The 56,159-nt window shown below is 67.5% G+C and carries 53 protein-coding genes (2 of these 53 cut by a window edge); 33 read left to right on the top strand and 20 right to left on the bottom strand.

Annotated features, from left to right (window positions below; genetic code table 11):
* Positions 1-640, bottom strand: partial view of an isopenicillin N synthase family oxygenase gene (locus E4341_RS02180; protein WP_055754455.1) — the 5' portion only. Its footprint begins 272 nt before the window's first position; the window shows 640 of its 912 coding nt (coding positions 1-640); the start codon lies at positions 638-640; its stop codon lies beyond the left edge, outside the window.
* Between the two features lie 226 nt (positions 641-866).
* Between E4341_RS02180 and E4341_RS02175 the strand changes: the two genes are divergently transcribed.
* Entirely contained in the window at positions 867-1,541 is a 675-nt protein-coding gene (locus E4341_RS02175; RefSeq protein WP_055754205.1) for an OmpA family protein, read from the top strand.
* Positions 1,542-1,732: 191 nt separating this feature from the next.
* Here the strand turns inward: E4341_RS02175 and E4341_RS02170 are convergent, their stop codons facing one another.
* From E4341_RS02170 to E4341_RS02160, 3 genes are all read right to left on the bottom strand, one after another.
* Positions 1,733-2,887, bottom strand: a complete 1,155-nt coding sequence (locus tag E4341_RS02170; protein WP_165118501.1) for an OmpA family protein — start codon at positions 2,885-2,887, stop codon at positions 1,733-1,735.
* Between the two features lie 239 nt (positions 2,888-3,126).
* Positions 3,127-3,594: a MaoC family dehydratase gene (locus E4341_RS02165; protein WP_165114821.1), complete on the bottom strand. Its 468-nt coding sequence runs from the start codon at positions 3,592-3,594 to the stop codon at positions 3,127-3,129.
* Positions 3,595-3,656: 62 nt separating this feature from the next.
* Positions 3,657-4,637 carry a threonine/serine dehydratase gene (locus E4341_RS02160; RefSeq protein WP_165114819.1) on the bottom strand — a complete coding sequence of 327 codons (981 nt, stop codon included), beginning with the start codon at positions 4,635-4,637 and terminating at the stop codon, positions 3,657-3,659.
* Between the two features lie 37 nt (positions 4,638-4,674).
* On the opposite strand from E4341_RS02160, the gene glpK reads away from it, so the two are divergent.
* Both glpK and E4341_RS02150 read left to right on the top strand, forming a co-directional pair.
* Positions 4,675-6,204, top strand: a complete 1,530-nt coding sequence (gene glpK, locus E4341_RS02155; RefSeq protein ID WP_165114817.1) for a glycerol kinase GlpK — start codon at positions 4,675-4,677, stop codon at positions 6,202-6,204.
* 37 nt (positions 6,205-6,241) lie between these two features.
* The gene (locus tag E4341_RS02150; RefSeq protein WP_165114815.1) at positions 6,242-7,318 is read left to right on the top strand and encodes a phosphotransferase family protein; all 1,077 of its coding nucleotides are present in this window, start codon (positions 6,242-6,244) and stop codon (positions 7,316-7,318) included.
* On the opposite strand, the gene E4341_RS02145 is transcribed toward E4341_RS02150, so the two are convergent.
* From E4341_RS02145 to E4341_RS02130, 4 genes are all read right to left on the bottom strand, one after another.
* Positions 7,315-8,070: a DUF1223 domain-containing protein gene (locus tag E4341_RS02145; protein WP_165114813.1), complete on the bottom strand. Its 756-nt coding sequence runs from the start codon at positions 8,068-8,070 to the stop codon at positions 7,315-7,317. The two genes, E4341_RS02150 and E4341_RS02145, sit on opposite strands and share 4 nt — an antisense overlap.
* 102 nt (positions 8,071-8,172) lie before the next feature.
* Positions 8,173-10,386 carry a prolyl oligopeptidase family protein gene (locus E4341_RS02140; RefSeq protein ID WP_165114811.1) on the bottom strand — a complete coding sequence of 738 codons (2,214 nt, stop codon included), beginning with the start codon at positions 10,384-10,386 and terminating at the stop codon, positions 8,173-8,175.
* A 193-nt stretch (positions 10,387-10,579) separates the two neighbouring features.
* On the bottom strand, positions 10,580-12,754 hold the full coding sequence (locus tag E4341_RS02135; RefSeq protein WP_165114809.1) for a prolyl oligopeptidase family protein: 2,175 nt from the start codon (positions 12,752-12,754) through the stop codon (positions 10,580-10,582).
* Between the two features lie 100 nt (positions 12,755-12,854).
* Complete coding sequence (locus tag E4341_RS02130; RefSeq protein ID WP_165114807.1) at positions 12,855-13,649, bottom strand: potassium channel family protein; 795 nt, start codon at positions 13,647-13,649, stop codon at positions 12,855-12,857.
* Positions 13,650-13,689: 40 nt separating this feature from the next.
* Between E4341_RS02130 and dapF the strand changes: the two genes are divergently transcribed.
* The 5 genes from dapF to E4341_RS02105 all read left to right on the top strand — a co-directional run bounded on the left by dapF (position 13,690) and on the right by E4341_RS02105 (position 19,088).
* Positions 13,690-14,520: a diaminopimelate epimerase gene (gene dapF, locus E4341_RS02125; protein WP_165118499.1), complete on the top strand. Its 831-nt coding sequence runs from the start codon at positions 13,690-13,692 to the stop codon at positions 14,518-14,520.
* A gap of 133 nt (positions 14,521-14,653) precedes the next feature.
* Positions 14,654-16,984, top strand: a complete 2,331-nt coding sequence (locus E4341_RS02120) for an NADP-dependent malic enzyme (protein WP_165114805.1) — start codon at positions 14,654-14,656, stop codon at positions 16,982-16,984.
* Positions 16,981-17,853: a 16S rRNA (cytidine(1402)-2'-O)-methyltransferase gene (gene rsmI / locus E4341_RS02115; protein WP_165114803.1), complete on the top strand. Its 873-nt coding sequence runs from the start codon at positions 16,981-16,983 to the stop codon at positions 17,851-17,853. The genes E4341_RS02120 and rsmI overlap by 4 nt, the downstream gene beginning before the upstream one ends.
* 5 nt (positions 17,854-17,858) lie before the next feature.
* The gene (locus tag E4341_RS02110) at positions 17,859-18,260 is read left to right on the top strand and encodes a YraN family protein (RefSeq protein ID WP_205751389.1); all 402 of its coding nucleotides are present in this window, start codon (positions 17,859-17,861) and stop codon (positions 18,258-18,260) included.
* Positions 18,261-18,272: 12 nt separating this feature from the next.
* Positions 18,273-19,088 carry a SirB1 family protein gene (locus E4341_RS02105; protein WP_066627336.1) on the top strand — a complete coding sequence of 272 codons (816 nt, stop codon included), beginning with the start codon at positions 18,273-18,275 and terminating at the stop codon, positions 19,086-19,088.
* Here E4341_RS02105 and E4341_RS02100 read toward each other — a convergent pair.
* Positions 19,085-20,341, bottom strand: coding sequence for a UbiH/UbiF/VisC/COQ6 family ubiquinone biosynthesis hydroxylase (locus E4341_RS02100; protein ID WP_165114799.1), 1,257 nt, complete (start codon positions 20,339-20,341; stop codon positions 19,085-19,087). The two genes, E4341_RS02105 and E4341_RS02100, sit on opposite strands and share 4 nt — an antisense overlap.
* 298 nt (positions 20,342-20,639) lie before the next feature.
* Here E4341_RS02100 and E4341_RS02095 point away from each other — a divergent pair, with 298 nt between their 5' ends.
* From E4341_RS02095 to E4341_RS02045, 11 genes are all read left to right on the top strand, one after another.
* Positions 20,640-23,051 carry a DNA translocase FtsK gene (locus E4341_RS02095; protein WP_165114797.1) on the top strand — a complete coding sequence of 804 codons (2,412 nt, stop codon included), beginning with the start codon at positions 20,640-20,642 and terminating at the stop codon, positions 23,049-23,051.
* Positions 23,051-23,704 (top strand): CPBP family intramembrane glutamic endopeptidase, encoded by a 654-nt coding sequence (locus E4341_RS02090; RefSeq protein ID WP_165114795.1) that lies wholly within the window; start codon positions 23,051-23,053, stop codon positions 23,702-23,704. Before E4341_RS02095 ends, E4341_RS02090 begins: the two co-directional genes overlap by 1 nt.
* A 185-nt stretch (positions 23,705-23,889) precedes the next feature.
* Complete coding sequence (locus E4341_RS02085; protein ID WP_165114794.1) at positions 23,890-24,567, top strand: outer membrane lipoprotein carrier protein LolA; 678 nt, start codon at positions 23,890-23,892, stop codon at positions 24,565-24,567.
* Between the two features lie 54 nt (positions 24,568-24,621).
* Positions 24,622-25,161 carry a hypothetical protein gene (locus tag E4341_RS02080; RefSeq protein WP_165114792.1) on the top strand — a complete coding sequence of 180 codons (540 nt, stop codon included), beginning with the start codon at positions 24,622-24,624 and terminating at the stop codon, positions 25,159-25,161.
* Positions 25,134-25,844 carry a DUF2459 domain-containing protein gene (locus E4341_RS02075; RefSeq protein WP_240893600.1) on the top strand — a complete coding sequence of 237 codons (711 nt, stop codon included), beginning with the start codon at positions 25,134-25,136 and terminating at the stop codon, positions 25,842-25,844. The genes E4341_RS02080 and E4341_RS02075 overlap by 28 nt, the downstream gene beginning before the upstream one ends.
* Positions 25,845-25,909: 65 nt before the next feature.
* Entirely contained in the window at positions 25,910-26,380 is a 471-nt protein-coding gene (gene rbfA / locus E4341_RS02070) for a 30S ribosome-binding factor RbfA (protein ID WP_165114790.1), read from the top strand.
* 43 nt (positions 26,381-26,423) lie between these two features.
* Positions 26,424-27,353: a tRNA pseudouridine(55) synthase TruB gene (gene truB, locus E4341_RS02065; RefSeq protein WP_165114788.1), complete on the top strand. Its 930-nt coding sequence runs from the start codon at positions 26,424-26,426 to the stop codon at positions 27,351-27,353.
* 79 nt (positions 27,354-27,432) lie between these two features.
* Positions 27,433-27,702 carry a 30S ribosomal protein S15 gene (gene rpsO, locus E4341_RS02060; RefSeq protein ID WP_017506665.1) on the top strand — a complete coding sequence of 90 codons (270 nt, stop codon included), beginning with the start codon at positions 27,433-27,435 and terminating at the stop codon, positions 27,700-27,702.
* A gap of 298 nt (positions 27,703-28,000) precedes the next feature.
* Entirely contained in the window at positions 28,001-30,235 is a 2,235-nt protein-coding gene (gene pnp / locus E4341_RS02055; protein ID WP_055809759.1) for a polyribonucleotide nucleotidyltransferase, read from the top strand.
* A 148-nt stretch (positions 30,236-30,383) separates the two neighbouring features.
* The gene (locus tag E4341_RS02050) at positions 30,384-32,216 is read left to right on the top strand and encodes a DUF885 family protein (RefSeq protein WP_165114786.1); all 1,833 of its coding nucleotides are present in this window, start codon (positions 30,384-30,386) and stop codon (positions 32,214-32,216) included.
* A gap of 77 nt (positions 32,217-32,293) precedes the next feature.
* Positions 32,294-34,102, top strand: a complete 1,809-nt coding sequence (locus E4341_RS02045) for a DUF885 family protein (RefSeq protein ID WP_205751339.1) — start codon at positions 32,294-32,296, stop codon at positions 34,100-34,102.
* Here E4341_RS02045 and E4341_RS02040 read toward each other — a convergent pair.
* The 3 genes from E4341_RS02040 to E4341_RS02030 are packed head-to-tail and all read right to left on the bottom strand — an operon-like array spanning position 34,099 to position 36,361.
* On the bottom strand, positions 34,099-35,007 hold the full coding sequence (locus tag E4341_RS02040; protein ID WP_255491264.1) for an NAD(P)/FAD-dependent oxidoreductase: 909 nt from the start codon (positions 35,005-35,007) through the stop codon (positions 34,099-34,101). The two genes, E4341_RS02045 and E4341_RS02040, sit on opposite strands and share 4 nt — an antisense overlap.
* The gene (locus tag E4341_RS02035; RefSeq protein ID WP_165114782.1) at positions 35,004-36,152 is read right to left on the bottom strand and encodes a DUF1176 domain-containing protein; all 1,149 of its coding nucleotides are present in this window, start codon (positions 36,150-36,152) and stop codon (positions 35,004-35,006) included. The genes E4341_RS02040 and E4341_RS02035 overlap by 4 nt, the downstream gene beginning before the upstream one ends.
* Complete coding sequence (locus tag E4341_RS02030; RefSeq protein WP_165114780.1) at positions 36,149-36,361, bottom strand: DUF2945 domain-containing protein; 213 nt, start codon at positions 36,359-36,361, stop codon at positions 36,149-36,151. Before E4341_RS02030 ends, E4341_RS02035 begins: the two co-directional genes overlap by 4 nt.
* Before the next feature lie 308 nt (positions 36,362-36,669).
* Here E4341_RS02030 and E4341_RS02025 point away from each other — a divergent pair, with 308 nt between their 5' ends.
* From E4341_RS02025 to E4341_RS02015, 3 genes are all read left to right on the top strand, one after another.
* On the top strand, positions 36,670-37,890 hold the full coding sequence (locus E4341_RS02025; protein ID WP_165114778.1) for an NADP-dependent isocitrate dehydrogenase: 1,221 nt from the start codon (positions 36,670-36,672) through the stop codon (positions 37,888-37,890).
* Between the two features lie 130 nt (positions 37,891-38,020).
* Positions 38,021-38,593 (top strand): DUF2939 domain-containing protein, encoded by a 573-nt coding sequence (locus tag E4341_RS02020; RefSeq protein ID WP_205751338.1) that lies wholly within the window; start codon positions 38,021-38,023, stop codon positions 38,591-38,593.
* Positions 38,594-38,643: 50 nt separating this feature from the next.
* Positions 38,644-39,198: a DUF2939 domain-containing protein gene (locus E4341_RS02015; protein WP_165114774.1), complete on the top strand. Its 555-nt coding sequence runs from the start codon at positions 38,644-38,646 to the stop codon at positions 39,196-39,198.
* A 384-nt stretch (positions 39,199-39,582) separates the two neighbouring features.
* On the opposite strand, the gene alaS is transcribed toward E4341_RS02015, so the two are convergent.
* From alaS to E4341_RS02000, 3 genes are all read right to left on the bottom strand, one after another.
* Positions 39,583-42,228, bottom strand: a complete 2,646-nt coding sequence (gene alaS, locus E4341_RS02010) for an alanine--tRNA ligase (protein WP_165114772.1) — start codon at positions 42,226-42,228, stop codon at positions 39,583-39,585.
* 272 nt (positions 42,229-42,500) lie between these two features.
* Positions 42,501-43,361: a pirin family protein gene (locus E4341_RS02005; RefSeq protein WP_165114770.1), complete on the bottom strand. Its 861-nt coding sequence runs from the start codon at positions 43,359-43,361 to the stop codon at positions 42,501-42,503.
* A gap of 52 nt (positions 43,362-43,413) precedes the next feature.
* Positions 43,414-44,007: a hypothetical protein gene (locus tag E4341_RS02000; protein WP_165114768.1), complete on the bottom strand. Its 594-nt coding sequence runs from the start codon at positions 44,005-44,007 to the stop codon at positions 43,414-43,416.
* 206 nt (positions 44,008-44,213) lie between these two features.
* On the opposite strand from E4341_RS02000, the gene sdhC reads away from it, so the two are divergent.
* From sdhC to E4341_RS01965, 7 genes are read left to right on the top strand one after another with little or no spacing between them, the layout of a single operon-like run.
* A complete protein-coding gene (sdhC, locus tag E4341_RS01995; protein WP_205751337.1) occupies positions 44,214-44,678 on the top strand; it encodes a succinate dehydrogenase, cytochrome b556 subunit in 465 nt (154 codons plus the stop codon).
* The gene (gene sdhD, locus E4341_RS01990; protein WP_091751999.1) at positions 44,675-45,079 is read left to right on the top strand and encodes a succinate dehydrogenase, hydrophobic membrane anchor protein; all 405 of its coding nucleotides are present in this window, start codon (positions 44,675-44,677) and stop codon (positions 45,077-45,079) included. The genes sdhC and sdhD overlap by 4 nt, the downstream gene beginning before the upstream one ends.
* A 7-nt stretch (positions 45,080-45,086) precedes the next feature.
* Positions 45,087-46,871, top strand: coding sequence for a succinate dehydrogenase flavoprotein subunit (gene sdhA, locus E4341_RS01985; RefSeq protein ID WP_055809722.1), 1,785 nt, complete (start codon positions 45,087-45,089; stop codon positions 46,869-46,871).
* Between the two features lies 1 nt (position 46,872).
* Entirely contained in the window at positions 46,873-47,667 is a 795-nt protein-coding gene (locus E4341_RS01980) for a succinate dehydrogenase iron-sulfur subunit (RefSeq protein ID WP_055755116.1), read from the top strand.
* Positions 47,668-47,720: 53 nt separating this feature from the next.
* Complete coding sequence (locus E4341_RS01975) at positions 47,721-48,041, top strand: 2Fe-2S iron-sulfur cluster-binding protein (protein WP_039246732.1); 321 nt, start codon at positions 47,721-47,723, stop codon at positions 48,039-48,041.
* A gap of 1 nt (position 48,042) precedes the next feature.
* Positions 48,043-48,855 (top strand): kinase, encoded by an 813-nt coding sequence (locus tag E4341_RS01970; RefSeq protein WP_205751336.1) that lies wholly within the window; start codon positions 48,043-48,045, stop codon positions 48,853-48,855.
* Between the two features lie 9 nt (positions 48,856-48,864).
* Entirely contained in the window at positions 48,865-49,227 is a 363-nt protein-coding gene (locus tag E4341_RS01965) for a PilZ domain-containing protein (protein ID WP_240893599.1), read from the top strand.
* Between the two features lie 9 nt (positions 49,228-49,236).
* Here the strand turns inward: E4341_RS01965 and E4341_RS01960 are convergent, their stop codons facing one another.
* A complete protein-coding gene (locus tag E4341_RS01960; RefSeq protein ID WP_165114766.1) occupies positions 49,237-50,106 on the bottom strand; it encodes a haloacid dehalogenase-like hydrolase in 870 nt (289 codons plus the stop codon).
* Positions 50,107-50,142: 36 nt separating this feature from the next.
* The gene (locus E4341_RS01955; RefSeq protein ID WP_165114764.1) at positions 50,143-50,652 is read right to left on the bottom strand and encodes an S-type pyocin family protein; all 510 of its coding nucleotides are present in this window, start codon (positions 50,650-50,652) and stop codon (positions 50,143-50,145) included.
* A 102-nt stretch (positions 50,653-50,754) separates the two neighbouring features.
* Here E4341_RS01955 and coaBC point away from each other — a divergent pair, with 102 nt between their 5' ends.
* Together coaBC and dut are read left to right on the top strand one after the other, a co-directional pair.
* On the top strand, positions 50,755-51,984 hold the full coding sequence (gene coaBC / locus E4341_RS01950; protein ID WP_165114762.1) for a bifunctional phosphopantothenoylcysteine decarboxylase/phosphopantothenate--cysteine ligase CoaBC: 1,230 nt from the start codon (positions 50,755-50,757) through the stop codon (positions 51,982-51,984).
* Entirely contained in the window at positions 51,981-52,436 is a 456-nt protein-coding gene (gene dut, locus E4341_RS01945; RefSeq protein WP_165114760.1) for a dUTP diphosphatase, read from the top strand. The genes coaBC and dut overlap by 4 nt, the downstream gene beginning before the upstream one ends.
* A 4-nt stretch (positions 52,437-52,440) precedes the next feature.
* Here dut and E4341_RS01940 read toward each other — a convergent pair whose 3' ends face one another.
* Together E4341_RS01940 and secB are read right to left on the bottom strand one after the other, a co-directional pair.
* Positions 52,441-53,388 carry a DMT family transporter gene (locus E4341_RS01940; protein ID WP_165114758.1) on the bottom strand — a complete coding sequence of 316 codons (948 nt, stop codon included), beginning with the start codon at positions 53,386-53,388 and terminating at the stop codon, positions 52,441-52,443.
* 9 nt (positions 53,389-53,397) lie between these two features.
* Positions 53,398-53,910: a protein-export chaperone SecB gene (gene secB, locus E4341_RS01935; RefSeq protein ID WP_017505358.1), complete on the bottom strand. Its 513-nt coding sequence runs from the start codon at positions 53,908-53,910 to the stop codon at positions 53,398-53,400.
* Positions 53,911-54,108: 198 nt separating this feature from the next.
* Between secB and timA the strand changes: the two genes are divergently transcribed.
* Together timA and E4341_RS01925 are read left to right on the top strand one after the other, a co-directional pair.
* On the top strand, positions 54,109-54,747 hold the full coding sequence (gene timA / locus E4341_RS01930) for a TIM44-related membrane protein TimA (RefSeq protein WP_165118487.1): 639 nt from the start codon (positions 54,109-54,111) through the stop codon (positions 54,745-54,747).
* Entirely contained in the window at positions 54,747-55,871 is a 1,125-nt protein-coding gene (locus tag E4341_RS01925) for an MltA domain-containing protein (protein ID WP_165114756.1), read from the top strand. Before timA ends, E4341_RS01925 begins: the two co-directional genes overlap by 1 nt.
* Here the strand turns inward: E4341_RS01925 and E4341_RS01920 are convergent.
* Positions 55,868-56,159: the 3' portion of an organic hydroperoxide resistance protein gene (locus E4341_RS01920; RefSeq protein WP_320442876.1), read on the bottom strand. 128 nt of this gene lie beyond the right edge of the window; 292 of the gene's 420 nt are visible here — the last part of the coding sequence; its start codon lies beyond the right edge, outside the window; its stop codon occupies positions 55,868-55,870. The two genes, E4341_RS01925 and E4341_RS01920, sit on opposite strands and share 4 nt — an antisense overlap.

Genomic DNA, 56,159 nt, shown 5'->3' with positions numbered 1-56,159 from the left:
GCGGCGGCGCGATGTCGAGCCAGCTGCCGTCCTTGTCCTTCAGCTGCAGACCAGCCTCTTCGGCGCCGAGCAGCAGGGTGATGACATTGATGTCTTCGTGCGCCCCGGCGCGCACGCCCGGCGCATCTGCCGGAACCGGCGGGTAATGAAGCATGCGCAGGACGCTGTTACCCATCTCCACCTTGTCGGCGAAGAAGTCGTCGCCCAGCTTCAGGTAGCGGGCGATGGCGCGCAGGATCTTGGCGCCCAAAGCATCCAGGTCCTCGAACATGCCATACAGGTGCTCGCGGAAGCCCTCGACTTCGGTCGGCCAGACGTTGTCGCGCATATAGCGGCGATAGGGGTGGCCTTCGGGCAGTTCCCGACCGACGTGCCAGAACTCCTTCAGATCGACCGTCTTGGCGTCCTTGGCCGCCTCGACCCCGAACGGTGTCAGGCCGCGCGCGCCGCCCGTACCGGGCTGATGGTATTGACGCTTCACCTCTTCCGGCAGGGCGAAGAAGGCCTTGGCGTCGTCGATGGCCGCGGTGATGCGCGCCTCGTCCAGACCATGGTCGGCGACCACAGCGAAGCCATAGCGCGAGAAGGACGCACCCAGTGCGTTGCTGAACGCTTGAAAATCGGCGTCGTACTGCGTCATCGAAACCGGCTGAATGGCGCGGTCTGTCGTGTGGTCCGTCTGGGTCACGCTCACGGCGTCGTCCTCGATCTGGGGATGTGCGGCGGTTCCCATACGCCCAATCGACGCCTTTGTCAGGGCCATGGCGAGCGCGGACGTGGCGGGCATTCATGCGCCGTACAGATTGGAACCTTCACAGTAAGCGCACGTTTCCGCGCCAGATCGCTCATAAGAAAAGGACCATTCCATGCGCGCCAAGTTTATCGTCGCCAGCGTTTCCATCGCCGCCCTGCTGGGGGCCGCCGCCTGCACCACCACCGACCCCTATCGTTCGGGTCCGGTTCGCAACAATACCGGAACCGGGGCCATCGCCGGTGCTCTGGGTGGCGCGGTTCTCGGCTATCTGACCAACACCTCGAACGGCGAACAGGGCCGCAAGAACGCTCTGATCGGCGCGGGCATCGGCGCCTTGGGCGGCGCGGCCGTTGGCCAGTATATGGATCGCCAGCAGCGTGCGATGGAGGCCGAACTGTCCGGCTCCGGCGTGGGCGTGGCGCGTCAGGGCGACGTGCTGGTGCTGCGTATGCCCTCCGACGTGACCTTCGCCACGAACCAGTCGTCCATTGATCCGCGCTTCCTGCCGGTGCTGGACGATGTCGCCCGCGTTCTGCAGCAGTACGACCAGTCGACGGTGGACGTGATCGGTCACACCGATTCGTCGGGCGGCGACGCGATCAATCAGCCTCTGTCGGAGCGCCGCGCGAGCAGCGTCGCCTCTGAACTGGTTCGTCGTGGCGTGATCGCGCAGCGCCTCTATGTCGCCGGCAATAGCTCGCGCAACCCGGTGGCCTCGAACGCCACCGCCGAAGGCAAGGCGCAGAACCGCCGCGTCGAAATCCTGATTCGGCCGTTCACCGGCTGATCGGCGTCAAAATCAGAATGCTTGAGGGCGGCGTCGCGAGGCGTCGCCCTTTTTCTCTGCGTGGACACAGCATGCAGAAGGTCAGATGGCGCAAAGAAAAACGCCGCCTCCTTACGGAAGCGGCGGTCTGTCTTTCGACAACTTCGAAGGGTGAAGCCGATCCGGACGAACCAGATCGGCTCCTGAAAGTCTTAGAAGTTGATGTCGATGGTCGCGCGGCGGTTGAGCGGTTCGCGCACACCGTCGGCGGTCGGCTTGGCCAGGTTGGTTTCGCCCTTGCCGTCGAGGGCGATCACGCCGCCGTTGACGCCTTGAGCGACCAGGGCGTCCGCGACGGTGCGCGAACGACGGTTGGACAGGCCCAGGTTATAGGCAGCCGAACCCGAGGTGTCGGTGTAGCCGACGATCAGGACGCGCGTCGGTGCGCCCGACTTGGCGTAGTTGGCGGCCTGCGTCACCACCGAGCGGGCTTCCGCAGTCAGGTCCGAGCGATCCCAGTCGAAGTACACCACGAACTGGCGAGCGACCGGCTTCTGAGCGACCGGCGGAGGCGGCGGCGGGGGCGGAGGAGGCGGCGGGGGCGGGGGCGGCGGCGGCGGCGGCGGCGGGACGTCTTCCGCACCGAAGCTGTAGCGCAGACCCAGGGTCACGGTGTGCGACTGGTCGTAGTCGCCGTCCCACTCGCCGAACTGCGTGGCGCCCACGCCCGTACCGGCCGTCGTCGAGGCGAAGTTGGCGTCGCCCGTCAGGTAGCGGTAGGTCAGGTCGATGTTGGCGCGGTCGCCGATGGCCCAGGCCAGACCCGCGATCGCCTGAGCGGCGAACTTGGTCGAGGTGTCGTCGGCGGCGAAGGTGGCCAGACGGTTGGCGCGCAGAGCGCCGATCGTGTTGGTGTCGACGCGGTTCACACCGGCGCCGAGGCCGACGAACGGACGAACGCCCCAGTATTCGAAGCCGAAGTCATAGATGACGTTGGCCATCAGGGTGGCGGATTCGATGTCGCCTTCGGGCGAGAAGCAGCCGCCCGTCGCCGGGGTCAGGTTGCACAGGCCTTGCGTGCCGGTGACGGCGCGAACCTTGCCGATGTCGCCCGAGCGGTAGCCGCCTTCCAGTTCAACGCGCCAGTTCGGGTTGAAGCGGTAGCCGAGGCGAGCGAACGCCGCCCAGCCGTCGTTCACTTCCCAGTTCCAGTTGGCGCCGGTCGTGGACGATTCAGCGTTGATATCGTCGATCATGTGGTAGCCGGCGTCGATGGCGCCGTACCAGCCATTGGGTTCCGCCGACACAGCACCAGCCGACAGGGCCAGGGCGGCCGCTGCGCTGGAGGCCAGCACGAAAGTCTTCATACGCATAGGGGGGTATCCCTCCGCCTCTGTTATAGTAGGGGGCGGGTCTACCGCCTACGCGGGTCTTACCAGCCTTGCTGTATAAGGTCGAGGCGGAAACGTGACGGTATCGATCAGCAAAGGCGATACCGTGGCCTTGATGATACAGATGAATTTGGCGTCCACGCACAGAATAGTTAATCTCTGGCCGTCGATGCGTCACAATCTCCCGCATCGAGACATTCTAACCTATGCGAGTGTCACGGCTCTATCTTTGGATTGACCATCTGCATCCCGAGCCACTCGGCAATCAGCGCCGGCTTGTCAGCCCCGTCGATCTCGACCGTCAGTTCGTGCTTCAGCAACCAGCGTCCGCCGCCCTTGTCGTCGGCGGAGATGAGTTTGAAACGACCGCGAATGCGTGACCCTGCCGGCACCGGCGCCAGGAACCGTAGCTTGTCGAAGCCGTAATTCACGCCCATGACGACGCCCTCCAGCGGCGCCACCGCGTCATAGCTCATGGCCGAAGCCAGGCTCAGGGTCAGGAAGCCGTGCGCGATTGTTCCACCGAACGGCGTGGCACTGGCCGCCTCCGGATCGACATGGATGAACTGGTGATCTTCGGTGCAATCGGCGAAGGCGGCGATCCGGGCCTGGGTGACGTCGAACCATTTCGACACCCCGACCTCCTGTCCCATCAATGCCTGTAGTTCACTGGCTTTGGTCATCGTGCGTTTCCTCAGTGCGTGTGAGGAGAGGTTGGCCGACCGTCACGGGGAAGGGAAGCCCTTCAGCCGCCGAAGCGCCCCTCGATGATCTCGGCGTACAGCGTCGGATCGACGTTGCCGCCCGAAAGGACCATGGCCGTCGTCCGTCCTTTCGTCCCGATCTTTCCGGCAAGCAGGGCCGCGAGCGATACCGCGCCGCCCGGTTCGAGGACGATCTTGAGATGGCGGAATGCGAACCGCATCGCTTCCGCGACCTCGCCGTCCGAGACGGTGATCGCCCCCGCCAGCCGCCGGTTGATCGGCCAGGTCAGCACACCCGGCATCGGCGACATCAGGGCGTCGCAGATCGAGGGCGCGCCCTGTGGATGACCGACCCGCTCTCCGGCCGCCAGCGATCGCGCGGTGTCGTCGAACGCTTCGGGCTCGACCACGAACACCTTCGTTGCGGGACTGCGTTCGGCCATGACCAGATTGATCCCAGCCATCAACCCGCCGCCGGACGCCCCGCATAGCAACTGGTCAAAGGGCGCATCCGCCTGATCCAGCATTTCCAGCGCCGTCGTCCCCTGGCCCTCGATGATGAAGGGATCATCGAACGGCGGAACCAGGATCGACCCGCGCTCGGCGGCGATGGCCGCGCCGATGGCCTCGCGGCTTTCGGTCCAGCGGTCGTAGAAGCGCACCTCGCCGCCGAAACCGATCACGCCCTCGACTTTCACCCTAGGCGAATCCGACGGCATGACGATGATCGCCGGCGTCCCGACCATGGCGGCGGCGGCAGCGACGCCCTGCGCATGGTTCCCAGACGAGAAGGCGACGACGCCGCGCGATTTCTCCTCGTCGGTCAGTCGGCTGATGCGGTTGTAAGCGCCGCGAAACTTGAAGGCTCCGGCGCGCTGCAGGCTTTCTGCTTTCATCAAAACCCGCCCGCCGACCACCGCGTTCAGAGCCGGGCTTTCGAGCAGGGGCGTGCGGACGGCGACCCCGTCGATCTGGCGGGCGGCGTCGAGGACGCCTTCATAGCTGGGCAGGTGCGTCGTCATATGCTCCCCTTACCCAAGACGCAGCCGGGAGAGAACCATGAGCCTGATCCTCGCCATCGACCAGGGCACGACCTCGACCCGCGCCATCGCCTTCGAGGTCGCGCCTCAGGCAGCGCGAAGCGCGGTAGGCGAAGAAAAGGGGGGCCTGAGGCCCGTCGCGGTCAGCCAGATCGAGCTGGCCCAGCATTTCCCGAAGTCCGGCTGGGTCGAACATGACGCCGCCGAAATCTGGACCGCGACGCTCCAGACCTGTCGAGAGGTGGTGCGCAAGGCCGGCGGCGTCGCCCGCTTCAACGCCATCGGCATCACCAATCAGCGGGAAACGGCCGTAATCTGGGATGCAGCGACCGGCGAGCCGCTGTATCGCGCCATCGTCTGGCAGGATCGCCGCACCGCCGACGTCACCGCCCGCCTGACCGCCCAAGGCCACGAGCCGATGGTCCAGACCATGACCGGCCTGATCCTCGATCCCTATTTCTCGGCGACCAAGTTCGCCTGGCTGCTGGACGCCGTGCCCGGATCGCGCGAGCGGGCGGCGAAGGGCGAGGTCAAGCTGGGCACGATCGACGCCTGGCTGATCTGGAAGCTGACCGGCGGCCGAGTCCACGCCACCGATGCGACCAATGCGTCGCGCACGTCTCTGATGGATCTGAGGACGGTCGAGTGGCGGGACGACCTATGCGCTTTGTTCGACATCCCGCGCGAAGCCCTGCCTGACATCGTCCCCTGCGCGGGTGTGATCGGCGAGAGTGATCCGGCGCTGTTTGGCCAGCCTCTGCCCATTGCCGGATCGGCGGGCGACCAGCAGGCGGCCCTTGTCGGGCACGGGGCGCTGAAGGCCGGGGACGCCAAGATCACCTATGGCACCGGCGCCTTTCTGGTCGCCAATGTCGGCGCGGGGCCCGTGGCCTCGACACGGCGTCTGTTGGGCACGCTCGGCTATCAGGCCGACGGCCAGTCCGCCTATGCGCTGGAGGGGTCGATCTTCTCGGCTGGCTCGGCGATCCAGTGGCTGAGAGACGGGGTCGGGCTGATCTCAGAGTCGCGCCAATCGGAGGCGATGGCGCAGACCCTCGAGGACAACGGCGGGGTCTATATGGTCCCCGGCTTCACGGGTCTGGGCGCACCATGGTGGGAACCGGAAGCGAGGGGGACCATCGTCGGGCTGACACGGGATTCCGGTCCGGCCCATTTCGTGCGCGCCGCGCTGGAAGCCCTGGCCTATCAGACGCGCGACCTGCTCGACGCCCTGGCCGCCGACGGCGCCCCGCCGCTGAAGACGCTGAAGGTGGACGGCGGCGTCACCGCCAACAGTTTCGCCATGCAGTTCGTCGCCGACATCTGCGAGGTCGAGGTAGAGCGTCCGGCCTTCCAGGAGATGACGGCCCTGGGCGCCGCGCGCCTGGCGGCCCTGGGCGTCGGCCTTTTGCCGGACTTGGAGGCGCGCCCGGCCGAGGCGCCCGCCTGCTGGAAACCACGCATGAAGGCGGACGAGCGCGAGCGTCTGCTTTCCGGCTGGCGTCGCGCGGTGAAGGCCGCCATCATCGACGCGTCGGACCGGGCGTGAGATCCGGACGGCTCAAGGAAACGACGAGGACCGCCGCATGACCGACGCCGCCCCGCTGGACGCCCAGAGCGCCTTCTCCGGCACGCGCGAGGTCGATCCGCGCTATCGCCTGGACGAGGCGGCGCTGGATGCCTGGATGCGCGCCCACGTCTCGGGATACGCCGGCCCGCTAACGGTGCGACAGTTCAAAGGCGGCCAGTCGAACCCGACCTATGAACTGGTGACGCCCACGCACGCCTATGTGCTGCGTCGCAAACCGCCCGGCGTCCTGCTGCCCAGCGCCCACGCCGTCGACCGCGAGTTTCAGATCATCTCGGCTCTGGCCGCGCAGGGCTTCCCCGTCGCCAAGCCTCATGCCCTATGCCTGGACGAAACCGTCATCGGCTCGATCTTCTATGTGATGGACAAGGTCGAGGGTCGGATCTTCTGGGATTTGAAGCTGCCCGGCCTGACGCCCGTGGAGCGGCGCGCCGTATATGAAGCCCAGACGGACACGCTGGCCCGGCTGCACGCCTTCGATCCGGCCGCCATCGGCCTGGGCGACTACGGCAAGGCCGGAAACTATTTCGCGCGTCAGGTCGGCCGCTGGACCAAACAGTATCATGCGTCGGAGACCGAGCCGGTTCCGGCAATGGACCGGCTGATCGCCTTCCTGCCCGACAGCCTCCCGGCTGAAGGGCCCAGCCGCATCGTCCACGGCGACTTTCGTCTCGACAACATCATCCTGGCGCCCGATCGAGCAGAGGTTCGCGCCGTGCTGGATTGGGAGCTGTCGACCCTGGGCGATCCGATGGCCGACTTCTCCTATCTGCTGATCGCCTGGGCCATTCCGGCTTCGCTGCGCAACGGCCTCGCCGGGGCTGATCTGGAGGCCCTGGGCATCCCGTCCGTGGAGGAGACCGTCGAACGCTACGCCGCCGCGACAGGCATGCGGCCCGCCAACCTCGACTGGCTCTACGCGTACAACCTGTTCCGTCTGGCGGCCATCTGTCAGGGCATCGCCGGCCGCGTCCGCGACGGCACGGCCGCCAGCGCCCACGCCAGGACCATGGCGGCCCAGGTCGGTCCGCTCAGCGACGCGGCGTGGGCCTTTGCGAAGCAGGCAGGCGCCTAGTCCCTGACGGCGGCGCCCAGGATGCGCTTGTCCGTCTTGCCTTGCACCAGCACCGCCACGGCCTCGCCGGGGCGGGCGGACGGCAGGGCGTAGAGCATCGGGCGGCCGCGCCATTCGCCCAGGCGCGTCACACCGCGCACGACGTTCATGTGCCGCACGGCCTGGCCGCGGTTCTCGCCCTGGCGGACCTCGACCACCTGAGGGCCGGGCGTATAGGTCACCGCCACCACCTCGGCGCCGCCGACCGGCGCGCGGCCGGAACCGACGCCGACGCCGGCTCCGTTTTCGCGGAACTCGATCTCGGGCGGCCAGGCCTGACGCACCGCCTCCTGACCGATGGCGGTTTCCAGTTCGACGCTGCGGGCGCCCGACACCTGACGTCGGCCGTCGATCACGACCTGGGGCGTCGAGACGCCGCGCTGGCGCAGGGCGGCGCGATAGGCGCGCTGGCGCTGAACGAACTCTGGCCGGGCGAAGGTGTCGGTCCAGCCGAGGTAATCCCAGTAGTCGACGCCGTAGGTCAGGGCGATCACGCCGGGCTGGGCCGCCGCCTTCTCCACCGCCGCATTGGCCTCGATGCAGCCGCCACAGCCTTGGGCGGTGAACAGTTCGACCACCACCGGCGGGCCGTTGGCCGTCGCATGGCGCGGCGCGAGCGGCGGACGCCCCGCCGCCGGCTGGGCCGCCGAGGCGACGGCTGTAAGGGCGCCCGCCATGACCGTGCCCGCGATGATCCAGCCCTTGGTGTTCATGCCGTCGTCTTTAACCCTCGGCCTGTCCCGTCGCGCCTCATAATCGCGTGAGCCGATCGGGGCTCAAGCAGCGCGAAGCGCGATAGCCCCAAGGAACAAGCCTCAATCCATCAGCTGTTGCGACAGATAGACATAGTGGCGGGCCCAGCGACGGGCGTTGGCGACAGGGTCGGCGTCGTTGGAGTGGCCGCCGGCCGTGTCCTCATAATAGAGGTGGTCATACCCCATATCGCCCAGGCGCGCGGCGAACTTGCGTGCATGGCCGGGGTGGACCCGGTCGTCGCGCGTGTTGGTGGTCAGATAGACGCGCGGATAGGGTTGGCCCGGACGGAGCTGCTGATAAGCGGAGTATTTCGCGATCCACGCGGCTTCTTCCGGGATGCGCGGGTCGCCGTATTCGCCGATCCACGACGCCCCGGCCGGCAGTTCGTGATAGCGCAGCATGTCCACCAGCGGGCTCTCGATCACCGCCGCATTGAACAGTTCGGGGTGCTGGGTGATCGACACCGAGGTCAGGACTCCGCCGTTCGACCGACCATAGATGCCCAGGCGACGCGGGCTGGTGATCCCGCGCTGTTCGAGATCGCGCGCCACGGCGGCGAAGTCGTCGAAGGCCTTCTGACGATCGCCGTCCAGCGCCGCCTGGTGCCAGTCGGGCCCGAACTCGCCCCCGCCGCGGATGTTTGCCTGCACGAAGACGCCGCCGCGCTCCAGCCACAGCTTGCCCATCTCGGGCTTGTAGGCCGGGTTGAGACTGACTTGGAAACCGCCATAGCCAAGCATGACGGTAGGGTTCGACCCGTCCAGCTTCATGTCGCGCGGGCGGGTGACGAAATAGGGGATCTTGGTCCCGTCGGTCGAGGTCGCCTCGAACTGTTCGGTCACGTCGCGCGACGCGTCGAACTTGGCGGGCGCCGACTTCAGCGTGGTCAGGGTCGCGGCGCCCGCATCGGCCAGGCTTAGGGTTGGCGGAACGAGGAAGCCCTGGGTCGAGACGAAGACCTCGCCGCGTGATTTGGACGAGTCGCCGAGACCGACCGCGAGGTTGTCGGGGACCGTGACGTCCTGACGGCTCCAGCCGCGCTCGCCGTTCGAACGGAAAACGCCAGCACGTCCACGCACATTGTCCGTGTAGGAAACGACCACGCGATCCGACAGAACGCGAACGTCGCCTACAGCCTGACGCGCGTCAGGCGAGAAGATCAGCGGCGCGGCGTTGCTGACAACCGTCTCGCCGTCGGCCCGCGCCTGCAGCACCTCCAACGGCATCGACAGCAGGTCGCCGCCCTTGAACGCCGTCCCGCCGGTCAGGCTCCAGTTCTCTTCCGGCGAGAAGATCAGGGCGTCGTTCAGGACGCCATAGACCGAGACGCGGGCGGGCAGCCTAAGCTGGGTCGTCTTGCCGTCGTGCGCCAACTGCCATGTCTCGGACCGGAAGGTGTCCAGCGGACGGGTGATGATGACGGCCGTCACCTTGCCGTCCTTGGCGCGATAGACGGCGGGGCTCACGCCGTATCCGCCGTCGCCCTGTTCGCCGCGATAGACCTCGGTCGCCTGGGCCAGGGTCTGGCCGCGCTTCAGCGTCTTGACGATGAAGGGATAGCCGGACTCCGTCATGGTGCCCGCGCCGAAATCGGTGGCGACCAGAAGCGTGTCGCGGTCCAGCCATTCGATGCGGTGCTTGCCTTCGGGCAGGCTGAACCCGCCGTCCACGAAACGCTTGGTCGTCAGGTCGAACTCGCGCACGACCACCGCGTCCTTGCCGCCGTCGGACAGATTGATCAGGCAGCGGGTGTCGTCCGGCGCCAGGCAGTCGGCGCCTTTGAACACCCAGTCTTTGCCCTCCGCCTTGGACAGGGCGTCGATGTCCAGCAGCGTCTCCCATTGCGGCGTTGCGGTCCGGTAGCTGGCCAGCGTCGTGCGACGCCAGACGCCCTTGGGATTGGTCGCGTCCTGCCAAAAGTTGCCGATGCCGTCGCCCAGGAAGGACGGGCTGGGGATGCGATCGGTCGCCGTCAGGATCGCCTGGGCCTCGGCGCGGAAGGTTTCGTAGCGCGGGTCGCCGGTCAGGACGGCGAGAGACTTGCGGTTCTCCTCAGCGACAAAGGCCATCGCCTCTGCCCCGTCCACCTGCTCCAGCGCCAAATGATCGTCCGCCGCCGCGACGCCCGCCGGGGTCAGGTCGCGGGGGAAGTGAGGCGGAGGGCTGTCGTTGGTCGAGACCACGACTTCGTCAACACCTCTGGCGACCGGCGTACTCGCGCAGGCGGCCACCAGAAGGGCCGGGATGGCGGCTGACAGGATCAGGTGACGCATGGCTTGAACTCCGCAAATCTGATCCTCCCCCGCGTCGCGGGGGAGGGGGACCGCCATCAGGCGGTGGAGGGGGACCGCCGTCAGGCGGTGGAGGGGGCGGAACCAGACACGGTGCGCGGGGTCGCCCCCTCCACCACTTCGTGGTCCCCCTCCCCCATTTCGCTGCGCGTCATGGGGGAGGATCGAAGAAGACCTATTCCTGCGCCGGCGTGTCCATCAGGCGGCGCGACAGATAGGTGTATTCCAGCCCCAGGCGACGCGCGGTTTCGCGCAGGTTCGCCCCCGCCGCGTGGCCGCCGTCGACGTTTTCGTAGAACAGGACCGGATAGCCCAGCTCCTCAAGCCGCGCCGCCGCCTTGCGGGCATGGCCCGGATGGACGCGGTCGTCCTTGGTCGAGGTATGGATGAAGACCTCGGGATAGGGCTGGCCCGCACGCAGATTCTGATACGGCGAATATTGCTGAATCCAGGCGCGCTGCTCGGGGATGTCCGGGTCGCCATATTCGCCGATCCACGAGGCGCCGGCCAGCAACTTGTGGAAGCGCAGCATGTCGAACAGCGGCACCTGGATGACGGCGGCGTTGATCAGGTCGGGTCGCTGGGTCAGCATCGCCCCCATGAACAGCCCGCCCTGCGAGCCGCCCATGATGCCCAGCTTGGGCTGGCTGGTGATGTCGCGGGCGATCAGGTCCAAGGCCACGGCCTGGAAGTCCTCGTGCGCGCGCTGGCGGTTCTGTTGCAGGGCCGCCTCGTGCCAGCGCGGTCCGAACTCGCCGCCGCCGCGCGTATTGGCGATGACATAGACGCCGCCCCGCTCCAGCCACAGCTTGCCGACCGTCGCCGAATAGCCGGGCAGCAGCGAGCTTTCGAACCCGCCATAGCCGTACAGCAGCGTGGGGTTGGAGCCGTCCAGCGGCATGTCCGCCTTATGCACCAGGAAATAGGGGATCATGGTCCCGTCGACCGAGCGGGCCTCGTGCTGATCGACCGTCATGCCGGCGGCGTCGAACTTGGCCGGCATCGACTTGACCTGATCGACCGCGCCGGTCGCCGCGTCGGCCAGCCACAGGCTGGACGGGTTCAGATAGCCGGTGACGCTGACGAAGACCTTGTCATCCTTCTCCGAGGCGGATCCGACGCCGACCGAGACGTTCTGGGGCAGGTCCAGCGTCGTGTGCGCCCATTCGCCCTGACCAGGGGTGTAGACCCGCACCGAGCCGCGCACATTGTCATACAGGGCCACGACCAGCCGGTTGCGCGTGACGTTGACGCCCTCGATGGCCTGGCGCTCGGTCGGACGCAGCACCAGCTGAGCCGGGGTCGCTTGGTCGGCCAGCCAGGCCTCCAGCGGCCAGGCGATCAGGTCGCCGGTCTTGAAATCCTGACCCGACGGCGCGGTCCAGTCCTGTTTCAGCGACACCAGAAGCTGGCCCTGGACCAAGCCGGTGATGTCGGACTTGGCCGGCAGTTGAAGCTGGGTCACTGCGCCGTCGTCACCCAGGCGCCAGGTCTCGGACGAATAGAAGTCCACCGAACGGTTGATCAGCGTCGCCTTCACCACCCCGTCGGCGTCGCGCAGCGTATAGCCGGACACCGAAACGTCGGTCGGCTGGCCGGTGAACAGGGTCTCGGCCTGATCGGGCGTCTGGCCGCGCTTCATCCGCTTGACCACCATCGGATAGCCCGAGTTGGTCAGGGTGCCGGGACCGAAGTCGCGCGAGATGAGCAGGGTGTCCTTGTCGATCCAGGATGCGCCGCCCTTGGATTCCGGCAGGGTGATGCCGCCGTCGACGAACTTGCGCTCGACCGTGTCGAACTCGCGCAGGGTCACGGCGTCCTTGCCGCCGTTCGACAGGCTGATCAGGCAGTAGCGCTCTTCGGGCTGAAGGCAGGTCGAGCCCTTGTAGACCCAGTTCTGGCCCTCGGCCGCCGCCAAGGCGTCGATGTCGAGGATGGTCTGCCACTCGGGCGTGGCGGTGCGATAGCTGTCCAGCGTCGTGCGGCGCCACAGCCCGCGCACGTGCTGGGCGTCCTGCCAGAAGTTGTCGATATGGCCGTCGTGGGTGTAGCCGGGCGACGGGATGCGATCCTGGGCCTGGACGATCTCCAGCGCCTGCTGGTGCAGGGTCTCGTAACGCGGATCGCCCTGCAGGACGGCGAAGGTGCGTTCGTTGTGGGCCTTGACCCACTCCATCGCCCGCTCGCCCTCGACCTCTTCGAGCCACAGATAGGGGTCGGTCGCGTCGCTGGTCGCGAAGCCACCGGAGGTCGGAGCGGGTGAGGAGGCGGAAGTCTGGGCCATGGATACCGAGGTCAGGCTGGTGGAGGCGAGAAGCGTCGCAAGCGCGACGGCGGAAGCACGGATCATGGACAGGTCCCCGAAAACGAAGCCGGCACCTTAACGACGCCTTCCCGTGCGGCAAGCCGTGCGACCTTACCGTTTTGTCACACCGGCGGGACGCGCCGCCTCATCCCTCGTCGGGAATGCAGAGCAGCTTGCCGCACGCCTTGCAGTGGACGGCGTCGGGGTCGTGGTTCTGCAGACCGCAGCGGTCGCAGGGGAAATGCACCTTGTGTGGTCGGATCAGGGCCTGCGCCAGGCGCAAAAACAGGGTGATGCCGACCAGCATGACCGCGATGGACAACAACCGCCCCCACGGCCCCGGCAGGGTGACGTCGCCAAACCCGGTCGTCGTCAGGGTGGCCACCGTGAAATACAGCGCATCGACATAGCCGGCGATGCCGTCATGCCCCCTGAACGTCGCATAGACGAAGCCGGTCGCCACGAAGACGAAGGTGATCAGATTGGCCAGGGCGCGGGCGATCCCTTCAACCCGCGTATCGTCGAACCGCGCCCCCACGGTGCGCCAGAAAAAGTCCGAGTTCAGCAGGGTCCACAGCCGCAACATCCGCAGGAAGCCGAGATTGAACAGCCAGGCCGGAAACAACAGGGTCGCCAGCACGAACAGGTCGACCCAGACGATCGGCCGCTTCAGCCAGTCCTTGATGTTCGCATAGGCATAGGCCCGCGCGGCCAGATCCAGGGCCAGAATGGCGGCGATGAAATAGTCCAGCGCATAGAAGGCCCAGCCCATGTTCTTCAGGATGGGCGCCGCAAGGAAAAAGCCGATGATCGCCAGATCGATGACGATGACCATCAACCGGAACCGCACCGCCGGCGGTTGGCTGCCATGATACAGGTATCGCAGCCGGGCGCGCAGTCGCAGGCCGTTGTCCTTGGGGTCGGTTTCGGTCTGGGACACGCTGGTTTCCGCGACGCTGGGTTGGGCCTATATGGCCTGCATGACCCGTCCTTTCGTCAAGATGAACGGCGCCGGCAATGACTTCGTCGTCGTCAATGCGCTGGAACAGCCGTTCGCTCCCAGCGAGGACCAGATTCGTGCGCTGGGCGACCGCCAGACTGGCGAGGGCTTCGATCAGTTGATCGCCATTGAACCGTCAGACACGGCCGACGCCTTCATGCGGGTCTGGAACGCTGATGGATCGATGGTGGAGACCTGCGGCAACGCCCTGCGCTGCGTCGGCTGGCTGCTGATGCAGGCCAACGCCTCCGACCGCGTGGTGATCGACACGGCAGGCGGCCCCACCACCGCCACCCGCGCCGGCGACCACCGTGTGACCGTGGACATGGGCAAGCCTCGCCTGGACTGGACCCAGGTGCCGCTGGCCGAAGAGATGGACACGCGCGGGATCGAGCTTCAGGTCGGGCCGATCGACGCGCCGCTCCTGCACACGCCCGGCGCCGTCTCCATGGGCAATCCGCACGTGGTCTTCTTCACCGACCGCCAGGACGACGGCTTCGTCACCGGATCCGGCTCGCTGGTCGAGCATCACCCGCTGTTCCCGCAAGGAGTCAATGTCGGTTTCGCAAACGTGCTGGACCGGGACCACATCCGCCTGCGGGTCTGGGAACGGGGGGCCGGCCTGACCAAGGCCTGCGGCACCGGCGCCTGCGCCGCCTTGGTCGCCACTGCGCGGCGCGGCCTGACCGAACGCAAGGCGACGGTCGTCGTCGATGGCGGCGAACTGCTCATCGACTGGGATGCGGAAACCGATCACGTCCTGATGACCGGGCCGGTCGAGATCGAACGGACGGGCGTGCTGTCGATCTGACGGCGTTGACGCTGACGCGAAGGTAAGTCTCCGGGCCGATTGCGCAGGCTTCCTCCGCGTCAAGGGTTGGCGCGGCCCGTCCCAGCCTCTAGGACACGAACGGTTACAGCCACGCCGACGCCCTGGACGACCGATGCCCGATCAGACCGAAAAGCAAACCTTCTCCGACGACGAAGCGCTGGACTTCCACCGCATCCCGACGCCGGGCAAGATCTCCATGGCGCCGACCAAGCCGATGGCGACCCAGCGCGACCTGTCGCTGGCCTATTCGCCGGGCGTAGCCGTGCCGGTCCTGGCCATCGCCGCCGATGCTGACAAGGCCTACGACTACACCTCCAAGGGCAACCTGGTCGCCGTCATCTCGAACGGCACGGCGATCCTGGGCCTGGGCAACCTGGGTCACATGGCCTCCAAGCCGGTAATGGAGGGCAAGTCGGTCCTGTTCAAACGGTTCGCCGACGTCGACAGCTTCGACGTCGAGGTGAAGACCACCGATCCGGACGAGTTCATCACCGTCGTCAAGAACATCGGCGACACCTGGGGCGGCATCAATCTGGAGGACATCAAGTCCCCCGAATGCTTCGTCATCGAAAGCGAGCTTCAGGATCTGCTGGACATCCCCGTCTTCCATGACGACCAGCACGGCACCGCCATCATCTCGACCGCCGGCCTGATCAACGCCGTGCATATCGCGGGCAAGAAGCTGGACGAGATCAAGGTCGTGCTGGCCGGCGCAGGAGCGGCGGGCCTGTCCTCCATCGCCCTGATGAAGGCCGCGGGCGTCAAGGCCGAGAACACCGTGATCTGCGACCGCGACGGCGTCGTCTACAAGGGTCGCGACCACGGCATGGACCAGTGGAAGGCCGCCCACGCCACCGACACCCCACTGCGCACCCTGGCCGAAGCCATGGTCGGCGCCGACGTGGTGCTGGGCCTGTCCGCCAAGGGCGCGATCACCAAGGAGATGGTGGCCTCAATGGCGCCCAATCCGATCATCTTCGCCATGGCCAACCCCGACCCCGAGATCACGCCCGAGGACGTCAAGTCGGTGCGCTCGGACGCCATCATCGCCACGGGCCGCTCGGACTATGTGAACCAGGTCAACAACGTCCTGGCCTTCCCCTATCTGTTCCGCGGCGCGCTGGACGTGCGCGCGCGCCGCGTGAACCACGAGATGAAGATCGCCTGCGCCCAGGCCCTGGCCGCCCTGGCGCGCGAGGACGTGCCGGACGAGGTCGCCGCCGCCTATCGCGGACGCAAGCTGAAGTTCGGCCCGGACTACATCATCCCGACGCCCTTCGACCCGCGCCTGATCTGGTACATACCGCCCTTCATCGCCCAAGCGGCGATGGACACCGGCGTGGCCCGCGTCCAGATCGAGGATATGGACGCCTATCGCCACGCGCTGCGTTCGCGCGTCGATCCGTCCGCCGCCCTGATGCAGAAGATCAGCTCGGCCGTGCGCGGCGGGCCGAACAAGCGCGTCGTCTTCGCCGAGGGCGAAGAACCCGCCGTCATCCGTGCCGCCTGGGGCTTCAAGCAGGCCGACCTGGGCACGCCGATCCTGGTCGGCCGCGAGGATCTGATCCGTCAGAACGCCGGCGAGGCCGGTCTGAACTTCGACGAGCTGGGCATCGAGATCACCAACGCCCGCGTCTCCGACCACAATGTCGAGGACACCGACTGGCTGTACGAAAAGCTGCAGCGCCGGGGCTATCTGCGCCGAGACGTGCAGCGGATGATCAATCAGGACCGCAACTATTTCGCCGCCACCCTGGTCGCCAAGGGCCGGGCCGACGCCATGGTCGCGGGCGTGACCCGCAACTTCAACATGGCGCTGAAGGAGGTCCAGCGCGTGCTGGATGTGGACGACACCCTGATCGGCCTGTCGATCCTGCTGGCCAAGGGCCGCACCCTGTTTGTCGCCGACACCACCATTCACGAACTGCCGAACGCCGAAGAGTTGGCCGACATCGCCGTCAAGGCGGCCGATACGGTCAGGAAGCTGGGCCGCAATCCGCGCGTGGCCTTCCTGTCCTATTCCACCTTCGGCAACCCGCCCGGCGATCGCGCCGAGAAGGTGCGCGAGGCGATCCGCATCCTGGACAAGAAGGGCGTCGATTTCGAATACGAAGGCGAAATGCCGCCGGAAGTCGCGCTGGATCCCAAGGGGCATTCGGCCTACGCCTTCAACCGCCTGACCAAGCCGGCCAACGTCCTGGTCATGCCCGCCATCCATTCGGCCGCCATCTCGACCAAGCTGGTTCAGGCCCTGGGCGGCGCGACCGTGATCGGTCCGCTGCTGGTCGGTCTGGAGAAGCCGGTGCAGATCGTCAGCTTGGGCGCCTCGGTCAGCGAGATCATCACCGCCGCCACCTTCGCCGCCTATGACGCCGGTCCCGCCTTCCAAGGCTCGGGCCTGACCTCGGCGCCGCGTCCCCCCGCGGCCGTGGTCGAGCGTTGAGCGAACCCTCGCCCTTTCCCCCCGCCGCCCCGCCGCCCCGGCGGGTGGAGCCGGGTCTCTATCTGGTCGCCACCCCGATCGGCAACCTGCGCGACATGACGCTGAGGGCGCTGGACGTACTGGCCGCCGCCGATCTGGTGCTGGCCGAGGACACCCGCGTCACCGCCAAACTGCTGAGCGCCTATGGGCTGAAGGCCAGGCTGGAACGCTGCGACGATCATGCGTCCGGCCGCGCCGCCGAACAGGCGATCGAACGGTTGCGTGAGGGACAGGTGGTGGCCTTGGTGTCGGACGCCGGCACGCCTCTGGTCAGCGACCCCGGCTTCGTCGTCGCCCGCGCGGTGATCGCCGAAGGACTGCCCGTCCATCCGATCCCCGGCGCCTCAAGTCTGTTGGCCGCCCTCTGCATCGCCGGCTTGCCGGCCGACCGGGTGCTGTTCGCCGGCTTCCTGCCGCCCAAGACGGCAGGCCGCACCGCCGCGCTGGAAGGCTTGAAGAGCCAGCGCCAGACGCTGGTCTTCTTCGAAAGCGGGCCGCGCCTGAAGGACAGTTTGACCGATATGGCCGCCGTGCTGGGTCCGCGCCCCGCCGCCGTCGCCCGCGAGCTGACCAAACTCTATGAAGAGTGCGTGCGCGGGCCGCTGGACGAATTGGCCGTCGATCCGCGCCTGGACGCGCCCAAGGGCGAGATCGTCGTGGTCGTCGGCCCCGGCGAAGAGGTTCAGGCGACCGAGGCCGACGCGGACGCTGCCCTGATCGACGCCCTTCAGACCCTGTCGACTGGGGACGCCGCCTCCGAGGTGGCCAAGGCCCTGGGGCTGAACCGAAAGACCCTATATCGCCGGGCGCTGGAGCTGAAGGGCAAGTGAAACGCCTGTCTCGTCCCGCGCCGGTCCGTCGCCCCAAGGCGGCGTGGCGTCAGGCGAAGGGCGGGGCGGCGTTCAAGTCCGGTCACGCCGCCGAATGGATCGCGGCCTTCTGGCTCATCCTGCGCGGCTATCGCGTGCTGGGGTTTCGTCTGAAGAGCCGGGCCGGCGAGATCGATCTGCTGGTCTGTCGCGGTCGGGTGTTGGCGGTCGTCGAGGTCAAACGCCGCGCGACGATGGAGGCGGCCCTTCTGGCGCTGAAGCCGGTCCAGTACGATCGACTGGTCGCAGCGGGCGAAGCGATCCGGCGCAATCGGCCGGGCCTGCAACGTCTGGAATTGAGAATTGATATGGTGGCGCTGGCTCCCTGGCGCGTTCCACGTCATCTTCGCGGCGTCGAGAGGCGCTGACGAGGGGATCGCATGACGCGCGAGGAGGCCGAGGCCGTCCTGACCGCCGCCGGTCAGGCCGAAGACGACGCCTTCCCCCTGCTGGAGGCTGCGATCGCCTGCGCCATCCATGACCATCCGTTGCGTGATCCCGAGCCTGTTCGCGCCCTGGCCCACAACGCCTGCGAGCGGCTGAAGGAGCGGATCGGCGGCGAGGGGCCTGACGAGGCCCTGGCCGAAACCCTGTGCGCCGACCTGCGGCTGAACGGCGACCTGATCCATTACGACCATCCCGACAACACCGACATCATCGCGGTCGCCGAGCGGCGGCGCGGCCTGTCCGCCGTGCTGGCGGTCTTCTATCTGCACGCGGCGCGCGCGGCCGGCATCACCGCGGCCGGCGTCGATTTTCCGGGCCATTTCATGGTTCGCGTCGAAACGCCCGAAGGTCCTGTCGCCCTGGACCCGTTCAGCCAGGGGCGGCTGATCCTGCCCAGCGAACTGACCCGGCGCGCGCTTCGCGCCGGTCTGATGCCGCACGTCGCGGATCGGCTGGATCTTCTGATGGCGCCGGTGACGGATCGTCAGTCGTTGATCCGGCTGCAGAATGTGCTGTTCAGCCGGGCCATTCGCGGCCGGGACTATGAGGGCGCCGAGCGGTCGGCCCTGCGTCGCGCCCTGCTGGACCCCGAGGACCACCGGCCGTGGCTCGATGTCGCCTCGGCTCGCGAGAAGCAGGGGGCGCTCGCCGGCTCGCTGCACGCCCTGGCGCGCGCCCAGGGTCTGGATGGCGTCGAGGAGGCGCGGCGGTTCACGACCTTCGAGCGCGTGCGGATGCAGTTGAACTAGACGACGGCCTCGCCGCGCAACAGCCGGGGCAAGTCGCCAGTCGCGCCGCCCGCTTCCTGCATGAAGGCGCGGCGCAGAGGGCCGATGCGATTGACTGCGGCCATGCCCAGGTCGCGCGCCAGACGCACCGGCGCGATGTCGTTGGAGAACAGGCGTACGAAGGCGTCGAAACCCGCCGCCAGGGCCGCCGTATCAAACCGGCGCCAGCGGGCATAACGCTCCAGAACGGTTTCCGACCCGATATCCTCACCCAGACGCGCGGCCTCGGCCAGAACCTCGGCCAGAGCCGCCGCATCCTTCAGCCCCATGTTCAGACCCTGACCGGCGACGGGGTGAACACCGTGCGCCGCATCCCCGATCAAGGCGATGCGCGGCGCGATCAGCTTTTCGGCCAGGCTGAGCGACAGCGGATAGACGAAGCGCGGGCCCTCGACCGTCGCCCCATCCAGAAACTCGCCGAAGCGGCGCATCAGATGGGCGTGGAAGGCCTCGTCGGAAGCGTCGCGCAGCGCCTCGCCCCGCCGCGTCGTCTCGGTCCAGACCAGGCTGGCGCGCTGATCGGTCAGGGGCAGGATGGCGAAGGGGCCGCTGGGCAGGAAATATTCGTGGGCGACATTGCCGTGGTCGCGACCCAGCCGCACCGTGGCCACCACGCCGCTCTGGCCATAGCCCCAGCCGACCGTCTCGATCCCGGCGGCGCGCCGCACGGTCGAACCTCGCCCCTCGGCGCCGACGACCAGGGGCGCGATCAGGGTCGATCCGTCCGCCAGGGTCACGGTCGCCTTGCCCGCATCGGTCGTGACACTGGCGACCGAGGCCGGGGCCCGCACCGCGATCCCTGCGCGCGTCACCGCCTCGGCCAGAGCCGCGCGGATGCGGCGGTTCTCGACCATATAGCCCAGCGGCTCGCCGCCGGTGCGGCCGCCGATCTCGTCGGCGTCGAAGCGCAGGAAGGCGGGCGAGGCGGACAGGCTGGCCGCGCCCGGCCGACGCCCGTCCGTCACCAGAATATGATCCATCCGGCAGGCGTGCGGACGCAGGCTTTCGCCCAGCCCCAGCGCGTCCAGCATGCGGAAGGTCGAAAAGGCCACGGCGGTCGAACGCCCGTCGAAGGTCGGCGCCAACTGGTCGCTGAAAGGCTGCGGATCGACCATCACGACCTTCAACCCGCCTTGCGCCGCCGCCAGGGCGAAGGCCGCCCCGGTCAGCCCCGCGCCGGCGATGACGATGTCGTAGCGTTCAGTATCAGCCATGGAAGGTTTGTCGCGCCGTCGCGGCCAAAGGTCCAGAGGGCGAAACGCCCACACAGTCTCCTCCCCATTTCATGGGGAGGTGGCGCGGCGCGGCTTCGCGTCGTGACGGAGGGGTTCTTTGCCGCATCGCAGATGTCTATGGGGCTTCAAGAACCCCTCCACCGCTTCGCGGTCCCCCTCCCCGCAAAGCGGGGAGGAGACAAAACGCCGTCGCAAAGCCAAGCTGGTAAACAGCCCCTTAACCCTGTGGGTGCGACAAAGGCGGCTGAACGTCAGCCGCAGGAAGGTTCGATCCTTCATGTCCACCGCCCTCGTCATCGGCCGTCAGGCCTGGATCAGCGCCCGCATCCTGTGGGACGCGCCCTTCGTGGTGCGGTTCAGGGGCGTCTTGCAGGCCCTGCTGGCGACCCTGCTGCTGGTCGCCCTGGTGTCGTGGAATCCGGCGGACGCCAGTCTGAACGCCGCCTCCAGCCTGCCGACGACCAACTGGCTGGGGGCGAACGGCGCCCTGTTCGCCGACCTGTTCATGCAATCGCTGGGTCTCGCAGCCTGGCCCGCCGCCCTGCTGCTGGTCGCCTTCGGCCTGGCGCGCGCGGTCGGCGATGCGATCCAGCAAAGGCTCAAGCCCACGCCGTTGAAAGCCCTGGCTGCGACCGGCGGGGTGCTGCTGCTGTCCAGCGCGCTCGCCGCCCTGGCCGCGCCCGCCGCCTGGCCGCTCGCCGCCGGTCTGGGCGGTCTGTGGGGCGATGCGGTGACAGGCCTGGCGGCGCGCGGTCTCGGCGCCCTGCATATCCCTGGCGGCCGCATCATTGCAGGCCTCGTCTTCCTGGTCGCTGGGCTGTGGCTGGTCGGTTTCGCCATCGGCCTGCGCGCCATGGATTTTCTGGACGCCCTGCACTGGGGCAAGTCGCTGCGCGCACCCGCGCCGCCTCAGCCGAAGCCCCAGGCCGCCCGCGAAAAGGCGCCCGCCAAGGCCCGAGCGCCCCGCGCCGCCCCACCGGAAGAGGCCTCGCTGGCCCCGACCTATGCAGAAGAGCCGCATCAGACCGCCTATGACGACCTGCCGCCTTGGGAGGACGACGCCGTCCAGCCCGCGCCACGTCCCTCGGCCGCGCGCTCGGTCGAGCCTCGCGTCGCTGCGGTAAAGGCGCCCAAGGCCCGCAAGGATGACGTGGATCAGCAGGCCTTCGACTTCGTGCGGCCGGAAGGCGATTTCGACCTGCCGCCGCTCTGCATCCTGACCAAGCCGGCCCAGCGCGTCGGTTCGGTGGACGAGGACTCCCTGAAACAGAACGCCAAGATGCTGGAAGGCGTGCTGCAGGAGTTCGGCGTGCGCGGCGTGATCGACCAGATCCGTCCCGGCCCTGTCGTGACGCTCTACGAACTGGTGCCCGCGCCGGGCGTGAAGCACGGCCGCGTGGTCGCCCTGGCCGACGATATCGCCCGGTCGATGTCCGCCCGCGCCTGTCGTATTTCCGTGGTCCAGGGCCGCAACGCCATCGGCATCGAACTGCCTAACGCCAAGCGCGAGACCGTCTATCTGCGCGACCTTCTGGCCAGCGCCGAATACGACAAGAAGGGCCATCTGCTGCCGCTCGCGCTCGGTGAGACCATCGGCGGAGAACCCTATGTCGCCGACCTGGCGCGGATGCCTCACCTCTTGATCGCGGGCACCACGGGCTCGGGCAAGTCGGTCGGGGTCAACGCCATGATCCTGTCGATCCTGTATCGCCACAGCCCGGCCGAATGCCGCTTCATCATGATCGACCCCAAGATGCTGGAGCTGTCGGTCTATGACGGTATCCCGCACTTGCTGGCGCCGGTCGTGACCGATCCGAAGAAGGCCGTCGTCGCCCTGAAGTGGACGGTGCGCGAAATGGAGGATCGCTATCGCCGCATGTCCAAGCTGGGGGTGCGCAACATCGCCAGCTACAACGAGCGCGCCCGTGAAGCCCAGGCCAAGGGCGAGCATTTCGAACGCACGGTCCAGACCGGCTTCGACGACCAGGGCCGCCCGGTGTATGAGTCCGAAAAGATCCGGCCCGAGCCCCTGCCCTTCCTGGTCGTGGTGATGGACGAGATGGCCGACCTGATGCTGGTCGCCGGCAAGGACGTCGAGGGCGCGGTTCAGCGTCTGGCCCAGATGGCCCGCGCCGCCGGCATCCACTTGATCATGGCCACCCAGCGCCCGTCGGTGGACGTCATCACCGGCACCATCAAGGCCAACTTCCCGACCCGGATCAGCTTCCAGGTCACGTCCAAGATCGACAGCCGCACCATCCTGGGCGAACAGGGCGGCGAACAGCTGCTGGGCCAGGGCGACATGCTCTACATGGCCGGCGGCGGGCGGATCACCCGCCTGCACGGCCCGTTCGTCGACGACAAGGAAGTCGAGGACGTCTGCAAACATCTGAAGGCCCAGGCCGAGCCTGACTATCTGGATCTGATCACCGACGAGCCGGACGGCGACGGCGACAACGGCTATGACGAAGGCGGGGGCGGCGGATCGGGCGACGACCTGTACGACCGCGCCGTCGCCGTGGTCACCCGCGACCGCAAGGCGTCCACCTCCTATGTGCAGCGACGACTGCAGATCGGCTACAACCGCGCCGCCTCCCTGATCGAGCGGATGGAGCAGGAAGGCGTGGTCAGCCCCGCCAACCACGCCGGCAAGCGCGACGTCCTGGCCGGCCCGCCGCCGATGGTGTGATGACCGCGCAGGCCATGCCGAGGTCCAGGACGCAGACCGTCGGTCTTCTGGCCGCGACGGCGGCCTCTCCGTTACTCGTCTATGCCTGCGACAGGGGCCTGCTGCATCTGATCGCGCCTATGGGTCAGCCCTGGATCGACATGGCGCTGGCTCGGCCTGCATCGTTCGTGGTCTGCGGGCTGCTGTTTCTGGGCTTGGTTCAAGAACAGGCCGCCCGTCTTCCCTGGCCTCAAAGCCTGCGTCTGGCGATCATTGTCGGCCTGGTTTTCGCCCTGGCGTCGGCGGTCGGCGTCGCGGGCGGGGCGTTCAGCCCGACCTTGCCGGGGTCCGCCCTGATCGGCTTTCTGCTGCTCGGTCTGATGGCCGAGGAATGGTTGTTTCGCGGTGTGGTGTTCGAGGCCTTCAGGCGGTTGGCTCCCTGGGGCGACCGTGGAGCGGTGATCGGTTCGGCCCTGCTCTTCGCCGTCAGCCACCTCGGCTACCACAGTTTCCAGCCGACGCCCGCCGCCCTTCAACAGGTCGCCTATACGCTTCCTCTGGGTCTGGCGCTGGGTTGGCTGAGGTTGAGGACCGGACGAATAATCCTGCCCGGCGCACTGGCGCATCTGATGTTCAATCTGGCCGGCCTGCTCGCGACCGCCGCCCTGCGCTGATTTCGCACGCAACGCTCTCGCCCCGCGGACGTTCTCCACCCCGCTATCTTTCCCAAGCTTCAGCATTTCGATGAACAGGGCTTCATCGCAGCGCCGGAATATGGTCAGGCTCGCGTCATTCCGACGCCAAGCCGACCGGGCAAGACGGCAGGATCGACAACCATCCCGAACGGGAGACGGACTTCATGACCTCCGAGACGCTCGCCATCGCCCCAACCGACCTTCAGCGCCGCAGCCTGCTGCTGGGCGCAGGGCTTCTGACCGGGTTCGCCGCTCTGGGCGTGTTCGACGCCGCGCACGCGCAATCGAACCTTTCGGCTGAAGACCGGGCGGTGGTTCAGCAGGCGCAGGGCTATCTGCAGGCCCTGACCTCGGCGCAGGGGACCTTCACCGAGACGGGTCCGGGCGGCCAGAGCCGTCAGGGTCGGTTCTATCTGCAACGTCCGGGCAAGATGCGGTTTGAATACACCAACCCCGCCGGTCTGCTGGTCGTGTCGGATGGCTATAACGTCAAACGCTACGACCCCCGCCTGAACAATTTCCAGCAGGTGCCGCTGGGCCGCACGCCGCTGTCCACCTTCCTGGCGCGCAACGTTCGTCTGGACCAGGGCGTCCGCATCGAGCGCGTGACGCGGATGGCGTCCGGCGCCTTCGCCATCACCGCGCGCGACGCCAACCGTCCGAACGACGGACAGGTGATCCTGGCCTTCGCCGGCAATCCGATGCGCCTGCAGGAATGGACCATCACCGACCCGCAAGGCGCACGCACCCGCACCCAGCTGACGGCGTTGCAGCCCGCGTCGAACCTGTCGGCGCGACTGTTCCAGCTGACCGACCCGACGCGTCGTCCCGGCCGGAACTAGGGCTCTGAGGGGCGGGTGACCATTCCTCAACCCCTGTTCCTCTAGACTGGCCGCATGAGCGCGACCGCCCCGCCATCACTGAAATGGATCGGGGCGGTCGGCGTCGGCGCCGTCGTCCTGTTCATTCTGGGTGCAGTGGTGGTCGAGCCTGCTGTTCATCGTGTTATCGAACCCGCGGATGACCCCGCGCCGCATCGCCCGTCCGGCCGGGTCGAAGTCGGGGACGCTGTGCTGGACGGCCGATATGCTGCGGCCGGATCAACGCTGGTCGTCGAGATCGAGGGCAGCGCGCTGTCGACCGACACGGGCGGCACGCTGACATCCGAGCCGCATCGCCTGGTCCCGGCGGATCAGCATGCCAGCGTCTCAACGATCTTCGCCGACGCCATGACCGTGCCGCCCCAGGCCCAGATCGAGATCCGGCGCGTAACGGCGGAAGAGGACACAAGGCTGTGCGCGGGGCATCCCGTCGGCTGGCTGGCGCTGGCGGTGCGGCGCGACGGCTTCGTCATGATGCCGGTCCGACAAGGACCGCCGCCCGGCGCCCTGACGACCAACGATCGGCTGTGCGCCGTTCTGGACCTGAGCCGGTGATGCGAGGGCTGGTGCTGGCCGCCCTTGTCGGGGCGGTCGTGGCGCTGCTGACCTGGACCAAGCCAGGCGATACGAAGGACTCGGGCGTGCCGGATACGGTCACGATTCAAGTGCTCGACAACGGCTTTCATACCGACCTGGCCGTACCGCGCGCAGCGCTGATGCAACGCGGCGGCCCTCTGGCGCGCGCCGTCGCTGGGCTGGCGCCCGGCGACTGGATTCTGATCGGCTGGGGCGACGCCCGGTTCTATGTCGATCAGAGCCCGATCTCAGACCGGCTGCCCGACGGCGCCCGCGCCTTCTTCCGGCCCGGTAATCCCTCGGTGGTAATGCTGGACCCCGTCGCCGCCGATCCGCGTCTCAGCTATGGCGAAGACAGTGCGGCTTTGACCCTGACGCGGGTCCAGTTTGACCGCCTGGCCGCCCGCGTAGAGGCTTCGTTGGACCTGTCGAGCGGCGCGCCCCGTATCGCCGCCGCGCGTGCTGGCGACGATGCGCGCTTCTTCGCCAGTCGCGAGACCTTCTCCATCCTGCATCTTTGCAACCACTGGACGGCCGGCGTTCTGAACGCCGGAGGGGTTCCTGTCCGTCCCGTCCAGTCGATCACGTCGGCCGAGGTGATGCGATCCGTCCAGGCGGCCGAACAGGAGCGAGAACTGGACATGAGCCCGTCGCGAGACTAGACCGCCCGACTTTCGCTTATCCGGCCGGGTCCGATCCCCTGCGGGCGAACAAGAAGGAGAGGCCGATGGCCCACAAGCAACATACCCGCAATTCCTCCAGCGCCAGCCCGGCGGGCAAGGCGCCCAGCCAGCGCCAGCTGCGCGCCGGCGAGCTGATCCGTCACGCCCTGGTCGATATCCTGCGCGAGGAGGACATCCGAGACGAAGCCCTGGCTGACGTGTCCATCACCGTGACCGAGGTTCGCCTCTCGCCCGATCTGAAACACGCCACCTGTTTCGTCGAGCCCCTGGGCGCCGGCGTCGAGGCCGCGCCGACCAACGGCCATGAGAGCGAGATCATCAAGGCGCTGAACGTCCACGCCAAATTCATCCGCGGTCAGCTTGGCCGTCGCCTGGACATGAAGTTCACGCCAGACCTGCGCTTCCGCCACGACGAGAGCTTCGGCGCCGCCAATCACATGGACAAGCTGTTCGCCGATCCGCGCATCCAGGCCGACCTGGCGGCCCGTGACGACGAGGATGAGGGCGACGCCTGATGCTACGGCCTCAAGCAGCGCGAAGCGCGATAGGCCCGGCATAATGGGACGCAAGAAGAAGGGCGATATCGTCGACGGTTGGGTCTGCCTGGACAAGCCGTTCGAGATGGGATCGACCGAGGCCGTCAGCCGCATCCGTCGCCTGTTCAACGCCCAGAAGGCCGGTCACGCCGGAACGCTCGACCCGCTGGCCAGCGGCATCCTGCCCATCGCGCTCGGCGAGGCGACCAAGACCGTGCCGATGATGATGGAGGCGCAGAAGGTCTATCGCTTCACCATCAACTGGGGCGTCTCGACCGACAGCGTGGACCGCGAGGGCGAGATCATCGGCCGCTCCGACGTGCGCCCGACCGTCGATCAGGTTAAGGCTGCCCTGCCGGCCTTCGTCGGCGAGATCGACCAGACGCCGCCGCGCTTTTCCGCGATCAAGGTGGACGGCGCCCGCGCCTATGACCTGGCCCGCGACGGGGTGGAGTTCGAGCTTCAGGCCCGCCGGGTGACGATCCACTCGGCCGAGGTGACGGATGCGCCCGACGCCGACCACGTCGAACTGACCATCCGCACCGGCAAGGGCGTCTATGTCCGCTCGCTGGCCCGCGACCTGGCCGCCGCCCTCGGCGCCGAGGGTCATGTCAGCGCCCTGAGACGCGAGTGCGTCGGGCCGTTCAGCACGCAAAACGCCGTCACTCTGGATTCTCTGGAGGAAATGGTGCATAGGGGCGCCGCCTCGGAAGGCTTGCTTGCCGTCGCGACCGCTCTGGACGACATCCCGGAACTGGCCGTGAATGAACAGGACGCCTTCTCGCTTCGGCAGGGACGCCCGATCGTTCTGCTCCCCCGTCAGGTGGAAACCCTCAAGGATCGTCTCACCGGCGGTTCGCGCACGGTTTCAGCCTTTCAGGGCCAGACCCTCGTCGCTCTGTGTCAGTTGCGGGCCGGCCGGCTAGAACCCGACCGCGTTTTCAACCTCTAGGCCCGCGCCATCCGGCAAGGGCCGAGACCCCACGGCCTCAAGTAGCGCGAAGCGCGATAGGCCAAGAAAGGACTCTACGATGTCGGTTACTGCTGAACGCAAGCACGAGATCATCGCCGATAACGCCCGCTCCGCTGGCGACACCGGCTCGGCCGAGGTTCAGGTCGCGATCCTGTCGGAACGCATCGCCAACCTCACCGAACACTTCAAGACCCACAAGAAGGACAACCACTCGCGTCGTGGCCTTCTGAAGATGGTGTCGCAACGTCGCCGCCTGCTCGACCACCTGAACAAGGTCGACGCCGGTCGCTACCAAGCGCTCATCTCCAAACTGGGCCTGCGCCGCTAAGGCGTCGGAACAGTGTAGAATACGCTTTCGAGGCGCGGGCGGTCACGTCCGCGCCTCGTTGTGCAACTAAGCGCTTCCAGGCCAAGTGGCTGCCGGTTGGCCGCCCGGAAAGCGTGACTACAAAAATACGACCTGTGCGCCGCAGGACTTACCGGCGCAGCTGCGAGGGCCATGACGGTCCTCTCCCGGTCGTCGCGATGGCGCGGCGGCCTCTGGATCGAAGGACTGAACGCCGACGCATCCGCCCCATGATGGGACCCCGCACGGAATACGCCGTCCGGGATACGAAAGACGAAATATGTTCGACATCAAACGCAAGACGATCGACTGGGCCGGCCGCCCGCTGACCCTGGAAACGGGCCGCATCGCCCGCCAGGCCGACGGCGCCGTGCTGGCGACCTACGGCGAGACCGTGGTTCTGGCCACCGTCGTCTACGGCCGCGCACCCAAGCCCGGCCTGGATTTCTTCCCCCTGACGGTCAACTATCAGGAAAAGACCTTTGCCGCCGGCAAGATCCCAGGCGGCTACTTCAAGCGTGAAGGCCGTCCGTCCGAGAAGGAAACCCTGGTTTCCCGCCTGATCGACCGTCCGATCCGCCCGCTGTTCGTCAAGGGCTTCAAGAACGAGACCCAGGTCGTCGTGACCGTGCTGCAGCACGACATGGAAAACGATCCCGACGTTCTGGGCATGGTCGCCGCCTCGGCCGCCCTGACCATTTCGGGCGTGCCCTTCATGGGCCCCATCGGCGCCGCGCGCGTCGGCCTGATCGACGGCGAGCTGGTGCTGAACCCCGCCATCGACCTGATCCCGTCCTCGGACCTCGACCTGGTGGTCGCCGGCACGCAAGACGCCCTGATGATGGTCGAATCCGAAGCCAAGGAGCTGTCGGAAGAGAAGATGCTCGAGGCCCTGATGTTCGCGCATGCGGGCATGCAGCCGGTGATCGACGCCATCATCGAACTGGCTGAACACGCCGCCAAGGAGCCCTTCGACTTCCAGGCCGAAGACCACTCCGACGTTGTCGCCTCGATCAAGTCTCTGGTCGGCGAAGACATCAAGAGCGCCTACACCCACGCCGGCAAATACGAGCGCCGTTCGGGCGTCGACGCCGCCAAGAAGGCCGCCGCCGCCAAGCTGGTGAAGACCGACGAGAACCCCGACGGCGTCGACGGTTCCAAGTTCTCGGCCGCCTTCAAGGAGTGCGAAGCCGAAGTCCTGCGTCGCGACATCATCGAGAACGCGCACCGCGTCGACGGCCGCGCCCTCGACAAGGTCCGCGCCATCGTGTCGGAAGTCGGCGTCCTGCCGCGCACCCACGGTTCGGCCCTGTTCACGCGTGGGGAAACCCAGGCCCTGGTCGTCGCCACCCTCGGCACCGGCGAGGACGAGCAGTACATCGACAGCCTGCAGGGCACCTACAAAGAGAACTTCCTGCTGCACTACAACTTCCCCCCCTATTCGGTGGGTGAAGCGGGCCGCATGGGTTCGCCCGGCCGTCGCGAAATCGGTCACGGCAAGCTGGCCTGGCGCGCGATCCGTCCGATGCTGCCGACCAAGGAAGACTTCCCCTACACCATCCGTCTGGTCTCCGAGATCACCGAGTCGAACGGCTCGTCCTCGATGGCCACGGTCTGCGGTTCGTCGCTGGCCCTGATGGACGCCGGCGTGCCGCTGGTCCGTCCGGTCTCGGGCATCGCCATGGGCCTGATCCTGGAGCCGTCGGGCGAGTTCGCCATCCTGTCGGACATCCTGGGTGACGAAGACCACCTGGGCGACATGGACTTCAAGGTCGCCGGCACGTCGGAAGGCATCACCAGCCTTCAGATGGACATCAAGGTCGCTGGCATCACCAAGGAGATCATGAAGCAGGCCCTGACCCAGGCTTCGGCCGGTCGCCTGCACATCCTGGACGAGATGTCCAAGGCCATGGATGCGCCGCGCGCCGAACTGGGTGAACACGCGCCCAAGATCGAAACGGTCAAGATCCCCGTCGACAAGATCCGTGAAGTCATCGGTTCGGGCGGCAAGGTCATCCGCGAGATCGTCGAGAAGACCGGCGCCAAGATCGACATCGGCGATGACGGCACCATCAAGGTCGCCGCCAACGACCAGGAGAAGATCGACGCCGCCAAGGCCTGGATCCAGTCCATCGCCTCGGAGCCGGAAGTCGGAACCATCTACTCCGGCAAGGTCGTCAAGGTCGTCGATTTCGGCGCCTTCGTGAACTTCTTCGGCGCCAAGGACGGCCTGGTCCACGTGTCCCAGATCGCTTTGGAACGCGTCGCCAATCCGGCCGACGTCCTGTCGGAAGGCCAAGAGGTCAAGGTCAAGTTCCTGGGCTTCGACGATCGCGGCAAGACCAAGCTGTCGATGAAGGTCGTCGATCAGGCCACGGGCGAAGACCTGACGGCCAAGATCAACGCCGAGCGCGCCGAGCGCGGCGAAGAGCCCCTGTCGGAAGACACCGGCGGTCGTCCGAAACGTGACGGCGGGGATCGCGGTGGCGATCGCGGACGTCGTCGTCGCGACTAAGCGACCTCGCATCCAAGACTGATAAGGCCCGGCGGAGCGATCCGCCGGGCCTTCTTCTTTGGGGCCGCGCAACGGCTGTCCGCGATTTCACTTGCCGCTTCGGCCCATGCAGTTTCCATTGCCGCATCCAAGTTCGAGGGGCCGTTCCATGTTCGATCGTCGTCGTCTTCTTCAGTCCGCCGCCTTGGGCGCCGGTCTCGTCGCCGTGGGCGGCCCCGCCTTCGCGCGTCAGGCCGGGGCATCGCAGGGCGACGCCGCCGCCCAACTCAAAACCTTCATGGACGCCACGTTCGAGCAGACGCTGGACAAGAGCCCCGAGGTCGTCACCATGTTCGGCCTGGACAAGGGCGACCGGGCCGCCGCCAAGTCCAAACTGACCGTTCCGACACGCGCCGAGGAAGACGACCAGCGCGCCTTCACCCGTCGCCAACGCGCCGACCTGTCCCGCATCGACCGCTCCAAACTCGATGCGCGCAACGCCAACTACTACGACAGCCTGACCCAGAATCTGGACGGGGTGATCGCCACCTACGACATCCCTTACGGCCAGGGCGGCTGGCCCAATCCGTACCGCGTCAGCCAGCAGGGCGGCGCCTATCAGTCCACGCCCGACTTCCTGGCCAACCAGCACACGATCGAGACGGCCGCCGACGCCGACGCCTATGTCGCCCGCGTCAACGCCTTCGCCGACGTTCTGATGGCCGAGACGGATCGATTGAAGGAAGACTATGCGCTGGGCGTCATCCCGCCCGACTTCATCCTGGCCAAGGCCATCCGCCAGCAGGACGGCGTCCTGGCGACGCCGGCGGCGACCTCGCCCCTGACCCAGTCGGTTGTCGACCGCACCCGCGCCAAGGGCCTGACCGGCGACTGGGGCGCGCAGGTGGAACGCCTTGTGACCGAGCGGGTCTATCCGGCCCTGGCCGCCCAGAACGCCGTGCTGAAGGCCGCCCAACCGAACGCCGTGCACGAGGCCTCGGTGCGCCGCCTGCCGCAGGGCGAGCAGTATTACGCCAACAGCCTGCGCTACGTCACCACGACCCGGCTGACGGCGGACGAGATCCACCGCACCGGCGTGGAACAGATGGCGGATCTGACGGCGCGCGCCGATGTCCTCCTGAAGGCGCAAGGCCTGACACAGGGTTCGGTCGCCGAACGGATCAAGGCCCTGGGGGACGATCCCAAATACGTCTACGCCAACACCGACGCCGGCAAGGCCGAGCTGATCGCCAAGCTAAACGCCCAGATGGCCGACATGCAGGCCCGGCTGCCCAACGCCTTCGGCCGCCTGCCCAAGGCCAAGGTCGAGATCAAGCGCGTCCCGCCCGAGATCGAGGCCGGCGCGCCGATGGGCTATTACAACTCGCCCAGCCTGGATGGGACGCGACCCGGCATTTACTGGATCAATCTGAAGGACACGGCGGAATGGCCGTCCTGGACCCTGCCGACGCTGACCTATCACGAGGCGACGCCGGGCCACCATCTGCAGATCAGCCTGCAGCAGGAGAGCGAGTCGGCGCCGCTGCTGATGAACCTGCTGGGCTTCTCGTCCTACGTCGAGGGCTGGGGGCTGTACGCCGAACAGTTGGCCGACGAACTGGGCGCCTATGAGAACGATCCGGTGGGCCAGATCGGCTACCTGCAATCGCTGATGTTCCGCTCCGCGCGCCTGGTCGTCGACACCGGCATCCATTCCAAGGGCTGGAGCCGCGAAGAGGGCATCCGCTACATGATGGAGGCCTATGGCGATCAGGAAGGCGCGGCGACGTCCGAGGTCGAACGCTATTGCGGCTGGCCGGGCCAGGCCTGCGCGTACAAGGTCGGTCACAACGAATGGGTTCGCCTGCGCGAAAAGGCTAAGACGATCCTGGGGCGCAAGTTCGACATCAAGGGCTTCCACGACACGGCGCTCGCCGCCGGCGGCGTGCCCCTGTCGGTGCTGGAACGGATCGTCGACGGCTGGGTCGCGACCCAGGCCTGACCGCCCCGGCCGCGCCGGGCCGATGAAGAGGATCGGGACGCGTCGGCGCGACGTGTCCCCCCTACGAGAGTTGCCGCATGATCGATCGTCGCCGACTTCTGCTGACCGCCGCCGCCACGGCTGCGGTCGCCCCCGCCGCAGCGCAGGCCCAGACCCAGACGACCGCCGCCGATGCGGACGGACGCCTTAACAGCCTGCTGGACGGCTGGTTCGAAGCGGACATCGACGAAAATCCGGAGGGTGCGACCAACCTTGGCCTGGACCGCTGCGCGCGGGCGGGGCTTTCTGCAAAACTCAGCGAAGCCGGACCGGCCGCCATCCGCAAGGATCGTCAGAAGGCTGTGAGCCGCTGGGCGCAGTTGAACGCCTTCGACCAGAGCGGCCTGTCGCCCGCAGGGGCGCTGAACTACGCCATCGCGGCCTTCGGAGCCGAGACGGCGGCGCAGACGGCGCGCTTCGACTACGGATCGGGACCGGGACGGCCGTCGCCCTACATCGTGACCCAGCTGTCGGGCGCCTATTTCAGCACGCCCGATTTCCTCGACAACCAGCACCGGATCGAAGACGCGGCCGGCGCCGACGCCTTCCTTTCGCGGCTCGAGGCCTTCTCCGGCGTGCTGGACGGCGAGACGGCCAAGATTCAGGAAGATGCGGGTCTGGGCGTCCTTCCGCCGGACTTCATCATCGACCGGATGCTGCCCCAGATTCGCACCCTACACGACACGCCCCCCGCCGATCTGGCCATGCTGACGTCTTTGGCGCGCAAGACAGCCGGGCTGAACCTGACCGGTTATGACGCCCGCGCCGCCGCTATCGTCGATCAGAAGGTCAAGCCGGCCCTGGCCGCCCAGATCGAAGCGCTGGAGGCTCTGCGCCCGCGCGCCACCCACGAAGCCGGGGTCTGGCGCCTGCCGGACGGCGAGGCCTTCTACGCCGCCGGGCTGAAGGCCAATACGACCACAACTTTGACGGCCAAGGAAATCCACGCCCTGGGCCGCGAACAGGTCGCCGAGATCAGCGCCGAGATCGACGCCATCCTGAAGGCGCAGGGTTATACGCAGGGCACGGTCGGCGAACGCATCCAGGCTCTGAACAAAGAACCGGCCCAACTGTTCGCCAATACCGATGCGGGCAAGGCCGAACTGCTGGCCTGGCTGAACACGCTGGTCGCCGATCTTGAGCCGAAACTGCCCCAGGTGTTCGGCCGTCTGCCCAAGTCCCACGTCGAGATTCGGCGCGTGCCGGTCTCGATACAGTCGGGCGCGCCGGGCGGCTACTATCAAGGACCGCCGCTGGATGGATCGCGGCCGGGCGCTTACTACATCAACCTGCGCGACACCGGAAACTGGCCGCGCTTCGCCTTGCCGACCCTGACCTATCATGAGGCGTCGCCGGGGCACCACCTTCAGGTCGCGCTGCAGCGCGAGTCCGGCGAACTGCCGCAATGGCGACGAGCGGGGGGCTTCTCGGCCTATAACGAAGGCTGGGCGCTGTATGCCGAGGCGGTGGCGGCTGACGATCTGGATATCTATGCCGACAATCCATTGGGTCGGGTCGGCTTCCTGATGTCCTATCTGTTCCGCGCCGTGCGATTGGTTGTGGACACGGGCCTGCATTCCGAGCGCTGGAGCCGTGAACAGGCGGTCGACTATATGGCGGCTTCGGGGGCCAAGCCGTTGGATGCGTCCAACAGCGAGATCAACCGATACTGCGTCTGGCCCGGCCAGGCCTGCGCGTACAAGGTTGGCCACACCGTCATCGCGCGCCTACGCAAAGAGGCCGAAGGCCAGCGCGGCTTCGATCTGCGAGCCTTCCATGACAAGGTGCTGGAGAACGGATCGTTGCCCCTGGCCGTCCTCGAACGCGTGGTCCGAGGACAGGCCTAGTCGGCGACGGTCAGGCCGTCGGCCTGGCGCAGGCGGTTGTGGATGTCGGTGGCGGCGACGGCGGCTTCGGCGGTCGCGACGGCGATCTGGTTGAGGCCGCGCACGACGTCGCCGGCGGCATAGAGGCCCGGCACGCTCGTGGCCTGATGCAGATCGACCTCCAACCGGCCGTCGTCGGCCAGACGCGCCTCCAGCCCCTCGGCCAGTTCGGCGTTCGGCGATGTGCCCAACGCCGAATAGACAAGGTCGAATGCGCGGCTCTGGCCGGCGTAACTTAGGGCCGTCACCCGGTCGTTTTCGATGTCGATCGCGTCCAGCGGCGCCAGGATCAGTTCGACGCCCAGCCGTTCCAGTTCGTCACGCCGGCTGAGCGCGTCGGGCGCGCCAATATGGATCAGGGTCACACGGTCGGAATAGGTGCGCATGAAGGCGGCCTCGCGCGCGCCCTTGTCGCTTTGGCCGATGATGGCGACAGCCTTGTCGGTCGCCTCATAGCCGTCGCAGATGGGACAGATGCGGACCAGCGCCTTTTGCACCGCTGCTTCGACGCCGGGCAGATCTGGGTGATGATCGACGACCCCGGTTGCCAGCAGGACGGCGCGGGCGCGAACGACGCGGCCATCCATCTCGGCAACGAAGCCGTCGCCTTCGTGGGTCAGGCGCTGGACGCGACCCGGTTCAACGACCGCGCCATATTCCTCGGCCTGTTCGCGCATCCGCTTCAGGATGTCCGCGCCGGTGATGCCGGCCGGAAAGCCCGGCATATTGTGGCTGAGCGGGATCCAGCAGGCGCGGGGCGCGCCGCCATCCACCACCAGGGTCCGCCGACGAAAGCGCCCCAGATAGGTCGCCGCCGTCAGGCCGGCCGGACCCGCGCCGATGATCAGAACCTCCGGATCGGTCACCGCGTGCGCCAGGTGACAGGCCAAAGGTCGGACGGCACGCCGGCGCATTCGCCCATCACGCTTTCCTGCGTCAGTGTGAAGCCCTGTCCCGTCCAGGCCCAGGTCTGCGCCGCGCCGCAATCCCCGATGCCCCGCGCCTTGGCGAAGGCCGACAGGGTTCGGGTCTTGGGATCATAGGCGCCGTTGACGGTCGCGTTGTCCGGCATGACGGGATCGGAGCCCGGACCTTCCGATCCGGCGAGGATTGCGGGCCGGGGGTCGCGACCGCCCGGTCCTGTCAGATACCAGTTGTGGGTGACATTATAGGCCCCCGATCCGCAGGGCACGGCCCACAGCTCGGTGCGGGCGTCCAGCCGGGCGGACATGACCATGTCGCTGACGGCCGGCATGGCCGACGCCTTAAAGCAGTCGCCGACCTCGGTGCGAGCGCGCAGCGCGGCGGGCAGGCGCTGGTTCTGATCGCCGAAACCGGCCTGATCGACGGCCGGAGCGGGCGTCACCGTCGGCAGCGACGGCGCGATCGGCACAAGGGCGGCCGGGCGGTCGCCGCGTCGGATCAGGGCGGTTGGCGTATTTAGACGTCCCTGCTTCTCGTCGATCCACAACAAGGCGGCGGCGGCGCCGTGCAGCGAGACCTCCTGGGTTGCGGCGCCGCGAATGCTCATGACCTTGCCCTGAGCCAGGGCGTCGAGGGCGGCGCGACCGCCGTCGCTAATTTGGCCGATCGGCGTCTCGACGTTGCCCGCATCGCTGAGCACAGCCGGATAGGCGCGGCCGTCGATCGTCAGGCTGAGCGGCTCAGCAGCCTTGGCGTCGCCGTCCGGCCAATAGCCGAAGAGGATTTGCGGCTGGGCGTCCGGACCGGGCGCCAGGGTGATGCGGACCCAGCCAGCGGCGAACTCTGGCGCAAAGCCGAAGGCCCAGCATGTCCCGTCGTTGCCGCAGGTGGCGCTCCAGTCACGGAAGGTCTTGGTTTCAGGGCGGATCTGCAGCACCGGCGCAGCGGCGGCCGGTGCAGACGGACCGGCGGCCTGGGTCGCGGCAGGCGTCTTGGCCGCATCCTTGTCTCCGCATCCGGCGATGGACAGCGCAGACAGGACAAGGGCCGACAGGGCGACGCCGCGCGACAGGCCGTTCGGGGTCATGCCTTCTTCAACTCCGACGGCTTGTGCGCCGCGCGAGCGCCGGTCTTGGCGCTCTCGACGATATACTCCGGATTATCCTTGGAGGCCGCAACCTTATGGCCCTTGATCTTGGTTTCCGAGGCGACTTTCTTGACCACCTTGCCGGTCGTGGTGCCCTGGCTGTGGTCCCACTTCACCTTGTCGCCGGCCTTGAACGTCTTCTCTGACATGATTGTGCTTCCTGCTGTGTCGCTTCCTGTTCAGCGATCAGCCTTCGCATCAGTTCCGCATCGACCACGGGCGGCGCCTCGCAGAAGGTGACGATCCAACGATCCACCAGCTGGCGCTCTTCCTCCGTCATCCTGCCGTCCGTCGTGGTTGCCGAGCCTAGAAGAAGTCTGGACGCGCCAAAGGGTTCAGGATGGATCAGCGTTAATCCGGGCGGCGAGGATGGGCGGCGGGGTTTGCGCGGGCGCGCGGCCTCGCTATACCGCCGCCACGACATTCCCTTCCCCACAGTCACAGGCGGACCGCACGCATGGCCAAGATCAAGGTCGAAAACCCCATCGTCGACATCGACGGCGACGAAATGACCCGCATCATCTGGCAGATGATCAAGGACAAGCTGGTCTTCCCGTTCCTGGATCTCGAGCTGGACTACTACGACCTGGGCATGGAGCACCGCGACGCCACCGACGACCAAGTGACGATCGACGCGGCCCACGCGATCCAGAAGCACGGCGTCGGCGTGAAGTGCGCCACCATCACTCCGGACGAAGCCCGCGTGCAGGAGTTCGGCCTGAAGAAGATGTGGAAGTCGCCGAACGGCACCATCCGCAACATCCTGGGCGGCGTGGTCTTCCGCGAGCCGATCATCTGCTCGAACGTGCCGCGCCTGGTGCCCGGCTGGACCCAGCCGATCGTCGTCGGCCGCCACGCCTTCGGCGACCAGTACAAGGCCACCGACTTCCTGATGCCCGGCCCCGGCACCCTGACGATCAAGTTCGTCGGCGAGGACGGCGAAGTGATCGAGCACGAGGTCTATAAGGCCCCGGGCGCCGGCGTGGCCATGGCCATGTACAACCAGGACGCCTCGATCCGCGAGTTCGCCCACGCCAGCTTCGCCTATGGCCTGCAGCGCAACTACCCGGTCTATCTGTCGACCAAGAACACGATCCTGAAAGCCTATGACGGTCGCTTCAAGGACCTGTTCCAGGAAGTGTTCGACGAACACTACGCCGCCGAGTTCAAGGCGCGCGGTCTGACCTATGAGCACCGCCTGATCGACGATATGGTCGCGGCCGCGATGAAGTGGTCCGGCGGCTTCGTCTGGGCGTGCAAGAACTATGACGGCGACGTGCAGTCCGACGTCGTGGCGCAGGGCTTCGGCTCGCTGGGCCTGATGACCTCGGTCCTGATGACGCCGGACGGCAAGGTGCTGGAGACGGAAGCCGCTCACGGCACCGTGACCCGCCACTATCGCCAGCATCAGAAGGGCGAGGCCACCTCGACCAACTCGATCGCCTCGATCTTCGCCTGGACGCGCGGCTTCAAGCACCGCGCCAAGCTGGACGGCAACGCCGCTCTGGACCAGTTCGCCGACACCCTTGAGAAGGTGGTCGTAAACACCGTCGAGGCCGGCTTCATGACCAAGGACCTGGCGCTGCTGGTCGGCGATCAGCAGGGCTGGCTGACCACCGAAGGCTTCCTCGACAAGGTCGCCGAGAACCTGAAGACCGCTCTGCCCGACGTGGGCTGAGGACGACGTTCCTCCCCCGCTGCGCTGGGGAGAAACGCAAGAATACCAGCCCCGTCGGAGCGATCCGGCGGGGCTTTTCGTTGTGTGATCGGCCGGGGCGTGCATGATCGGCGGTAATGAGGATGCGTTCGTGAAGCGGCTGTTCGGAAACCTGGTGCTGGCGGCGGTGGTCGTGGCGGTGCTGTCCTTCTTCGCGGCGCCCGCAGTGGCCTTCTTCGCCATTCGGTCGGCGGCCGAGGCGAACGACGTGGCGGGGCTGGCGCGGCTGATCGACTTCAACGCCGTGCGCCAGTCGTTGCGGCCGCAGCTGGCGGGACGGCCCGAGGCGATGGCGCCCGCGCCGTCCTTCCTGGAAGACCCCATCGGCGCCTTCCGGCGTCAGATCCAGCAGAACCCGATCCTGCGCCAGCCGGACGTGGACGCCTATCTGACGCCCGCCGCCCTCAACGCTCTGCTGAAGGGCGAGGGCCGATACGCCAGCCAGCGCACGTCGGCGGGCGTGGCGCCGGCCTCGGAACGCAGCCGCAAGCCCTGGCCCAGCCCCGCCTACTGGAGCGTCAACCGGGCGCGCATGGCGGTGACGGATCAGGGCGGGTCGCGCACCCTGTTCACCTTCGAGCGGCGCGGGCCGTTCGAGTGGAAGCTGGTTCACATCGGCCTGCCCGACGGGACGGCGCCGGCCGTCACCGTCACCCCGCGATAAACCCGGCAACCGACGCCGCCCAGCCCGCGTTGGCGTTCCAAGGAGACGACATGAGCCGCAAGATCATCACCGGAGCCCTGCTCGCCGTCGTCATCGGCGTGGTCGTCGCCCTGTTCGTTTCGCCCTTCATCGCCGCCCAGGCGCTGGTGCGGGCCGCGCGGACCGGGGATGCGGCCGGGCTGGAGCGGCAGGTGGACTTCCCGGCGTTCCGCACCAGCCTGAAGAGCGAGCTGAACGCGCGCGCGGCCCTGGAAATCCGCAATCGGACCAAGGGGGACACCGGCCTGGCGGCGCTGGGCATGCTGCTGGCCCCGTCGCTGGTCGAGGGGGCGGTCGACAACTTCGTCACGCCGCAAGGCATCGCCGCCATGGTCCGCTCCGGCGAGACGCCCGAGCCGGAGCGGCCCGTGCCCGCCGACGACACGCCGGCCGTCGACAAGGACAAGATCCGGCAGTCCTGGGCCTATCGCGGCCTCAACACCTTCGCCGTCACCCTGACGCGCGACGATCGGCCGGACGATGCGCTGGTGCTGATCATGGAACGCCGGACGCCGTTTACCTGGAAGCTGGCCGGGGTGGACCTGACGCCCGACCCGATGGGTTGAGACGGTGTGGGGACAAAAACACCGTCTAAAGTGTCTAATTCGTCTGATTGGACGGCGGGCCGTCGATCAAAAATTGGGTGCAATTGGTGCACTTTGCCTTGGGTGCGCGGCCTCCCCTGTGGTGAGCGGAGAGTATAGGCCGTCTCTGCGGCATGCTCAGGAAGCGGACGCTTCGGCCGGCTAAGCCGTTGAATAGCAAGGCTGTCAGGTTCGCAATTGCGATGGATTACCCTCTCCCTTTGGGAGAGGGCTTGAGCGCACGAGCGCGCAGCGATCGTACTTGCGCGAAAGGGTGAGGGTCGGCTGGTGCGACATGGTCCGCCGGCCGACCCTCATCCGGCCCTTTGGGCCACCTTCTCCCAACGGGAGAAGGTCATTGTATTTTTACGCCAGCGCCGCGCGAACCGCCGCTAGCCCGTCTTCGGCCTTGGAGCCGTCGGGGGCGCCGCCCTGGGCGAAGTCGGGTTTGCCGCCGGCGCCTTGGCCGCCCATGGCGATGACGGCGGCGCGAGCCAGGTCGGCGGCGTTGACGCGGTCGATCAGATCCGAGGTCACGGCGACGGTGACCGCCGCCTTGCCCTCGGTGACGCCGATCAGGGCGACGACGCCGGTTCCGACCTGCTTTCTGAAGTCCTCGGCGACGCCGCGCAGACCCTTGCCGTCCACGCCGTCCAGCACGCGGGCCATCAGCTTGACGCCGTTGATCTCCTCAGGCGCGGACGCGGCGCCCGAGCCGCCGCCCAGGGCCAGCTGTTTCTTCAGCTCGGCGACCTGTTTCTCCAGCGACTTGACCGAGGCGGTCAGGCTGTCGACGCGGGCGGGGACGTCGGCGGTCTGGACCTTGAAGCTTTGGGCCAGCGAACGGGCGACGCCAGCCTGGGCCAGCAGATACTGCCGCGCGGCCTCGCCGGTCAGGGCCTCGATGCGGCGCACGCCGGCGGCGACGCCGGTTTCCTGAACGATCTTGAACAGGGCGATGTCGCCGGTGCGGGCGACGTGGGTGCCGCCGCACAGTTCGACCGAATAGGGGGCGTTGTCGCTGACCAGCGAGCGACCCAGCGTCAGGACGCGGACCTCGTCGCCGTATTTCTCGCCGAACAGGGCGATGGCGCCGGCCTCGATCGCCTCCTGCGGCGCCATCAGTTTGGTTTCCGCCGGGACGTTCTGGCGGATGACGGCATTGACCTCGGTCTCGATGGCGGACAGTTCGGCCTCGGTGAGCGGGGCGCCGTGGCTGAAGTCGAAACGGGCGCGCTCGGCGTCGACAAGTTGACCCTTCTGGGCGACTGCGGGGCCGAGCACATTCTTCAGCGCCGTATGCAGCAGGTGGGCGGCGGAGTGGTTGGCGCGGCTGGTGCGGCGCTTTTCAGCGTCCACCAGCTGGGCGGCGCGGGTTCCGATCTCCAGCTTGCCGGCCGTGACCTGGGCCACCAGGACATGCAGGTCGCCGGCGTGTTTGCGCACATCGATGACCTCGGCCTCGCCACCCGGCCATTCCAGGGTTCCGTGGTCGCCGGCCTGGCCACCGCTTTCGGCGTAGAATGGGGTGGTGTCGAACAATACTTCGACGATGTCGCCGGCCTCGGCCGTTTCGACCGGCGCGCCGGCGTTCATCAGGGCCAGGACCTCGCCCGAGCCTTCGATATTGTCATAGCCGGTGAAGACGGTCGGCCCCATCCGGTCGCGGATCGCCAGCCATTCGTTGGTGTTGGCGGTCTGGCCCGAGCCCTTCCAGTTCTCGCGCGACCGCTGGCGCTGCTCAGCCATGGCGGCCTCGAAGCCGTCGACATTGACCGAGAAGCCGCGACGACGGGCCTCATCCTGGGTCAGGTCCAGCGGGAAGCCGTAGGTGTCGGACAGGGTGAAGGCCGTCTGGCCGTCCAGCATGTCGCCGGGACGGAAGCCCTGAACCGCCGTGTCAAACAGGGCCATGCCGCGGCCGAGCGTGGTGCGGAAGCGGACCTCTTCCTGCTTCAGCGTGTCCTCGATGAAGGGCTGGGCGCGGGCCAGTTCGGGATAGGCGTCGCCCATCTGGGCCACCAGGGTCGGGACCAGACGGTGCATCAGCGGATCGGCGGCGCCCAGCAGGTGGGCGTGGCGCATGGCGCGGCGCATGATGCGGCGCAGCACATAGCCCCGGCCTTCGTTCGACGGGGTGACGCCGTCGGCGATCAGGAAGGACGACGAGCGCAGGTGGTCGGCGATGACGCGGTGGCTGGCGGCCTGATCGCCGTCCGCCTTGGTCGAGGTGGCGTCTTCAGACGCGGCGATCAGGGTCTTGAACAGGTCGGTTTCGAAGACCGAATGCACGCCCTGGAGCACGGTGGTCATCCGCTCCAGACCCATGCCGGTGTCCACGCTGGGCTTGGGAAGGTTGCGAACGATCTGATCGTTCTCCTTCTCATACTGCATGAAGACGTTGTTCCAGATCTCGACGTAGCGATCGCCGTCCTCATCCGGCGAACCGGGAGGGCCGCCGGCGATCTTGTCGCCGTGATCCCAGAAGATTTCGGTGCATGGGCCGCACGGACCCGAGTCGCCCATGGCCCAGAAGTTGTCCGAGCCGGCGATGCGAATGATCTTGTCGTCGGAGAAGCCGGTGACCTTTTTCCAGATCGCGGCGGCCTCGTCGTCATCGATATAGACGGTGACCAGCAGGCGTTTGGGGTCCAGGTCGAAGTCCTGGGTGACCAGGTTCCACGCCTTCTCGATGGCGTGTTCCTTGAAGTAGTCGCCGAAGGAGAAGTTGCCCAGCATCTCGAAGAAGGTCAGGTGGCGGGCGGTATAGCCGACGTTGTCCAGGTCGTTGTGCTTGCCCCCGGCGCGGACGCATTTCTGCGAGCTGGTCGCGCGCGGATAGGGCGGCTTGGCGGCGCCGGTGAAATAGTCCTTGAACGGCACCATGCCTGCATTGACGAAGAGCAGGCTCGGATCGTTCTGCGGCACCAGCGGGGCCGAATGGACCTTGGCGTGGCCGTCCGCCGCGAAATAGTCGAGGTAGGTGGCGCGGATCTCGTTCAGGCTGGGCATTCGTCGTGTCTTCGGCTGGGGCGGTCGCTAGGAACCGGCGTCATATAGGGTTTTGGCGGGGAGCGCATCATCTGCGCGGGGGGAGGCGCGCGCCCCAGAGAAGACGATGTCTCCTCCCTGCTTTGCGGGGAGGGGGACCGCGGAGCGGTGGAGGGGTTGCGCCGCCTCACGTCCCTTGGATCGGTGACGCTCCGAAGAGCCCCTCCGTCACGGCGCTGAAGGAGCGCCGCGCCACCTCCCCGCAAAGCAGGGAGGAGACGAAAGCGCCCGCTTCACACCCTCGGCGGCGGGCCGAACTTGCCGGACTGGTAGTCCTGGATCGCCTGGATGATCTCGTCGCGGGTGTTCATGACGAAAGGGCCGTGGCTGAAGACCGGCTCGCCGATGGGATTGGCGTGGCCCAGAAGGACGACGGCGTCGGTGGTCGCCGTGATCTGGACCGCGTCGCCATCGGTCAGGGCGGCGAGGTTCCATTGCGGCACCGGCGTTCCGGCGACGGCGATCTCGCCCTTGACGCCATAGAGGAAGACGTTGCGGGCGGGGGCGACGGGCGTCTCGAACGTCGCGCAGGCGGGCAGACGCACGACCGCCAGATGGATGTCGATCAGGGACTGGATCGGCGCCTTGACGCCCAGCCAGTCGCCGGAGACGGGCTCGACCGTGACGCCGGCCTCGGTCGTGAAGGTCGGGATGTCGGATTTCTGCAGGCCCACATAGTCCGGCTTGGTCATCTTCAGCCGCGACGGCAGGTTGACCCACAGCTGCAGAATCTCCATCGGCCCGCCGTCGCGCTTGAAGGCGGCCGGGGACAGTTCGGCGTGGATCAGGCCCGACCCGGCGGTCATCCACTGGATGCCGCCCGCCTTGATGATGCTCTCGCCGCCGCCGGAATCGTTGTGAGCCAGCTCGCCGTCCAGAATGAAGGTGACGGTCTCGAAGCCCCGGTGCGGGTGCGGACCGAACGGCAGGCCAGCGTTGCCCGGCGCATAGGTCTGAGGCCCGTGGTGGTTCAGAAACAGGAAGGGATCGATCTGGTCCACGCCGGGACCGGGCACTGGGCGGCGGGTGGTCAGGTCGCCAATGTCGTCGCGATGGGCAGGGTGCAGGCGAAGAACGGAACGAGGCTGGGTCATTCGCTACATATAGGGTGGCGGATCGGCGCTGGCGAGATCACGGGCGGCGAGATCAGCCTGAACGGGTCGCCGTGACGGGACGGGCGCGGCCGTCGTGGATCCATTCGCCGGCCCAGCCAGTCAACGCCGCATGCAGACGCAGTTCGCCCTCCGACAGGGGAATGATGACGACCTCGCCCTGGGTCGAGACCGGGCCTGCGAAGCCCATTTGGTCGACCCCGGCCGGCGCATCCAGACGTCGCCAGGCGCCTTCGACCCGACGGCCATCGCCCCGGTCGGTCAGGGACAGCGACAGCAAGGGTTTTCCGTCCGGCTGGGCGATGCGCCAGCGGCCGTCCAGCGGGCCCATTGCGGCTTCGGCGTCGATCGCGGCCTGGGCCACGCCCTGATCATAGGTTGTCTGGCTGTCGGAGGGGCTGAACTCATAGTCGCCGGCGTAGTCGTCGACCGCGACCGGAGCCGTCAGGGGGCGGCGATGCAGGTCGGTCGCGGCGTCCCCCTCGGCCGTTTCGCGCCCGAAACGGGACGGCGGCTGATAGGGGCGGACGGCCGGCGCGCGATAGGTTTCCGGCGTCGCGTCCAGAAGACCGGTCGTCTGGATGGCGGGCTCCAGGGCGACGGCGGACATCAGGGCGAGCAGCAACATGACCCCACCCTGCCAAATCGCCGGGCGCGTCGCCTAGCTGTCGAACGAGCGCTGAACGCAAACGTGATCCGTCGTGATGGAACCGACGTAAACCGCACAATCCGTCGATCTGGGGGTCTGTGCGTTGACACCGGCCCCACAGGGTCACAAAAGCCTTCGCAACCGCACACGGCGATTGAATTCATTCGCTTTTGAGAACCATTCGCATGAACCAGCCCAGCCCGACGCCGGGTGGCGCCTCAAGCGACCGGACGGGTCGCTTCGTCACTCAACCGAACGGACATATCGCGCCGCTGTCGCCCCACATGGGCGTGTGGCGCTGGCACGTCACCATGACGGCCTCCATCCTGTTCCGCGCGACGATCATCGCCGCCACGGTCGGCGTGCTGTTCGTCCTGGCCTGGCTGGGCGCGCTGGCGTTCGGGCCCGAGGCGTTCCAAAGCGCGATCGATCTGGCCGGATCGCCGCTGGGCCTGCTGGTCTTCTTCGGTCTGACGATCGTGCTATTCTCCTTCATCCTGAACGGCGCGCGCCACACCTATAACGACACCGGCAACGGACTGACGGTGAAGTCCGCGACCGCCCTGTCGAACATTGCGGTGTGGGGGCCGATCCCGCTGGCCGTGCTGTTCTGGGTCGTGCTGTTCGCCACGGGGAGGGTTTCGCTGTGAGCGGCGCCGCAAAGTTCAAGAACAACGTCAAGGTTTCCGAGCGTCACGGCGCCGGCGAATGGCTGATCGAGCGTATCCTGCTGGTGGCCCTGCTGCCGCTGGGCCTGTGGGTCGCCTCGACCGGCTTCACCCTGGCGGGCGCCGGCTATGACGCGGCGATGGCCTGGTTTGCCAATCCGCTGAACGCCGCCCTGATGGCGATCACCGCAGTGATCTTCTTCGGCTACGTCAGCCTGGCTTGGAAAGTCATTCTGGAAGATTACGTGCCCAGCGTCGGAACGCGCGGCCTTCTGGTCCTGCTGCTGAACGTCGTCTTCCTGGTGCTGGCCGCCGCCAGCGTCTTCTTCATCGTGCGGCTGGCGCTGGGTTCGGCGCCGCTGCCCGCTGGTTTCGGAGCCTGATTCACTGATGGCCGCTTACGAATTGATCGATCACGAATACGACGTCGTCGTCGTCGGCGCCGGGGGCTCGGGCCTTCGCGCCGCGCTCGGCGCCGCCCAGCAGGGCCTGAAGGTCGCCTGCGTGACCAAGGTCTTCCCCACCCGCTCGCACACCGTCGCGGCCCAGGGCGGCATCTCGGCCTCGCTCGGCAACATGGGCGAGGACAGCTGGCAATGGCACATGTACGACACCGTCAAGGGGTCGGACTGGCTGGGCGACCAGGACTCGATCGAATATCTGGTCCGTAACGCGCCCAAGGCCGTTTATGAGCTGGAACACTGGGGCGTGCCCTTCTCGCGCACCGAAGAAGGCAAGATCTATCAGCGCGCCTTCGGCGGCATGACCCGCAACTTCGGCGAGGGCCCGGTGCAGCGCACCTGCGCGGCCGCCGACCGCACCGGCCACGCCATCCTGCACACCCTGTACGGCCAGTCGGTGCGCCGCGAAGTGAAGTTCTTCGTCGAATATTTCGCGCTGGACCTGATCATGCAGGACGGCGCCTGCACCGGCGTGACGGCGCTGCAGCTCGACAACGGTCAGCTTCACCAGTTCCGCGCCAAGATGGTGGTTCTGGCCACCGGCGGATACGGACGCGCCTACTTCTCGGCGACCTCGGCCCACACCTGCACCGGCGACGGCAACGCCATGGTGCTGCGCGCCGGCCTGCCTCTGCAGGACATGGAGTTCGTCCAGTTCCACCCGACCGGCATCTATGGCGCCGGCTGCCTGATCACCGAGGGCGCACGCGGCGAGGGCGGCTATCTGACCAACTCGGAAGGCGAGCGCTTCATGGAGCGCTATGCGCCGACCGTGAAGGACCTGGCGCCGCGCGACATGGTCTCGCGCTCCATGACCATCGAAATCCGTGAAGGCCGTGGCGTGGGTCCGAACAAGGACCACATCTTCCTGCACCTGGATCACCTGGATCCGAAGATCCTGCACCAGCGCCTGCCCGGCATTTCCGAAAGCGCCAAGATCTTCGCCGGCGTGGATGTGACCAAGGAGCCGATCCCGGTCCTGCCGACCGTGCACTATAACATGGGCGGCATCCCCACGAACTATCACGGCGAAGTCCTGACGCTGCGCGACGGCAACCCCGACAGCGTGGTTCCCGGCCTGATGGCCGTGGGCGAGGCGGCGTGCGTTTCGGTGCACGGCGCCAACCGCCTGGGCTCCAACTCCCTGACCGACCTGGTGGTGTTCGGCCGCGCCGTCGGCCTGCGCTGCGGTGAAGTCGTCGATAAGGCCTCGGCCGTGCCGTCGGCCTCCAAGAGCCAGACCGACCAGCACCTGGCCCGCCTGGACCGCTTCCGCTACGCCGACGGCTCGACCCCGACCGCCGAGCTGCGCCTGTCGATGCAGCGCGCGATGCAGGCCGATGCGGCGGTGTTCCGCACCGGCGAAACCCTGCAGCAGGGCACCGACAAGCTGCGCGCCATCGAGGCGGCCGGCGCCGACATCAAGACCACCGATCGCGGCCTGATCTGGAATACGGACCTGGTCGAGACGCTGGAGTACGACAACCTGATCGCCCAGGCGATGGTGACGATCGAGGGCGGTCTGAACCGCACGGAATCGCGCGGCGCCCACGCCCGCGAAGACTATCCCGATCGCGACGACGTCAACTGGATGAAGCACACCCTGGCGTGGAAGCGTCCGGGCGAGCAGGTCCAGATCGATTATCGTCCGGTCCACAACTACACCATGTCCGACGACATCGCGTATATCGAACCGAAGGCGCGGGTTTACTAAGATGGTCCAGCTTACTCTCCCCAGAGGCTCCAAGCCGACGACCGGCAAGGTCCACAAGGCCGCGCCGGGCTCCAAGGACGTGAAGACCTACAAGGTCTATCGCTACGATCCGGAGACCGACGCCGATCCGCGCTGGGACACCTATGAGGTGCCGACCGGCGACCACGGCCCGATGCTGCTGGACGCCCTGATCCACATCAAGAACACCATCGATCCGACCCTGTCGTTCCGGCGCTCTTGCCGCGAGGGCATCTGCGGCTCGTGCTCGATGAACATCGACGGGCGCAACGCCCTGGCCTGCACCAAGGGCTGGGACGAATGCGCGTCCAACAACATCACCATCTCCCCCCTGCCCCACCAGCCGGTGGTCAAGGACCTGGTGACGGACCTGAGCCTGTTCTACGCCCAGTACGACTCGATCCAGCCGTATCTGCAATCGGACGAGCCGGACCCCGAGAAGGAACGTCTGCAGACCCCGGCCGAGCGCGAGAAGCTGGACGGCCTGTACGAGTGCATCCTGTGCGCCTGCTGCTCGACCTCGTGCCCCAGCTACTGGTGGAACCAGGAAGAGTACCTGGGCCCGGCGGCGCTGCTGCAATCCTATCGCTGGATTTCCGACAGCCGCGACGACGCGACCCAGAAGCGCCTGGACGACCTGGAAGATCCGTTCAAACTGTATCGCTGCCACACGATCATGAACTGCGCCCAGGTCTGCCCCAAGGGTCTGAACCCGGCCAAGGCCATCGCCGAGACCAAGAAGCTGATGGTCGCGCCGAGCCGCAAGAAGGCGGCCTGAGTATCCGGCGCCGGGGGCCTTGCCTCCGGCGCCGCCTCCTTTAAGAGCGGCGCATGGCCAGCATCACCTATATCGAGCATGACGGAACCGAGCACGTCGTCGACGTGAAGCCGGGGCTGAGCGTCATGGAAGGCGCGATCCGGAACAATGTGCCGGGGATCGATGCGGATTGCGGCGGCGCCTGCGCCTGCGCCACCTGCCATGTCTATGTCGACGAAGCCTGGCGCGAGGCGACGGGCAAACCCAGCGCCATGGAGGAGTCGATGTTGGACTTCGCCGAAGAGGTCGAGCCGAACAGCCGCCTGTCGTGCCAGATCCGGGTGTCGGACGCGCTGAACGGCCTGATCGTGCGGTTGCCGGAAAACCAGCACTGAAATGATCGACGCGCGGCTGATCGACAGGATCGGCCGATGGATCGACCAGCGCACCGAAGCGATGGGCGAGGACGGTCCGCCGATCCTGGGGATCGCGGGATCGCAGGGTTCGGGAAAATCGACCCTGGCCAAAGCCGTCGCCGAGCGGTTCGGCGGGGCGAGCCTGTCTCTGGACGACGTCTATCTGACGAAGGCGGAGCGGGCGGCCATGGCGGCGCGGGTGCATCCGCTGTTCGCCACGCGCGGGCCGCCGGGGACGCATGACCTGGGCCTTCTGAACCGTCTGCTGGATCGGTTGCAGGCGGCGGCGCCGGACGATCTGACGCCTCTGCCGCGTTTCGACAAGCTGGCCGACGACCGGGCGGCCGAGGCGGACTGGCCTGTCGTGAAGGGTCGGCCGCGGGTCATCGTTCTGGAGGGATGGTGCCTAGGCGCGACGCCGCAGGCCGAGGCGGACCTGGTTGCACCGATCAACGCCCTAGAAGCCCAGAAGGATGTCGGGGGCGAATGGCGCAGGGCGGTCAATGATGCGCTGGGTCAGCCCTATGCCCGCCTGCGCAGGCGGCTGGACGCCCTAATCTTTCTCAAGGCGCCGGGGTTTGATGTCGTGCTGGACTGGCGATGCGAGCAGGAGGCGGGATTGATGGGGCAGGACGCCGTATCGCTCGAGCGACGCGCGGCCCTGGCGGTCTTCATCCAGCATTATGAGCGCCTGAGCCGTCATATGATGACGGGCGGCGTGGAGGCGGACCTGATCGTCGCTCTGGACCGGAAACGCGGGGTTCGCAGCCTTGAAGGCGGGCTTGGCGCCTGAGCCGCATCTGTGCGTTATCGGACCATGAGCCTGTTTGGATCCAAGCCCGCCGTCGAGCCCGACCGCCGCATGGGCGCGCGCCGACCCGCCAATGTACGCGGCGTCATCTGCGCGCCCGGCCTGGAGATGGCGTGTCTGATCGTCGATCTGTCGGACGCGGGGATGAAGCTGCGGCTGGACCGGGGCGGGGCCTTGCCGCGCGAGGTGGTCGTGGTCGATGTGGCTGCGGGCGTCGCCTATCCCGCCACCGTCGTCTGGCAGCGTGGGCAGGAGGCCGGGCTGAGGCAGACCGGGGCCAAATCGCTGAGAGGCCTGGCGCCGGCGAGGCTGATCCCCGCGCGCGACGCCTGGTTGAGGGCCGGCGGGCGCTGACCGGCCCGGTTAGTCCGTCGTATCGGCGGGCATGGAGCCGGCGTTGATGGCGATGCGGCCCACCAGCCCCTTGACGATCAGGTCCAAGGCCGAGCCCTCACGATAGTCGGCGGCGGCGACGAAGTTCACCCGGTCCTCCGAGATCAGGGAATAGACCTTCTTCTGATCCCGCTCGTTCGAGCGCGGATCATAGACGGCGATCGAGAAGCCGCCCTTGGTGTGCATCATCTTCATGGTCGGCACGTCGGTGTCGCCGTCGCCGATGAAGATCATCCGGTCGAAGGGCACGGCGCGCTCGTCGTCGGGGATGAAGTGGTTGATGCGCTCGTGCTCCCAGTGGTTCTTCACGCCCTTGTTGATGCGGAACAGATACTGGGTCTTGGTGGTGTAGTTGACGCCGACCGCCGGCCAGGCCGCCTCGCCCTTGTCGTCATAGACATAGTGGGAGGCGAAGACGTGGTTCAGGGCGGGGCGGATCGGGGTGCCGTCGATCATCTCCTCCAGACCGGCGGAGATGATGTAGTGTTCGATCTCCAAGCCGTATTTGGCGCCGAAGGCGTTCATCCGGTCGAACCAGCTGAGGTCCTTCAGACCCTCGAACAGGGCCACGGCCTCGCCGTGCTGGCGCAGGGTTTCGCGCGTCACCGGGGCGCCGTTCTGGCGCGCGTGGTGCAGCATCAGCTGCATGTACATCAGGATGCCGTCGCCGTCGGCGTCCTTGGTCAGGCGCTCGGCCTCTTCCCAGAAGGCGCCGATGCCCATGCCGACGGAGGGGATGAAGGACACCTCCTGCATATTGCCGCGCGCCAGGGTGCCGTCGAAATCATAGATCAGGGCGGTCTTCAGCAGCGGGGTCTTGGGTTCGGCCGTATCGGACATGGGGGCGAGATCCTTAGTGGAAGCCCGCCCTCTATATCAGCCCGCCGCGCCCGTCGATTGGCGCCGCTGGCCGAAGGTGGGCGCCGCCGCCTTCTGCTCGGCCCAGTAGTCGGCGCCCGTCGTCGGCTTGAACATGGTGCGCGGCGAGCCGTTGCGGGCCACGACGGCGAAGGTGTTCGTCGAGGCCTGATAGATCAGGGTGTCGCCATTGGGCCGTTTGACGGTTTCGGCGTCGGCGGGCGGACTGGCGGTGAAGGCCTTCACCTTGGCGATATAGTCCTGGGGCGTTCGGGCGTCGAAGTCCGCGCCGTTGCGCGCGAACAGACGGGCCGTCTTGGCGTCGATGGTCTCGGTGCGGGTCACCGTCAGGCCCGGCTTGATCTCTTGCGTCGTGGTCGTCTCGATCGTTTCGGACACAAGACCTGCCTTTGGCGCCGCTTCGGCCGTACGATCCCGCGTCTCGACCGCCGAGCTGTTGTCGCAGCCGGCAAGCGCCAGCAGACCGCACAGAACCAGCGCGGCCCCTCCCCTAGTCAGCATTCTCATTCTTCCCTCCAGATACCCGCTGGACGCGACGAAAGCACAACTTTATTGTTCGTGCAATGTTCTCGTCTCGACGGCGTCACGCGCGGCGGCTAGACCGTGGGCATGGACAATCGCCTCCTTTCGAACCGCAAGATCCTGCTGATCGTGGGCGGCGGCATCGCGGCCTATAAGGCGCTGGAGCTGGTGCGGCTGATCGCCAAGGCGGGCGGGCGGACGCGGGTCATCCTGACCGAATCCGGGGCCGAGTTCGCGACGCCCCTGTCGCTGGCGGCGCTGAGCGGTCATCCGGTGCGGTCGGGCCTGTTCCACCCGGACGACGAGACCAGCATGGGCCATATCGAACTGTCGCGCTGGGCCGATCTGGTGGTGGTGGCGCCGGCGACGGCGGGGCTGATCGCCAAGGCGGCGAACGGGCTGGCCGACGACCTGGCCTCGACCACCCTGATCGCCACGGACAAGCGGGTGCTGTTGGCGCCGGCGATGAATGTGCGGATGTGGGAGCATCCGGCGGTCCAGGCCAATATGGAACGGTTGAAGGCCTTTCCGGGCTTCCACGGCGTGGCGGTGGTGGGGCCGGATGACGGAGAGATGGCCTGCGGCGAATACGGGCCGGGTCGGATGGCGGAGCCCGCCGCGATCCTGGAGGCCATTGCGGGCCTGCTGGCCGGCGCGGCCGGACGACCGCTCAACGGACGCAAGGCCGTGGTCACGGCCGGGCCGACGTTCGAACCGATCGACCCGGTGCGGGGCCTGACCAACCGCTCCAGCGGCAAACAGGGCTACGCCATCGCCGCCGCCCTGGCCGAACTGGGGGCCGAGGTGACGTTGGTGTCGGGGCCGACGGCGCTGCCGGCGCCGACCGGTGTGACGCGGATCGATGTCGAGAGCGCGCTGGAGATGCAGGCGGCGACGCAGAGCGCCCTTCCCGCCGACATCGCCGTGCTGTCGGCCGCCGTCGCCGACTGGCGCGTGGACACCATCGCCGGCGGCAAGATAAAGAAGGGACCCGGCGGCCCGCCGACCCTGGCTCTGATCGAAAACCCCGACATATTGGCCGGCGTCGCCGCGCCCGGTCCGAACCGCCCGGACCTGGTCATCGGCTTCGCCGCCGAGACGACGGATCTGGAGGCCAATGCGCGCGCCAAGCTGTCGCGCAAGGGCTGCGACTGGATTTTGGGCAACGACGTGTCCGACGACGTGTTCGGATCGGACGGCAACGCCGTGCTGCTGGTCACCGCCGATCGGACCGAAACTTGGCCGCGCCAGTCCAAGACCGCCATCGCCCGGGCCGTCGCCGCCCGCATCGCCGATCATTTCAAAGCCCCCGAATGACTGAGACCCCGATCCAGATCCTGCGCCTGCCGCATTCCGAAGGCCTTCCCCTCCCCGCCTATGAGACGGCCGGTTCGGCGGGCATGGACCTGCGCGCCGCCGTGCCAGAGGATCAGCCGATGACCCTGGCGCCGGGTCAGCGGGCCCTGGTGCCGACAGGGCTGAAGATCGCCCTGCCGCTGGGCTATGAGGCTCAGGTGCGGGCGCGCTCGGGCCTAGCTTTGAAACACGGCATCATCTGCCCGAATGCTCCCGGCACCATCGACAGCGACTACCGCGGGGAGTGCGGTGTGATCCTGGCCAACATCGGCGCCGAGCCCTTCGTCATCCGCCGCGGCGAACGCATCGCCCAGCTGGTGATCGCCCGGCATGAGCGCGCGGACTGGACCGAGGTCGAAACGCTGGACGAGACCGCACGCGGCACCGGCGGTTTCGGATCGACGGGGCGCTGACGCCCTAAACCAGCGGCGCGGTCGGCTGGATGAGGCTGGCCTTGCGGCGGATATGTTCGCGCCAGGCGGTGTAGAGACCGCTGCTGGCGATCAGGGCGGCGCCGGCCAAGGTGCTGAGGGTCGGGGTGGTGGACATCAGCCACCAGCCGAAGACGATGGCGCCGACGATCTGGAGATAATCGAAGGGCGCGACCACGGCGACCGGGGCCTTTTGTAGCGAGGCGGTCATGAACAGCTGCGCCAGGCCGCCGGCGACGCCCGATCCGACCAGCAGGCCAAGTGTGCCGAGCGCGTGCCAATGGCCGACGAAGGGGAGCAGGATCGCCCCCACGACCGAGCAGGCGACGAAGAACCAGAAGACGATGGCGGCGACGTGTTCGGTGTCGCGCAGCTGGCGCAGGGTAATGGTCACGCCGGCCGTCAGCACCGCCCCGATCAGGGCGAAGGCCACGCCCGCCAGCGGCACCGAATGGCCGACGCCCGGCCGCATGACCACGATCACGCCGATGAAGCCGACGGCGACGGCGGCCCAGCGGCGCGGGCCGACCGCCTCCTTCAGCACGAAGAAGGACAGGATGGTGGCGAAGATCGGAGCGGTGAAGCTGAGGGTCGTCGCGTCGGCGAGAGGCAGCAGCGTCAGCGTCTGGAACAGGCACAGAATGGCCGCAACGCCCAGGGCGCTGCGTCCCAGATGGGCCAGGGGGCGGCGCGTCGACAGGGCCGAGAGGCCGCCCGGCTGGGTCAGCACCCAAGCCAACACCACCGGCAGGCCGAAGAAGGCGCGATAGAACAGCATTTCCGGCGCCGCGACGCCGTCCTGCGACGCCAGCTTCAACGTCGCCGTCATGATCGAAAAACAGCCCGCGGCGGCGATGCGCAGAAGAATGCCGCGGACGACGTCCTCGCCCGCGGCTTTCGATGGATCAGGCGAAGGCCGCGCGGCGGCGACCATGTCGTGCGCTTAGGCCTGGCCGGTTTCGACCGGCTGCTGGGCGATCTGTTGCTGGCGCGCGATGTAGATGGCGGCGAAGTCGATCGGGTCCAGCTGGAACGGGGGATAGAAGCCGCCGTCGGCCGTGGCGCCCGAGATGATCTCGCGCGCGAACGGGAACAGGTAGCGCGGGCATTCGATCAGCAGCAGCGGCTCGATGTCCTGCTCCTGAACATTGGCCAGCTGGAACAGGCCGCCATAGACCAGTTCGACGTGGAAGACGGGCTGGTTCTCGTGCGTCGCCTTGATCGACAGCTTCAGATCCAGTTCGAACAGGCCGTCGGGGCGGCCCTGGGCGGCCATTTCGACGCCGAGGTCGATCGCGGGCTTGCCGTCGATGCGCAGGGATTCCGGGGCGCGCGGGTTCTCGAACGAGAAGTCGCGAACGTATTGCGCCAGGATGCGGAAGCCGGGACCGGCGGGCTGGCCCTGCTGGGCGTCGCCTTGCTGGGGCTGTTCGGCGGGAGGAGCGGCGTCGGTCATGAAACGGTCTTTGGCGCAGTTTGGGGCCGATGAGGCCGGAATGAGGCGCCGCGACTACCATGCCGGGACGCTTGGCCGCAACGTCGCGCGCGCGATTGGGGGCGCGCTTCGCCTTGCCTCACCCTATATGAGCCCGTAATCACGCCAGACTAAGTGTTTGGCGCACCCGTCGTTCGCTACAGGAATCTCCTCTTGAACATGCCGGTTCAGTTCCAGGTCGTCGTCTTCGCCTTTATCGCAGCCTTTGTGCTGTTCCAGCTCTACAATGTGCTGGGCAAGCGGGTGGGCCGTCAGCCGCAGGAAGACGCCAAGATCGCGCCGCCCGGCCCGGCCCAGGCCGAGACGCCCAAGGTCGCGGCGATCGACCCGGCGACCCTGGCCTCCATCGCCAGCCTGAAGGCGCGCGATCCGGCGTTCGACCCGGCCCGTTTCCTGGACGGCGCGCGTCAGGCCTATGAGACCATCGTTCGCGGCTACGCCGCCGGCGACCGGGCCGCACTGAAGCCGTTGCTGAAGCCGAACGTCTTCGCCTCGTTCGAGGCCGGCATCGCGGCGCGCGAGACGCGTGGCGAGACCGAGACGGTCGAGTTCCTGTATCCGCCCCGGGCCGATCTGGAAGGCGCGGTCGCCGAGGGCGACAAGGCCGTGGCCAAGGTGCGCTTCCTGGCCGAACTGCGCAGTCGGGTGACCAAGGCTTCTGGCGAAACGGCGGACGCGACGACGGGCGAGCCGCTGGTCGAGGAACGCCGCACGGCCGAGCATTGGACCTTCGAACGCACCCTGGGCGCGACGGACCCGAACTGGGTCCTGGCGCGCGTCGAGCCGGCCAACGCCTGATGGCGGTTCGCGGCCGGTCGGGCGCGCTGGCGACGCTGACGGCCGCCTTGGCTGTCGCGGCCTGTTCGACCGGGCCGATGACGCCGACGGGCGCGACGGGGACGACAGGGCCGCAGACGGGGCCGGTTCCCTATACGCCCTCGCCCAATCCGACCCCGCTTCCCGCGCCGTCCGACGCCCTGAGCCCCGCCGTGCTGCCGGGCTGGAGCCAGGAGGACCATCTGGCCGCCTTCCGGGCCTATGTGGACGGGTGCGGCGCGGCGCGTGACGAGGCCGCACGCCGGGTCTGCGGACGCGCCAAGGCCATGGCGACGACGATGACGATCACGGCGTCGCAGGCGCGCGCCTTCTTCGAGGCCAGCTTCAGCGCGATCCCGGCTCAGACGCCGGACGGGCGACCGGGCCTGCTGACCTCCTATTTCGCGCCCGAATATCCGGCGCGGCGACGACCGGACGCCGAGTTCTCGGCCCCCGTCCTGCCCAAGCCCGCCAATCCACGCGCGGCCGGCGACCGGGCCTATATCGAATCCGCCGCTCGGCCCGAGCAGGCCCTGGCCTGGATGCGGGCCGAGGACCTGTTCTTTCTGCAGATCCAGGGGTCGGGCTATCTGACGTTCGAGGACGGCACGCGCGGCCGCGCCGCCTATGCCGCCGACAACGGCAAGCCGTTCGTGGGCATCGCCCGACCGATGGCGCAGCAGGGATTGTTGCCGCAGAACGGCACCTCCGGCGATGCGATCCGGGACTGGCTGGCCAGCCACCGGGGCTATGAGGCGCAGGCGGTCATGGTGCTGAACCCACGCTACATCTTCTTCCGGCTGGACCCGGACGATGACGGCCACCCGGCGGGGGCGGCGGGCGTGCCCCTGACCGAGCGGCGGGCCATCGCGGTCGACCCGGCCCACTGGCGTTATGGCGAACTGGTCTGGCTGGAGGCCGACGGGGGCAATCTGCGCGGCGCCACGGCCAGCTATCGCGGTCTGGCCATGGCGCTGGACACGGGATCGGCCATTCGCGGACCGGTGCGCGCCGACCTCTATATGGGTCGCGGCGACCGCGCGGGGGCCGAGGCCGGGACCGTGCGCCACCCCTTGCGGATGTGGCGCCTGGTCCCGAGGAGTTAGGCGACGGTCAGGGTCACCGCGATATTGCCCCGCGTGGCGTGAGAATAGGGGCAGACCGTATCCGCCTCCGCGACCAGGGCTTCGGCCTCGGCGCGATCGACGCCCGGCAGGCTGACCTCAAGCGCCACCTCAAGGCCGAAGCCCTTGTCGCTGCGCGGACCGATGCCGACCGTGGCGTTGACGGCGGCGTCGGCAGGCACCTTGGCGTGACCGCCCTGAGAGGCGACGAACTTCATGGCGCCGAGGAAGCAGGCCGCATAGCCGGCCGCGAACAGCTGTTCGGGGTTG

It is taken from the genome of Brevundimonas sp. 'scallop', from assembly GCF_011045535.1.
GTDB classification, from domain to species: domain Bacteria; phylum Pseudomonadota; class Alphaproteobacteria; order Caulobacterales; family Caulobacteraceae; genus Brevundimonas; species Brevundimonas vesicularis.
Note: the sequence above shows the minus strand (reverse complement) of the source record. Positions and strands in the feature narration are given on the sequence as shown.

What these genes read in the sequence shown, in the direction of transcription:
- alaS (WP_165114772.1), bottom strand. Translation starts at nt 42,228, where the DNA reads ATGCCCAGCCTGAACGAGATCCGCGCCACCTACCTCGACTATTTCGCG.
- E4341_RS02120 (WP_165114805.1), top strand. Translation starts at nt 14,654, where the DNA reads ATGCCCGATCAGACCGAAAAGCAAACCTTCTCCGACGACGAAGCGCTG.
- E4341_RS02080 (WP_165114792.1), top strand. Translation starts at nt 24,622, where the DNA reads ATGAGCGCGACCGCCCCGCCATCACTGAAATGGATCGGGGCGGTCGGC.
- E4341_RS02015 (WP_165114774.1), top strand. Translation starts at nt 38,644, where the DNA reads ATGAGCCGCAAGATCATCACCGGAGCCCTGCTCGCCGTCGTCATCGGC.
- E4341_RS01975 (WP_039246732.1), top strand. Translation starts at nt 47,721, where the DNA reads ATGGCCAGCATCACCTATATCGAGCATGACGGAACCGAGCACGTCGTC.
- E4341_RS02160 (WP_165114819.1), bottom strand. Translation starts at nt 4,637, where the DNA reads ATGACGACGCACCTGCCCAGCTATGAAGGCGTCCTCGACGCCGCCCGC.
- E4341_RS02175 (WP_055754205.1), top strand. Translation starts at nt 867, where the DNA reads ATGCGCGCCAAGTTTATCGTCGCCAGCGTTTCCATCGCCGCCCTGCTG.
- glpK (WP_165114817.1), top strand. Translation starts at nt 4,675, where the DNA reads ATGAGCCTGATCCTCGCCATCGACCAGGGCACGACCTCGACCCGCGCC.
- E4341_RS01940 (WP_165114758.1), bottom strand. Translation starts at nt 53,388, where the DNA reads ATGGTCGCCGCCGCGCGGCCTTCGCCTGATCCATCGAAAGCCGCGGGC.
- E4341_RS02095 (WP_165114797.1), top strand. Translation starts at nt 20,640, where the DNA reads ATGTCCACCGCCCTCGTCATCGGCCGTCAGGCCTGGATCAGCGCCCGC.
- timA (WP_165118487.1), top strand. Translation starts at nt 54,109, where the DNA reads ATGCCGGTTCAGTTCCAGGTCGTCGTCTTCGCCTTTATCGCAGCCTTT.
- dapF (WP_165118499.1), top strand. Translation starts at nt 13,690, where the DNA reads ATGACCCGTCCTTTCGTCAAGATGAACGGCGCCGGCAATGACTTCGTC.
- rbfA (WP_165114790.1), top strand. Translation starts at nt 25,910, where the DNA reads ATGGCCCACAAGCAACATACCCGCAATTCCTCCAGCGCCAGCCCGGCG.
- E4341_RS02050 (WP_165114786.1), top strand. Translation starts at nt 30,384, where the DNA reads ATGTTCGATCGTCGTCGTCTTCTTCAGTCCGCCGCCTTGGGCGCCGGT.
- pnp (WP_055809759.1), top strand. Translation starts at nt 28,001, where the DNA reads ATGTTCGACATCAAACGCAAGACGATCGACTGGGCCGGCCGCCCGCTG.
- E4341_RS01960 (WP_165114766.1), bottom strand. Translation starts at nt 50,106, where the DNA reads ATGTCCGATACGGCCGAACCCAAGACCCCGCTGCTGAAGACCGCCCTG.
- truB (WP_165114788.1), top strand. Translation starts at nt 26,424, where the DNA reads ATGGGACGCAAGAAGAAGGGCGATATCGTCGACGGTTGGGTCTGCCTG.
- coaBC (WP_165114762.1), top strand. Translation starts at nt 50,755, where the DNA reads ATGGACAATCGCCTCCTTTCGAACCGCAAGATCCTGCTGATCGTGGGC.
- dut (WP_165114760.1), top strand. Translation starts at nt 51,981, where the DNA reads ATGACTGAGACCCCGATCCAGATCCTGCGCCTGCCGCATTCCGAAGGC.
- E4341_RS02140 (WP_165114811.1), bottom strand. Translation starts at nt 10,386, where the DNA reads ATGCGTCACCTGATCCTGTCAGCCGCCATCCCGGCCCTTCTGGTGGCC.
- E4341_RS02170 (WP_165118501.1), bottom strand. Translation starts at nt 2,887, where the DNA reads ATGAAGACTTTCGTGCTGGCCTCCAGCGCAGCGGCCGCCCTGGCCCTG.
- rpsO (WP_017506665.1), top strand. Translation starts at nt 27,433, where the DNA reads ATGTCGGTTACTGCTGAACGCAAGCACGAGATCATCGCCGATAACGCC.
- E4341_RS02135 (WP_165114809.1), bottom strand. Translation starts at nt 12,754, where the DNA reads ATGATCCGTGCTTCCGCCGTCGCGCTTGCGACGCTTCTCGCCTCCACC.
- secB (WP_017505358.1), bottom strand. Translation starts at nt 53,910, where the DNA reads ATGACCGACGCCGCTCCTCCCGCCGAACAGCCCCAGCAAGGCGACGCC.
- E4341_RS01980 (WP_055755116.1), top strand. Translation starts at nt 46,873, where the DNA reads ATGGTCCAGCTTACTCTCCCCAGAGGCTCCAAGCCGACGACCGGCAAG.
- E4341_RS02030 (WP_165114780.1), bottom strand. Translation starts at nt 36,361, where the DNA reads ATGTCAGAGAAGACGTTCAAGGCCGGCGACAAGGTGAAGTGGGACCAC.
- E4341_RS02100 (WP_165114799.1), bottom strand. Translation starts at nt 20,341, where the DNA reads ATGGCTGATACTGAACGCTACGACATCGTCATCGCCGGCGCGGGGCTG.
- E4341_RS02105 (WP_066627336.1), top strand. Translation starts at nt 18,273, where the DNA reads ATGACGCGCGAGGAGGCCGAGGCCGTCCTGACCGCCGCCGGTCAGGCC.
- E4341_RS02145 (WP_165114813.1), bottom strand. Translation starts at nt 8,070, where the DNA reads ATGAACACCAAGGGCTGGATCATCGCGGGCACGGTCATGGCGGGCGCC.
- E4341_RS02150 (WP_165114815.1), top strand. Translation starts at nt 6,242, where the DNA reads ATGACCGACGCCGCCCCGCTGGACGCCCAGAGCGCCTTCTCCGGCACG.
- sdhA (WP_055809722.1), top strand. Translation starts at nt 45,087, where the DNA reads ATGGCCGCTTACGAATTGATCGATCACGAATACGACGTCGTCGTCGTC.
- sdhC (WP_205751337.1), top strand. Translation starts at nt 44,214, where the DNA reads ATGAACCAGCCCAGCCCGACGCCGGGTGGCGCCTCAAGCGACCGGACG.
- E4341_RS01955 (WP_165114764.1), bottom strand. Translation starts at nt 50,652, where the DNA reads ATGAGAATGCTGACTAGGGGAGGGGCCGCGCTGGTTCTGTGCGGTCTG.
- E4341_RS01925 (WP_165114756.1), top strand. Translation starts at nt 54,747, where the DNA reads ATGGCGGTTCGCGGCCGGTCGGGCGCGCTGGCGACGCTGACGGCCGCC.
- E4341_RS02005 (WP_165114770.1), bottom strand. Translation starts at nt 43,361, where the DNA reads ATGACCCAGCCTCGTTCCGTTCTTCGCCTGCACCCTGCCCATCGCGAC.
- E4341_RS01970 (WP_205751336.1), top strand. Translation starts at nt 48,043, where the DNA reads ATGATCGACGCGCGGCTGATCGACAGGATCGGCCGATGGATCGACCAG.
- E4341_RS02165 (WP_165114821.1), bottom strand. Translation starts at nt 3,594, where the DNA reads ATGACCAAAGCCAGTGAACTACAGGCATTGATGGGACAGGAGGTCGGG.
- E4341_RS02000 (WP_165114768.1), bottom strand. Translation starts at nt 44,007, where the DNA reads ATGTTGCTGCTCGCCCTGATGTCCGCCGTCGCCCTGGAGCCCGCCATC.
- E4341_RS02085 (WP_165114794.1), top strand. Translation starts at nt 23,890, where the DNA reads ATGACCTCCGAGACGCTCGCCATCGCCCCAACCGACCTTCAGCGCCGC.
- E4341_RS02045 (WP_205751339.1), top strand. Translation starts at nt 32,294, where the DNA reads ATGATCGATCGTCGCCGACTTCTGCTGACCGCCGCCGCCACGGCTGCG.
- E4341_RS02035 (WP_165114782.1), bottom strand. Translation starts at nt 36,152, where the DNA reads ATGACCCCGAACGGCCTGTCGCGCGGCGTCGCCCTGTCGGCCCTTGTC.
- E4341_RS02090 (WP_165114795.1), top strand. Translation starts at nt 23,051, where the DNA reads ATGACCGCGCAGGCCATGCCGAGGTCCAGGACGCAGACCGTCGGTCTT.
- E4341_RS02025 (WP_165114778.1), top strand. Translation starts at nt 36,670, where the DNA reads ATGGCCAAGATCAAGGTCGAAAACCCCATCGTCGACATCGACGGCGAC.